The organism is Streptomyces sp. NBC_01233, from assembly GCF_035989305.1.
GTDB lineage: Bacteria > Actinomycetota > Actinomycetes > Streptomycetales > Streptomycetaceae > Streptomyces.
This window is the reverse complement of record NZ_CP108516.1, coordinates 1-54,828: the sequence shown is the minus strand read 5'-3', so window position 1 is coordinate 54,828 and position 54,828 is coordinate 1. Positions and strand designations below refer to the sequence as shown.

General features: G+C 69.9%; 50 protein-coding genes and 2 pseudogenes. 22 read left to right on the top strand and 30 right to left on the bottom strand.

What is annotated here, in order from left to right:
- The first annotated feature begins 78 nt into the window (after positions 1 to 78).
- Positions 79 to 330: a hypothetical protein gene (locus OG332_RS47595; protein WP_327419673.1), complete on the top strand. Its 252-nt coding sequence runs from the start codon at positions 79 to 81 to the stop codon at positions 328 to 330.
- 820 nt (positions 331 to 1,150) lie between these two features.
- On the opposite strand, the gene mobF is transcribed toward OG332_RS47595, so the two are convergent.
- The 7 genes and pseudogenes from mobF to OG332_RS47560 form a co-directional block, all read right to left on the bottom strand.
- Positions 1,151 to 5,302: a MobF family relaxase gene (gene mobF, locus OG332_RS47590; RefSeq protein ID WP_327419672.1), complete on the bottom strand. Its 4,152-nt coding sequence runs from the start codon at positions 5,300 to 5,302 to the stop codon at positions 1,151 to 1,153.
- Between the two features lie 439 nt (positions 5,303 to 5,741).
- Entirely contained in the window at positions 5,742 to 6,596 is an 855-nt protein-coding gene (locus OG332_RS47585) for an HNH endonuclease (protein ID WP_327419671.1), read from the bottom strand.
- The gene (locus OG332_RS47580) at positions 6,596 to 6,748 is read right to left on the bottom strand and encodes a hypothetical protein (protein ID WP_327419670.1); all 153 of its coding nucleotides are present in this window, start codon (positions 6,746 to 6,748) and stop codon (positions 6,596 to 6,598) included. The genes OG332_RS47585 and OG332_RS47580 overlap by 1 nt, the downstream gene beginning before the upstream one ends.
- Positions 6,749 to 7,153: 405 nt before the next feature.
- Positions 7,154 to 7,968, bottom strand: a pseudogene (gene istB / locus OG332_RS47575) (IS21-like element helper ATPase IstB).
- Positions 7,965 to 9,595, bottom strand: a pseudogene (istA, locus tag OG332_RS47570) (IS21 family transposase). The pseudogenes istB and istA overlap by 4 nt, the downstream one beginning before the upstream one ends.
- A 180-nt stretch (positions 9,596 to 9,775) precedes the next feature.
- Complete coding sequence (locus OG332_RS47565; protein ID WP_327419669.1) at positions 9,776 to 11,173, bottom strand: AAA family ATPase; 1,398 nt, start codon at positions 11,171 to 11,173, stop codon at positions 9,776 to 9,778.
- A 284-nt stretch (positions 11,174 to 11,457) separates the two neighbouring features.
- Positions 11,458 to 12,012 (bottom strand): hypothetical protein, encoded by a 555-nt coding sequence (locus OG332_RS47560; protein ID WP_327419668.1) that lies wholly within the window; start codon positions 12,010 to 12,012, stop codon positions 11,458 to 11,460.
- Positions 12,013 to 12,197: 185 nt separating this feature from the next.
- Between OG332_RS47560 and OG332_RS47555 the strand changes: the two genes are divergently transcribed.
- The 3 genes from OG332_RS47555 to OG332_RS47545 all read left to right on the top strand — a co-directional run bounded on the left by OG332_RS47555 (position 12,198) and on the right by OG332_RS47545 (position 14,948).
- The gene (locus tag OG332_RS47555; protein ID WP_327419667.1) at positions 12,198 to 12,776 is read left to right on the top strand and encodes a YidB family protein; all 579 of its coding nucleotides are present in this window, start codon (positions 12,198 to 12,200) and stop codon (positions 12,774 to 12,776) included.
- A 511-nt stretch (positions 12,777 to 13,287) separates the two neighbouring features.
- The gene (locus OG332_RS47550; protein WP_327419666.1) at positions 13,288 to 14,064 is read left to right on the top strand and encodes a ParA family protein; all 777 of its coding nucleotides are present in this window, start codon (positions 13,288 to 13,290) and stop codon (positions 14,062 to 14,064) included.
- Positions 14,064 to 14,948 (top strand): hypothetical protein, encoded by an 885-nt coding sequence (locus OG332_RS47545; RefSeq protein WP_327419665.1) that lies wholly within the window; start codon positions 14,064 to 14,066, stop codon positions 14,946 to 14,948. The genes OG332_RS47550 and OG332_RS47545 overlap by 1 nt, the downstream gene beginning before the upstream one ends.
- Positions 14,949 to 15,007: 59 nt before the next feature.
- On the opposite strand, the gene OG332_RS47540 is transcribed toward OG332_RS47545, so the two are convergent.
- From OG332_RS47540 to OG332_RS47475, 14 genes are all read right to left on the bottom strand, one after another.
- Positions 15,008 to 15,730, bottom strand: coding sequence for a hypothetical protein (locus tag OG332_RS47540; protein WP_327419664.1), 723 nt, complete (start codon positions 15,728 to 15,730; stop codon positions 15,008 to 15,010).
- A 119-nt stretch (positions 15,731 to 15,849) separates the two neighbouring features.
- Positions 15,850 to 16,527 carry a hypothetical protein gene (locus tag OG332_RS47535; protein WP_327419663.1) on the bottom strand — a complete coding sequence of 226 codons (678 nt, stop codon included), beginning with the start codon at positions 16,525 to 16,527 and terminating at the stop codon, positions 15,850 to 15,852.
- A gap of 46 nt (positions 16,528 to 16,573) precedes the next feature.
- Positions 16,574 to 16,930, bottom strand: a complete 357-nt coding sequence (locus OG332_RS47530) for a DUF7739 domain-containing protein (protein WP_327419662.1) — start codon at positions 16,928 to 16,930, stop codon at positions 16,574 to 16,576.
- Entirely contained in the window at positions 16,927 to 17,121 is a 195-nt protein-coding gene (locus OG332_RS47525) for a hypothetical protein (protein WP_327419661.1), read from the bottom strand. Before OG332_RS47525 ends, OG332_RS47530 begins: the two co-directional genes overlap by 4 nt.
- A gap of 15 nt (positions 17,122 to 17,136) precedes the next feature.
- The gene (locus OG332_RS47520; protein WP_327419660.1) at positions 17,137 to 17,631 is read right to left on the bottom strand and encodes a hypothetical protein; all 495 of its coding nucleotides are present in this window, start codon (positions 17,629 to 17,631) and stop codon (positions 17,137 to 17,139) included.
- Positions 17,632 to 17,708: 77 nt separating this feature from the next.
- A complete protein-coding gene (locus tag OG332_RS47515) occupies positions 17,709 to 19,901 on the bottom strand; it encodes a hypothetical protein (protein WP_327419659.1) in 2,193 nt (730 codons plus the stop codon).
- A gap of 94 nt (positions 19,902 to 19,995) precedes the next feature.
- Positions 19,996 to 20,382, bottom strand: a complete 387-nt coding sequence (locus tag OG332_RS47510) for a conjugal transfer protein TraB (protein ID WP_327419658.1) — start codon at positions 20,380 to 20,382, stop codon at positions 19,996 to 19,998.
- Positions 20,383 to 20,386: 4 nt separating this feature from the next.
- Complete coding sequence (locus OG332_RS47505; RefSeq protein WP_327419657.1) at positions 20,387 to 22,585, bottom strand: hypothetical protein; 2,199 nt, start codon at positions 22,583 to 22,585, stop codon at positions 20,387 to 20,389.
- Positions 22,586 to 22,841: 256 nt separating this feature from the next.
- Positions 22,842 to 23,069 (bottom strand): hypothetical protein, encoded by a 228-nt coding sequence (locus OG332_RS47500; RefSeq protein WP_327419656.1) that lies wholly within the window; start codon positions 23,067 to 23,069, stop codon positions 22,842 to 22,844.
- Positions 23,066 to 23,539, bottom strand: coding sequence for a hypothetical protein (locus OG332_RS47495; RefSeq protein ID WP_327419655.1), 474 nt, complete (start codon positions 23,537 to 23,539; stop codon positions 23,066 to 23,068). Before OG332_RS47495 ends, OG332_RS47500 begins: the two co-directional genes overlap by 4 nt.
- Positions 23,540 to 23,651: 112 nt before the next feature.
- Positions 23,652 to 25,265, bottom strand: a complete 1,614-nt coding sequence (locus OG332_RS48125) for a hypothetical protein (RefSeq protein WP_442816418.1) — start codon at positions 25,263 to 25,265, stop codon at positions 23,652 to 23,654.
- 30 nt (positions 25,266 to 25,295) lie between these two features.
- The gene (locus OG332_RS47485; protein WP_327419654.1) at positions 25,296 to 25,700 is read right to left on the bottom strand and encodes a hypothetical protein; all 405 of its coding nucleotides are present in this window, start codon (positions 25,698 to 25,700) and stop codon (positions 25,296 to 25,298) included.
- The gene (locus OG332_RS47480) at positions 25,697 to 26,149 is read right to left on the bottom strand and encodes a hypothetical protein (protein WP_327419653.1); all 453 of its coding nucleotides are present in this window, start codon (positions 26,147 to 26,149) and stop codon (positions 25,697 to 25,699) included. Before OG332_RS47480 ends, OG332_RS47485 begins: the two co-directional genes overlap by 4 nt.
- A 106-nt stretch (positions 26,150 to 26,255) precedes the next feature.
- Entirely contained in the window at positions 26,256 to 26,681 is a 426-nt protein-coding gene (locus OG332_RS47475; protein WP_327419652.1) for a hypothetical protein, read from the bottom strand.
- Between the two features lie 550 nt (positions 26,682 to 27,231).
- On the opposite strand from OG332_RS47475, the gene OG332_RS47470 reads away from it, so the two are divergent.
- The 7 genes from OG332_RS47470 (at position 27,232) to OG332_RS47440 (ending at position 36,433) form a co-directional block, all read left to right on the top strand.
- Positions 27,232 to 28,116, top strand: a complete 885-nt coding sequence (locus OG332_RS47470; RefSeq protein WP_327419701.1) for a sigma-70 family RNA polymerase sigma factor — start codon at positions 27,232 to 27,234, stop codon at positions 28,114 to 28,116.
- A 6-nt stretch (positions 28,117 to 28,122) separates the two neighbouring features.
- Positions 28,123 to 28,995 (top strand): integrase, encoded by an 873-nt coding sequence (locus tag OG332_RS47465; RefSeq protein WP_327419700.1) that lies wholly within the window; start codon positions 28,123 to 28,125, stop codon positions 28,993 to 28,995.
- Between the two features lie 847 nt (positions 28,996 to 29,842).
- Complete coding sequence (locus tag OG332_RS47460) at positions 29,843 to 30,988, top strand: hypothetical protein (RefSeq protein ID WP_327419698.1); 1,146 nt, start codon at positions 29,843 to 29,845, stop codon at positions 30,986 to 30,988.
- Between the two features lie 86 nt (positions 30,989 to 31,074).
- Entirely contained in the window at positions 31,075 to 32,469 is a 1,395-nt protein-coding gene (gene dnaB / locus OG332_RS47455; protein WP_327419697.1) for a replicative DNA helicase, read from the top strand.
- Between the two features lie 83 nt (positions 32,470 to 32,552).
- Positions 32,553 to 33,422 (top strand): DnaB-like helicase C-terminal domain-containing protein, encoded by an 870-nt coding sequence (locus OG332_RS47450; RefSeq protein ID WP_327419696.1) that lies wholly within the window; start codon positions 32,553 to 32,555, stop codon positions 33,420 to 33,422.
- A 1,414-nt stretch (positions 33,423 to 34,836) separates the two neighbouring features.
- The gene (locus OG332_RS47445; RefSeq protein WP_327419695.1) at positions 34,837 to 35,535 is read left to right on the top strand and encodes a hypothetical protein; all 699 of its coding nucleotides are present in this window, start codon (positions 34,837 to 34,839) and stop codon (positions 35,533 to 35,535) included.
- A 289-nt stretch (positions 35,536 to 35,824) separates the two neighbouring features.
- Entirely contained in the window at positions 35,825 to 36,433 is a 609-nt protein-coding gene (locus OG332_RS47440) for a hypothetical protein (RefSeq protein ID WP_327419694.1), read from the top strand.
- Between the two features lie 23 nt (positions 36,434 to 36,456).
- Here the strand turns inward: OG332_RS47440 and OG332_RS47435 are convergent, their stop codons facing one another.
- Together OG332_RS47435 and OG332_RS47430 are read right to left on the bottom strand one after the other, a co-directional pair.
- Positions 36,457 to 36,792, bottom strand: coding sequence for a hypothetical protein (locus tag OG332_RS47435; RefSeq protein ID WP_327419693.1), 336 nt, complete (start codon positions 36,790 to 36,792; stop codon positions 36,457 to 36,459).
- A gap of 214 nt (positions 36,793 to 37,006) precedes the next feature.
- Positions 37,007 to 38,275 (bottom strand): hypothetical protein, encoded by a 1,269-nt coding sequence (locus tag OG332_RS47430; RefSeq protein ID WP_327419692.1) that lies wholly within the window; start codon positions 38,273 to 38,275, stop codon positions 37,007 to 37,009.
- A 473-nt stretch (positions 38,276 to 38,748) separates the two neighbouring features.
- On the opposite strand from OG332_RS47430, the gene OG332_RS47425 reads away from it, so the two are divergent.
- A complete protein-coding gene (locus OG332_RS47425) occupies positions 38,749 to 39,588 on the top strand; it encodes a hypothetical protein (RefSeq protein WP_327419691.1) in 840 nt (279 codons plus the stop codon).
- A 160-nt stretch (positions 39,589 to 39,748) separates the two neighbouring features.
- On the opposite strand, the gene OG332_RS47420 is transcribed toward OG332_RS47425, so the two are convergent.
- Entirely contained in the window at positions 39,749 to 40,066 is a 318-nt protein-coding gene (locus tag OG332_RS47420; RefSeq protein WP_327419690.1) for a hypothetical protein, read from the bottom strand.
- Positions 40,063 to 40,989, bottom strand: a complete 927-nt coding sequence (locus OG332_RS47415; protein ID WP_327419689.1) for a ParA family protein — start codon at positions 40,987 to 40,989, stop codon at positions 40,063 to 40,065. Before OG332_RS47415 ends, OG332_RS47420 begins: the two co-directional genes overlap by 4 nt.
- A 310-nt stretch (positions 40,990 to 41,299) precedes the next feature.
- On the opposite strand from OG332_RS47415, the gene OG332_RS47410 reads away from it, so the two are divergent.
- From OG332_RS47410 to OG332_RS47390, 5 genes are all read left to right on the top strand, one after another.
- Entirely contained in the window at positions 41,300 to 41,899 is a 600-nt protein-coding gene (locus OG332_RS47410; RefSeq protein WP_327419688.1) for a hypothetical protein, read from the top strand.
- Positions 41,900 to 42,176: 277 nt separating this feature from the next.
- Positions 42,177 to 43,124 (top strand): DUF1353 domain-containing protein, encoded by a 948-nt coding sequence (locus OG332_RS47405; protein WP_327419687.1) that lies wholly within the window; start codon positions 42,177 to 42,179, stop codon positions 43,122 to 43,124.
- Between the two features lie 105 nt (positions 43,125 to 43,229).
- A complete protein-coding gene (locus tag OG332_RS47400; protein WP_327419686.1) occupies positions 43,230 to 43,418 on the top strand; it encodes a hypothetical protein in 189 nt (62 codons plus the stop codon).
- Between the two features lie 470 nt (positions 43,419 to 43,888).
- Positions 43,889 to 44,362, top strand: coding sequence for a hypothetical protein (locus OG332_RS47395; RefSeq protein WP_327419685.1), 474 nt, complete (start codon positions 43,889 to 43,891; stop codon positions 44,360 to 44,362).
- A 2-nt stretch (positions 44,363 to 44,364) separates the two neighbouring features.
- Complete coding sequence (locus tag OG332_RS47390) at positions 44,365 to 44,892, top strand: hypothetical protein (RefSeq protein WP_327419684.1); 528 nt, start codon at positions 44,365 to 44,367, stop codon at positions 44,890 to 44,892.
- 79 nt (positions 44,893 to 44,971) lie between these two features.
- Here the strand turns inward: OG332_RS47390 and OG332_RS47385 are convergent, their stop codons facing one another.
- Both OG332_RS47385 and OG332_RS47380 read right to left on the bottom strand, forming a co-directional pair.
- Positions 44,972 to 45,850 carry a recombinase family protein gene (locus OG332_RS47385; RefSeq protein ID WP_327419683.1) on the bottom strand — a complete coding sequence of 293 codons (879 nt, stop codon included), beginning with the start codon at positions 45,848 to 45,850 and terminating at the stop codon, positions 44,972 to 44,974.
- A 127-nt stretch (positions 45,851 to 45,977) separates the two neighbouring features.
- On the bottom strand, positions 45,978 to 47,063 hold the full coding sequence (locus OG332_RS47380) for a hypothetical protein (RefSeq protein WP_327419682.1): 1,086 nt from the start codon (positions 47,061 to 47,063) through the stop codon (positions 45,978 to 45,980).
- A gap of 126 nt (positions 47,064 to 47,189) precedes the next feature.
- Between OG332_RS47380 and OG332_RS47375 the strand changes: the two genes are divergently transcribed.
- Complete coding sequence (locus OG332_RS47375; protein ID WP_327419681.1) at positions 47,190 to 47,429, top strand: hypothetical protein; 240 nt, start codon at positions 47,190 to 47,192, stop codon at positions 47,427 to 47,429.
- Positions 47,430 to 47,787: 358 nt separating this feature from the next.
- Positions 47,788 to 48,213, top strand: a complete 426-nt coding sequence (locus OG332_RS47370) for a hypothetical protein (RefSeq protein ID WP_327419680.1) — start codon at positions 47,788 to 47,790, stop codon at positions 48,211 to 48,213.
- 15 nt (positions 48,214 to 48,228) lie between these two features.
- Here OG332_RS47370 and OG332_RS47365 read toward each other — a convergent pair whose 3' ends face one another.
- On the bottom strand, positions 48,229 to 49,131 hold the full coding sequence (locus OG332_RS47365; protein ID WP_327419679.1) for a hypothetical protein: 903 nt from the start codon (positions 49,129 to 49,131) through the stop codon (positions 48,229 to 48,231).
- 174 nt (positions 49,132 to 49,305) lie between these two features.
- Here OG332_RS47365 and OG332_RS47360 point away from each other — a divergent pair, with 174 nt between their 5' ends.
- A complete protein-coding gene (locus OG332_RS47360; RefSeq protein WP_327419678.1) occupies positions 49,306 to 49,647 on the top strand; it encodes a hypothetical protein in 342 nt (113 codons plus the stop codon).
- A 15-nt stretch (positions 49,648 to 49,662) separates the two neighbouring features.
- Here the strand turns inward: OG332_RS47360 and OG332_RS47355 are convergent, their stop codons facing one another.
- Together OG332_RS47355 and OG332_RS47350 are read right to left on the bottom strand one after the other, a co-directional pair.
- Positions 49,663 to 50,469 (bottom strand): phosphotransferase, encoded by an 807-nt coding sequence (locus OG332_RS47355; RefSeq protein ID WP_327419677.1) that lies wholly within the window; start codon positions 50,467 to 50,469, stop codon positions 49,663 to 49,665.
- Positions 50,470 to 50,476: 7 nt separating this feature from the next.
- A complete protein-coding gene (locus OG332_RS47350; RefSeq protein WP_327419676.1) occupies positions 50,477 to 51,649 on the bottom strand; it encodes a cupin domain-containing protein in 1,173 nt (390 codons plus the stop codon).
- Between the two features lie 357 nt (positions 51,650 to 52,006).
- Here OG332_RS47350 and OG332_RS47345 point away from each other — a divergent pair, with 357 nt between their 5' ends.
- On the top strand, positions 52,007 to 53,248 hold the full coding sequence (locus OG332_RS47345) for a transcriptional regulator (protein ID WP_327419675.1): 1,242 nt from the start codon (positions 52,007 to 52,009) through the stop codon (positions 53,246 to 53,248).
- Positions 53,249 to 53,714: 466 nt separating this feature from the next.
- Entirely contained in the window at positions 53,715 to 54,488 is a 774-nt protein-coding gene (locus OG332_RS47340) for a hypothetical protein (RefSeq protein ID WP_327419674.1), read from the top strand.
- The last annotated feature ends 340 nt before the right edge of the window (positions 54,489 to 54,828 follow it).

Sequence of the window (54,828 nt, the reverse complement as noted above, 5' to 3'; positions counted from 1 at the left end):
TTTGCCACCGAAGGGCTGAGGTCTGCGTACGCGGACTAACCAGCGCCGTTTCGCGGCGGACACAGCTTGGAGGACTTCGTGACCATTCAGATCGCGCCGCTGGCGGCCCTGCTCATCATGGTGGGTCTCGCCGTCGGCTTCTCGGTCTTCAAGTACACCGCGCGGGCTCCCCACGGGGTCATGGGCCGTGGGGACCTGGGCACCTCGATCGGGGCGGCGACGGCCGTTGTCACCGTGCTCGCGGTGCTGTTGACCCCGGGGTTCGGTCATGCTCCTACGAACTCGACGCCGGCCCCGGCCAGCCCGAGTCAGTCCTCTGGCACCCGATAGGCGGGTACGTCCTGCACGGCTGCGAAACTTCGGCGATGAGCACGAAGCGCCGCCCTCTCGGGCACGGACCGGTCCCCGCCGTCGCAGACCAGGAGGCGCCGATGGTTCCGCGGGGGACAGCTGCGGAGCGGGCTGCGGCGGACGAATTCCGCCCGCCCGCTCCGGTGTCCGCTGCCCGTGCCTCCTCGGAGCGCCGGCTGCTGGGGGAGGGGCCTCGCAGCTGACGGACTGCGCTGGGCAAGCCTGCGAAGGACAGGAGGGCAACCCTTGACCCGCGAGGGTTCCATGGCGGGCAAGGGGGGTCTGGCCGCTGATTCGCAGGCTTGCCCAGGCTCTTTTGGCGCGCTGTGAGTTGCATCGGAGGTTGTCTGCAGGGGTGGTTGCAGAGGAGGACTAGGCGTTGCACCGGGGGTGGGACCGGGAGTGGGACCCCCCAGAACCGGAGCGGGCGCGTTCCGGCAGGTCAGACCCGGTGGGCAAGCCCGAATCGGAGGACGACACCTCTCTGTCCACGCAATAGCCGTGGTGAGAGGTCTCCTTCGTGGCCGGGCGGCGGCGCGGACCGTGGCCGTCCCCGACGACTTCGTCCGGCTTGCTCTACAACTTGCCCTACAACCTGCCTTTCAACTTGCTCTCCAGCTTGCTCCACAACTAGCCCTACAACTTGCCTCCAGACCGGCCCGGCTGGAGCTGCGGCGCCGCTGTGACCTGGTGGTCAAGGGGTCGTCCTGCCGTTCCCGGCACGCCGACTACTTCTGTACGACACCCTCGGGAGAGGACGGGGACGGCAGAATTTCCTGTGCCTACCGCCCTCGTGCGTTCAGGGCCGTACCCGGGGTCCCTTTTGCTTCGGTGTCTGCGCCGGGGCTGTGGCCCGTGCCGGTGCCTGCCGCTTCTGCTGCTGTTGCTGAGCTTCGGCCAGGCGTGCGTGGAAGATGCGGGCCGCGGTCTCGGCGTTGTGGAAGTCGGGGTGCGTCTCGGCGAGGATCCGGCGCCGCTGCTGCTCGGCCTGCGCCAGGGCGGCGTGGCCACGCCAGTTCGTGGCCTCCTGCATCGCGGCCTGGGCGACGCCGTGGTGCTCGCCCAGCTTCCGCTCGTCGAGCGCGTCCTTGGCCTGGGCCAGCACCGGCACCCACTGCTGGCGCATGTCGGCCAGCCGCTGCGCAAGGACGTCCAGGGCCGGCGCATGTCCGGTCGCGCCGAGGGCCTCGGCGTACGGGCTGGACTTCACCGACTCCCAGGCGGCCAGGCGGGCATCGTCGCTGGCCCGCCGTGCGCGGGCCTGCTCGTCCTCGCCGCCGACGGCCTGGCCGAGGTAGTGCTCGTGCAGCTGCTGAACTTCCTTCCTGCTGCTGCCGGCCAGCCGCAGCGCGATCCGGGACGACTGCAGCTGCTTGGCGATGTCGGGCAGGATCACCTCCCGGGCCTGCTTGGCCTGCGCGTCGGCCACCCGTGCCCGGCCCGCTTCCTCGAACGCCGTCGTCAGATGCGCGACGGCCTGGTCGAGGACGACTCCGGCGTCGCGCGCCCACTGCTGGCCGCGGCTGGCTCCGGCGGCCCGCTCCTGCTCCATCCGCTCGTTCAGGACCTGGTGGGCTGCGCGGGCCGCGGCCGCCTTCTTCTCGTACGCCTCCACCTGCTTGAGGAAGTAGACGAGGTCGTCGGCGAGGGCCGTGTCGATACGGCTGCCGTACGGCCGGACCTTCCAGTCCGGGACGTCCGGCTCGCCGGGCTCCTGGCGCTCGCCGAGGGCGGGCTCCTGGTGCTGCTGGAAGCGGGCCTGCTTCTCGGCGTGGCGGCGCCGGGAGTCCTCGGTCGAGCCCGTGGTGGAGGTCGACTTCATCCGGGCCGCCCGCCCGGACACCACCACCCGCCGGGCTTCTTGGAGGGATGCCTCGACGCTTTCGCGGGCCCGGACCTGCTCGGCCTCGACCTGGTGCGGCACTGCCACGGGCTCCGGGGCGGGCCGCAGCTCGTCGGAGACCATGCCGTCGGGCTGGGACTGCCCCAGGAAGCGGGCGAACGCGGAGACCGCGCGGTGCAGCTGCTCGGTCTCGGAGCGGGCGGCCCCGAGCAGCTGCTGGGTGCGCTGGTCCTCGATGACCTCCAGGGGCAGCCAGAGGTGGTTGGCGTGCCGGGCGCGGGTGATGCCCGGGTAGGTGGCGAACGCATTGCTGCCGTGGCCGTACAGCAGGCTGGTGTGGCAGGTCAGGCCCTGGGAGGCGGCCACGGTCATCGCGTAGCCGAGGGACAGGGCGCCTGCGCCGATGTCGTCCGGCCTCATCCACGCCGACTCGGTCCGGACGCTGCCGTCGGGGTTCTGGTCCTTGGTCCGCCAGGTGATCTCGACGTGCCGGTCCTCGCGGATCGCGGTCACCACCGCGCGGTACCCGTTGAGGACGTCGGGGCCCCCGCCGCGGCGGCTCCGGTAGTCGTTGACGCGGACGCGGACCAGGTCCCCCTCGGCGAGGCTGAGGGAGCCCCCGCCCGGCAGGGCGTAGGTCTGCTCGGCGCCCAGTTCGCCGGCGGCCCGCCGGATCTGCTGCGCGCCGGAGTTGAGCGCGTCGACGTCCACGTTCCGCGCGGCGAGAACCACCAAGTTCTCCACCAGGTCCTGCTCGTCGGGCCAGACCCGGCGCAGCTCGTCCCACGCCATCAGCATCTCGGAGCGCGCCTCGTCGGCGGTCCGGGCGGCGTGGACCCGCCCGCCGGCGGCGAGCATCTCCAGCGCCCGCTGGTGGTCGCCGGTCCGCCACACCTCCAGCGCGGCCCGCTCCGCCTCGTGCTCCTGGCGCCGGTTCTCGGTGAGGACCTCGCCGTCCACCAGCCGGTGGACCTCGCGGAACCAGCCCCCCACGCCCACGGCCTGGAGCTGCTTGGGGTCGCCGATCGCGACGAGCTTCGTGCCGGTGCGGGCGGCCTCGGCGAGGAGCTTGGCGGCGGACCGGTCGTCGGTCATCACCGCCTCGTCCAGGACCAAGACGTCGACCCCGGTCAGGCCGCGGCCGCTCTCGATTTGCTGCAGCCAGGACGCGACCGTGCGCGAGGGGATCGCGGAGGCGTCCTCAAGGCCCTTGGCGCCGACGGCGGACAGGCACGCGCCCGCGTACGTCTTGCCGGTGGCGTCCCACCCGATCCGGCACGCGTCCATCAACGTGGACTTGCCCGCGCCGGCCACGCCGATGACGGCCTCGACGCCGTGCCCGGCGGTCAGCAGACGCGTGACGACCTGCCGCTGCTGGGCGGACAGCTCGAACCCGGCCGCCACGGAGAAGACGCTCATAGCGGCCTCGGCCTGGGCGGCGGTCAGCCGGACGGAGCCGTCGCCGTAGCGGGCGGTGGCCTGCTCGATCGCCGTCTCCTCGGCGGCCAGGACGTCGGCGGTGGTGTACCGGTCGGTGCTGCTCATGACGGTGGAGCCGACGTGGGGCAGGGCCACCGCGTACCCCTCGACGCGCAGCACGTCGTCGGCCAGGCGCTCCAGGGCGCCCGGGTCCTCGCCGATCCCGTACGGCAGGGCGTTGCCGACGGCGGCCAGGAGCTCGGCCCGGTTGAAGCTCTTCTTCGTGGCGGTCACCCCGTTCTCGGGGTGGAAGACCACGGCGGCGATGTCAGCCGGCGGCGGGATCTGCGGACCGCCACCTGGGCCGGCGAGTGTGGCGCCGCCGTCCGGGCCCGGCCCGCCGGGCGCCGCGGCGGCCACCATCGCGTCGACGTCAACCCCGGCGGCCTCCGCCCGCTCGCGCCACGACTCCCGCATCCCGGCCGCGTCCGCCTGATGCTTGGCGCGGCGGGTCTCGCCGGCCAGGCGCTGCTGGTCCTCCCGGGTGGCGTCCGCGCCCAGTTCCTCGGTCACCATCGCCGAGCGGCGGGAGAAGGCGTCGCGCAACTGCTCGGGGATCCCGTCGACCTCCCACGCGCCGGTCGTGGCGGCCTGGGTGCGGCGTACGCCGAACCGCTCGTACGTCAGCGACCTGACGCGGGCCTTGAAGTAGGCGTCGGCCGCGCTGGCGTGGCGGTACAGGTCGCTGCCGGAGTTGGCGATCGAGCGCCACTTGCCATCCGTGCAGCGCGCCATGTTGGCGATGACGACGTGCAGGTGCAGGTGCGGGTCCCCGGGGGCGCCGTCGCCCATCGGGCGGGCGGAGCGGTGCTCGACCGACCAGCCGACCAAACCGCCCGTCGCCAGGCGGACCGGCTGGCCGTCCTCGCTGCCGACCCCGTAGCCGACCCACCGCTCCAGCTGCCGGAACGTCTCCGCCTTCGCCCGGTGCACGATCGCCCGGTAGGCGGCCTCGTCCAACTCGCCCATGAGCCCGGCGAGCACGCTGTCCGACTTGGGGAGGTCGAGGACCAGGTCCCAGCCGCGCACGCGCGAGTCGACGCGGAGGTCCTGGTGCTCCCGCGCGGTCGCCAGCTCGGCGGCGGTGTAGACGTCGGCGAGGTCGAGGCCGGCAGCGCGGGCCAGCTTGTGCAGGGTCTCGACGTGGAGGCGGTGGGCCTCGCCCTTGCGGTTCACCATCCGCTGCTGCTGGCCCAGCTTCTTCTGCTGGTACGGCTTGCCGTCCAGCAGCGCCTCCGGCTCCACCCCGGCCCCGGCCGCGGCGGCCTCGATCGCCTTCACCAGCGGGGCCACCGTGAGCGTCGCCAACTCGTGCGCGCGGACCGACGTGGCCGATCCCGCGAGGCGGGCGCCGGTCTTTGGGTGGCAGCCCTTCATCAGCCGCCGGGCGGCTTCCTCGCCCTCGTGGTCGAGGGCCTGGCCCTCGGTGAGACCGACCGCGTCCAGGCCGGTCCCCATCCAGACGAGCACCCCGTCCGATTGCAGACGGTAACGGACAGCGGGATCCGGTGAGTCGAGGTCGACGGCCTGATCGGCGTCGACCACGGCGCCGGTGCTCTCGACCACACCGCATCCGGCGTGCCTGCGCAGCCGGTAGTCGACCTGCTCGTCCGCGCTGATCTCCGTCACCCACGCCACCGGCGCCCCCCGACTTCCCTACGCACCTTGTGCGCTTGTGCTGTTGCTGTTCACCGGCCGGGGCCGGGGTTACCCGTTAGGGTAACCCCCTTTGTACATCCCTTGTTTTTGATCTTGAACGGCGCGAAAGGGAGATCCACCGTAACTCCGGATCCCCGGTTGACCTACAACGTGCTCAGGAGCTGGGAGGACACAGGCTGATGAGGTCAGCCGGTCCCGGATCGCTGGCACTGGCGACCACTGGGGAGGCATGGGTGCTGAGCGGTTCTCCGGCGGAGTTCCGGCGACCGGACCCGCGAGGCGGTGATCACGGTGTGCGATGCCGGTTGTCGTGCGCAGGGTGGATGTCAGTGGGATGCGCAGGGTTATGGCAGTGGCGGCGCAGAGCTCGTGCACGCCGGCCACCGTCGCCCCTCGGGGGTAGCACGGGCTACCAGAAGCGGCCTTCGCAGAAGTCGTCGTTCGCGCCCCAGGTTCGGTAGGCCACCCCGGTCCAGCTGTTCGGGTCGGCGACCAGGTGGCTGGCGGCCATGTCCGTCAGGTGGGTCCTGACGGCGGCCCTGCCCCCGGACTTGAGCTGCCTGACGAGGTGGTGGTGGATGCCCCTGAGGGTCTGGTTGGCCTTGATGCTGTACCGCCGTCCCAGTTCTAGAAGGTCGAACTGGCGGCGGACGCGGGCGGTGAAGGTGCCGCCCCAGCCGGGCGGAGGATTGACGAAGTACGTCAGGCGGCCCGCGTCGAGGGCGGATGTGGCGAGCGTCGCGTCCAGCCAGTTCACGGTGTCGGTGTGCTCGAAGTACGGGTGCAGCAGCACGTCCTCGGCGTCCGCGGCCGCCCGGTCGTTCTTGATGTGGTTGCAGATTCCGCAGACCGGTACGAGGTTCTCGGGGGCGACGCACAGGGCTGGGTAGGCCGCCTTGGGCATGACGTGGTCGAGCTCGGTCACATCGCTGTGCCGGCACAGCGGGCACAGCTCGTCCTCAGGGGCGTCCATGAGTGCGTCGTAGATGTCGCGGCCGGGCCCCTTCGTCATGCCGCTGCCGTAGACGATGTCCGCGACCCGCTTGTCGGGTATGCCCTCGATCTTGAAGTTCTCCGCCTTCAGGTTGTGCAGGGTGCGTGCTTGGGCGGCGATCCGGAGGGTCGTCGCGGCCTCCTCTGCGGCGTCGACTGCCTCGCGGAGGCTGGCTCCGAGGTTCCCATTGGCGACGGTGTCGCGAGACTTGCTGGTGCAGGTCTCCCAGCTGCTCCTGGCGCTGACCGTCGGCGGGTTCAGCGGCCACATCAGAGCTCCCCTCCCTCGCGGTCGGCCAGCAGGATGCGGACGAGGCCTCTGGCCTCGTCCCCGAGCTGCCCGCTGAAGTGGTTGATCACCTCTTCGTAGTCGCCGAACTCGTCGACGGCCCTCTCGACCTCGGCGTAGAAGCCGGACCTCATCACTTCGAGGCCGAAGATCTCGTGGGTGTTTGTAAGGACTTCTTTGGGGACCAGTGTTCGGAGTTCTTTTGGCCCCAGCGGTGGGTCGTAGGGGGCGTGCGGGAGGGTGCTTCACGCCCCTGCGGCAAGTTGTTTTGGCCCCACTTCGATCGGGTGGTTTCGCTAGCCGGGGGTGGGGTGGTGGGCGGTAGTTTTGGGGTCTCGGACAGGCTTCGAAATCGCGCCCCCGACAGGTGCGGGAGTCTGCCGACCCGACTCGGCTCAGGTCGTGGGCATCCCAGTGCTCGCGGCGTCTGGATGAGATCGGGCAATGGACCGGCCGGCACTGGGACCTCGCGGCCGGGCCCAATATGGCTGCGGCCGGCACCCCGAAGGGGTGCCGGCCGCAGTGTTGTGACGGTCAGGTCAGCGACGTCGCTTCTTCTGAGTCTGGGCGAACCGGTAGGAGTCCGTGCCGGTCTCGACGATGTGGGCGTTGAAGGTGACGCGGTCGACGATCGCGGTGCAGAGCCGGGGGTCGGTGAAGGTCTGCTTCCACTCCGAGAACGGGGCGTTGGAGGCGACGGCGATCGCGCCCCGTTCCTCACGCTCGGTGAAGATCTGGAACAACAGCTTCGCTCCGGCCTTGTCCAGGTCGAGGTAGCCGAACTCGTCCAGGCAGAGGAGATCGACGCGTCCGTAGCGGGCGATCGTGCGGGCGAGTTTCTTCTCGTCCGCTGCCTCGGCCAGCTCGTTGACCAGGTTCACCGTGGTCGTGTAGCGGACGCGCAGACCGGCTTCCGCGATGGCGGTGCCGATCCCGATCAGCAGGTGGGACTTGCCGGTGCCGCTGTCGCCGATCAGGCAGAGCGGCTGGCCGGCCTTGACCCAGGCGGGATCGGCGAGGGTGCCCAGCAACTCGGGGGTGACGTTCGGGTTCTCCGCGAAGTCGAAGTCCTCGAGCCGCTTGGGCCGGGGAAGTTCGCGTCCCTGACCAGCCGCTGCTTGCGGCGTTCTTCCCGCTCCGCGCATTCAGCTTCCAACAGGTCCGCCAGGAAGTCTTTGTAACTGGCCCGCTCGCGGGCCGCGGCGGCGGTGATCTCCTCGACTCGGCTGCGGATGGTGGGCAGGTGCAGAGCCCGGCAGGCCTCGTCGATGACCGTTTCGACCGCCCCTTCGGCTGCGGCGTCTCTGCGGGCCGGGGGAACGAGCCCGTTCGTGGAAACGGTGGGAGTACTCATGCGGTGCCTTTCGGATGGCGGCGGGACAAGAGCTGGTCGTAGGGGGCCACCGAGGGCAGGGGACGCTTGTCCTCGGGAAGCTGTGCCCGGCGGGCGGTCAGGGAGACGACTCCGCTGGGCTCGGCCCAGGGCGGCGGATCATCGCTGTCGTCGGTCGAGTCCTCGTGCGGGGAGGCATCGGCGACGGCCCTGCGGGCCTCGACGGCCACCACCTCGGCGTTGATGGAGCCCGCTCTGATCGCGGCCGCCAGGCCCAGCTGGATGGCGGGGGCGGGCATCCGCCGGTGCAGCAGCAGGACCTCGATCAGAGCACGGGTCCCGGCGGCGTCCCCGTGGCTGGTGCGGGCCGCCGCCCAGAACGCTTCGTGGACCTCGGTGAACGTGCCGTTCTCCCGGGCGGCTGCCAGCGCGGTCGACCCGGCCATCGCGCCGGGCTTGACCATCAGGATCTCCAGGTAGTGGTCGAGCTCGTCGCGGAACTCGCCCCGCCGGGTCAGACGCGGGTGACGGGCGACGATCTTGCGGCGTTCGAAGACCAGCAGTTCGTTGCCCCGCAGCAGGACCCGCACGTTCTGGCCGATGAAGCGGGCCGGCACCGAGTAGTGGCACTGGCGGACGCTGATCCGGCTGGAACGGTCCACTTTCGGAGTCAGCGTGATGCCGCACTCGAACTCCCCCAGGGGAGCGGGGCCAGCGAGTCGGCCTCGCTCACGAAGTTGAAGCCGATCGTCGTCAGCCTGCCCTGGAGCATCCGGTCGTCCTCCGCCGCGTCGATCGCGGCGATCTTCTCGTTCAGCTCCTCGAGCGAGGCGACTTCCGGAACGGGGACCAAGTGGGTGCGGCGGAACCGCCCTCCCTCCTGTTCCACGCCGCCCTTCTCGTGGGCGCCGTCCTGGCCCGGGATGCAATAGAAGGCATCGAAGCCGTAGTGCGCCCGGAAGGTGACCCATCGCTCGGACTCCACCCGGCTGCGGCCCGTGCAGATGCGGTTCACGGCCGGTTTCAGGTTGTCGTAACGGATGTGCCGGACCGGGACGCCGCCCAGCGTGTTGAACGCCTCGACGTGGCCCTGCATGAACGACTCCTGGGCCTGCGAGGCGAACACGCGGTGGACGGCCTTGCCCGAGTACGACAGCCGCAGCGTGAACAGGTGGCACTTGGTCACGGTGCCCGCGAGCCGCACCCACACGTCCGCGAAGTCCACCTCGGCTTCCTCGCCGGGGAGATGGACCTGCGGGACCATCCCCGCCAGATGCCGGTGCCCTTCCCGGGCCTCGGTCTCGATCTCCGGCCGGCGGACCGCGACGTAGTCACTGACTGTCGAATACGACACCTCGTCGAAGCCGTGTTCCTGCGCGAGACGCTGGTGGATCCGCCGGGCCGTGTGCTTCTGCTTCCGCGGCGCGGTCAGATCCTCCCGCAGCATCTCGTCGATCCAGCCCTTGGCCGGGTCCAAGACCGATCTGCGGACCACGGGTTCCTTGCGCGGAGGCGGGACGGCCGACTCCAGCGCCTGCCGCACGGTCCTTCGGTGCACCCCGTACTTCTCCGCCAGAGCACGTTGCGACAGACCCGCATCGAGACGCCTGTCCCGACGGATCGCAGCGAACAGTTCAACGCGCGACAAACCCACCCCGGCCTCCCGACACGACCGTGACCACAACACGGCCTCCGACAGACCGTGATCGACGGACACACCCTGACGGCGGACAGCGGATGGAGCACCGCATTCACTCCAAAGAGGGCACGGCGCCACCAAGCACCGGCGAGTGGAGCCAGATCAACTTCTTACGTCAGTGGGGCCACTTCACCCTCCCGCGCTGGAGCCCAAAGAAGCCCTTACAAACACGTGGGTGAGGACGCCGACGTTCTCGCCGTACGTCTCGTATCGGGGGCGCCGAGCGCGGATGTACTGGCCGTTTCGGGTGATCTTGTAGACGCAGGTCCTGGGAACCTCCTGGAGTACGACGGGGGAGTGCGTCGCGGTCACGGCGACACCGTTGCGGTCCGTCAGCAGGTCGGACAGCGCCCGGATGAAGGCGGACAGCAGTGGTGGGTGCAGGTGCGCCTCTGGCTCGTCCAGGAGGACGAGGGTGCGTTCGGCGACCAGATCCACGAGCCCGGTGAGGGTGAGCAGGACGATGGCGTGTCCCGAGCTGAGGTCCATGAAGACGTCGCGCCACAGGCGGCCCGATCCCGTGTACAGGGCGCTGTGTCCGGGGCGCTCCCCGAAAACGACCTCGCAGTCGTCGAGGACGGCGGTCTGGAAATGCCGATCGCTGTCCAGCCTCTCCAAGGCCTCCAGCCAGCGCTCGTAGCGTCCCGAGGTCATGATCGACTCAAGGCTGTCGATGAACTCGTCTGCTTTCGAGCCCGGCGTGATGCCGACGTGCCTGTAGCGGGTCGTGGGAGAGGGCGGCCTGACGCCGGTGTACGTGTCGAAGGCGCTGGAGCTGACCAGTAGGACGTTGGCGAAGGTCTGTGGCTCTCCGAACTCGGTGGGGAGGTGCTCGATTCTGCCTGCGGTCGCTTCGAGGAGGCGTCCGTGGTGCACGGCGGCTTGGGCTAGGGAGTGCAGGAGGGTGGTCTTCCCCTCGCCGTTGCGCCCGATGAGCACGTGGATGTTGGTGGGGGGTGTCGATTCGGGCGTGACCTCGAATTCCAGCGGTCCGCGCGCTGGGAGGGAAGGGTCTGTCTGCGGGGGGTGGTAGTCGAACCGGTAGTCGGCCAGCCGTTCTCCGCCGGCTGCGATGCGGTGGAACTGGCCGACGACGGTGTGCTCCGCGACGCTGCGCAGAAGCGATTGGCGGACGGCGTCGGTCCACCGCGCGGTTGCGAACACGCCCAGATTTAAGGCGAGGTCGTTCAGGCCGGTCAGGATTTCCCGGCACATAGCCGGTCCGAGGTCCTTGATCCTCTCGTAGTACAGGTCGTCCTGCCCGAGGGAGACCCAGTTGCCGAACCTGCGCGGCAGTCCGCCTTCGTAGATGCCGGCGGGCAGTGGGCTGGGACCGGGCTCCTGGTCGAGGAGGGCGATTTTCACGCGGCCTATCTCGACCGGCAGGGTGCTGGCATCCTGCCGGATCCAGAGGTCGAAGCTGGTCTTGTAGTGGTGGTCGTCCCAGCTGTCCGGGACGAGGAGGGCGGCGCGGGGGCCGGCGTCGGAGGGGAAGGCTCTGGTGAAGGGTTGGACGATGAACCGCACGGGTTTCTCCAGCTGGTGGCAGCACTCGAACCCCGAAGCCTATGCATCTGTGCCGACGTCTTCTCCCAGTTCTGCATCGAGTGGCACCTCGGCCGCGCCGCGCTCCTGTGCTGGACCCCGCGGCTACCTCCAGCGCGGCATCACACACTGACGTCACTGACAAAACTCCGCGCCACGCTGACATCTACTCTGCGCCCGACAGCGATGCCGGCGGCCGAAGTCCGGCCCGCGGCGCAATACTCCGCACCACCCCCCGGTCCCAGCCACTGTGCTCGTTTTAACGGTCAGGCGGCGTCCCCGGGGTGCCCGCCCCGGGGCTGTTCCGCTGCTGTGGCGAGGACGTCGACCAGGCTCCGGAGCGAATGCAGCGCGGGGTCGTCGGGGGCGACATGGTGCAGCAGCAGGTAGGCGCTTCCCCCCTCCAAGGCGCGGACCACCTTCCCGCCGAAGACCGTGTCGTCCGCGTCGCGCACCGCGGCCCGCACCGACTCCTCGGCCCAGGCCATCCGCGCGAGGCCGGCGGCGAACTCCAGCTCGCCCCGATACGGGACCCAGCGGCGTTCCTCGTACGCGGCGAGCAGGGTCGTGGCGTCACGCTCCACTGCCCGCCACGCGAGGTCGGCGGGTCCCATATCCGTCTTCCCCCGGCTGGGCCGGCCCGAGTGGCAGGGCTCGCACAGGGCGACCCGGCGGGCGATTCCGGAGGCCGGGTGGAAGGTGACTGTGAGGGCCGGATCGGCGAGGACCTGGTCCTCGTCCGGGCACAGGTGACAGCGCGGGGCGACGGCGACCAGGCGGAGCGCCCTGGCGCCGGGGGTGCGGGAGATCGGGGTCTTCACCGGTGCCTGGCTTTGTTCACGAGGACGGGCAGCACTTCGACATCGGTTCGGGAGTCGCAGCCTGGCCGAAATATTCACGAGTTTCGACAGCACCTGGGCCTGCTGGGGCTGTCTCGTAGCAGTGGACCTTGCAGAGGTCAGATCCACCTTGCGTTTGATCTTGCGTGGGCGGGAAAGATCCCCGCATGACCGATCCTGTGAACGACGGCGTGGCCACGCCGACAACCGTGCCGATCTCGGTGAAGGGCCTCTCGGACGCCGGTCTGGAACCGCAGCTGCGGTCCTGGATCAGCTCCGGACCCAACGAGCCCGTGACCGCCGAACAGATCACCCGGGCCATCGGGGAGGACCGGCTCGCCCAAGCCGCCGAATCCCTGGGCCGCGAGCCCGGCGACCTCGCCGCAAGCCTCGCCGCCGATCTCCCTGGCCTCATCGACACCGCCTCCCCCAACGGCCACGTCGAATTGGCCCGCGGCCAGGACGAAGCCGGCGCCATCCAGGCCCGAACGGCAGGCAGCATCCACGCCTACATCGAAGGAGGACCCGCCGCCCTCTACAACGGGTCCGATGCCATCGCACTGACCACCAAGTCCCACGGCGTGACGCTGACCGCACTCCCTCAAGAGGTCGTGGACGACGCGACCTCCACTCCCGGAACCCAAGCCGACATGACGATCGTGGCCGCACGCCCGCTCGACACCCAGAACGGGCTCTACACGGCCGACATGACCGTGATCTTCGACGCTGTGCCCCGCGCGCAGTAAGCCCAAGACCGAAAACCCGCCTCCTCGTAGCCACGGCGTTGGCACCGTGTGTGACGCAGTGCCGACGCCGTGGGATGGAGTCCCCCGGGGCGGCCTGGCCGCCCGGTCCCGCGCCACCAAGACGCCGAAGCCCGGCGGGGCGCGGCCCAACCGACGCGTACCCTCCACCCGGCCCGCGGGAGGGCCCGCGAGGTGCCTCCCGTTCTCGTGAACACCGCCTATTCGCGCGAGCGTGCGACTCCGAATGACGCGTCAAAACGACGTCGCTACTCGTGTACAAAGCCACGACGTCGTAGTCGAAGGCCTTCGCGAACTCGGCGAGCAGCCGGTGGGGGACTCACCAGGTCTCACGAGGGGGCCCCATGGGTTCGTATGACCGGTTCGGGGCCGGCGGCGGCGCGGTGGGCACGGGGCCGAGCGGGTCTCTGGCAAGCTGACCGGCATCCGAGTAGCCGCACAGGGCGGTGAAATCACGGAAGCGAAAGGCCGCCGGATGACCACATCAACAGTGTTGCAAGCCGCGATTGACACCACTGCCCGCACGGGCAGAGCGAAGGTCGTCGTCGTCATCCAGCAGAAGGGCGGCACGGGCAAGACGACCATCGCCATCAACGTGGCGGCGGTCAGCGGCCGGTCAGCGGTCCTGTCGAACGCCGACGAGTCGGTCGGCGCCCCGGTCGTGGCTGCGGGGATCGACATCCAGGGCAGCATCGAGAAGTGGTGCGCGCGGGTCGAGGACAAGCGCCAGCGCGAGGCGCTGCCGTTCGACTACCTGGTCACCAAGAGCAAGGTGGGCATCCTGCCCGCCGTGGTCAACGATCCCGAGCGGCATAGGGTCATCGTGGACACCCCGGGCTTCTTCGACGTCGACCCGGACGCGGAGTGGGACGCCGACCCAATCGGTACGGGCCGTTCCGCAGACGCGCTGCGTGAGGTCCTGGAGGTTGCCGACCTCGCCATCGTGCCGATCACGCCGAGCCGGATGAGCTGGGACGAAGCGGAGTACACGATCGAGCGCGTCCTGAAGCCGCGCGGCATCCGGTTCCTGGTCGTCATCAACATGCACGACCCCAGCAAGGACAAGTCCGAGACTCAGCTCGACAAGTTGAAGGCGTGGATCGATGAGCGGAACTACCCGCGCGTCTCGCACCCGATCCGCCGCTACACGATCCACGAGAACGCCCACGAGAACGGCACGCTCGTCACCGAGTACAAGATGTCCGGCACCGCGCTGAACGCCCGCGAGGACTTCATGCGCGTCGCCCTGACGATGGAGCAGATGCTCTGATGGGATCCCAGATCAACGTCAACGGCGCCCCTCAGGGCCCCGGCAAGCCGTCCACCGCGCTCCAGCTGGCCAAAGCCATCGGCGTCCCGCCGACGAAGCCGCTGACCGATACTCCGGTGCTCATCGCGCAGGAGCAGCAGATGCTGGTGCGCTGCGAGGCCGCGCTCGAGAACCTGCGCATCGCGTTCTTCGCCGCCGGCAAGGCGCTCCAGGTGATTCGGGACGCCAAGCTCTACCGGAAGACCCACAAGACGTTCGAGGAGTACACCCTCGACCGGTGGGACATCACCCCGCAGTACGCGGGGAAGCTGATCCGCTCGTGGCGGATCGCAGAGGAAGCGTTCGAATCCGCCTCGAACGATTTGGAAACTGTAGTTTCTAAAAAGCTGGGCTTCACCCACGCCTGGGAGCTCGTCCCCCTGGCCGAGGAGCACAGCGTGAAGGCCGCGTCGATGCTGTACCTGGCCCTGCTCAAGGTCCAGACGACGGGCATCACGGCGGCCGTGGTGGCCGGGGCCGTCGCGGAGCTCCCGGCTGCGGCCATCGGGCACAAGAAGAAGACCGAGGAGTTCGCGCTCGACTACCTGGCCCGCCTCGACGGCGCGCCGAAGGCAGTAGCGGCAATGGACCCGGTGAAGACGCTCAGGGCGCTCGGGAAGGCCACCCGGCAGTTCAGCCCGGACGCGGTGAAGGCCGCCCTCGACCACGACCCCGAGGGCACCCGGACCGCAGCGAAGAGCCTGATCGAGGCGCTCTCCAAGTCGGCAGGTCTCAGCGTAACGATCGAGGAGCTCGCGCCGGCCCCGGAGCCCACCGTGCCCGAGGCACGCGAAGGCGAGACGACGACCCCGGCAGCGGACGAGAAGGAGCCGGCGGCGGCCTGAAGCCCCGGAAATGCAAAGAGGCCCCGTCCGGGTGGACGGGGCCTCTTCATGTCTCGGGGTCAGCTGGTGTGGGTGTCGCCGAACTCGACGAAGCGGACCAGGGCCCGGTCCAGCGGGGACATGCCCTCGGTGACCACGGCGATGACACGCTCGAAGTAGCGGTCGGCCGTCGCTGCCTGGCTGGGGGTCAGGGTGATCCGTCCGTCCGGGCCCGGGTTGCTCACGGCCTCCAGGAGCGGCTCCATGCCGTCATGGTCCAGCTGCAGCACGGCGACCGCACGGGCGAGCCTGCCCACGACCTGCTCGGCGGTCTCGGGCTTGTCGGCGCCCTCCGCGTTGCCGTACCACTCGCCCGCCTCGTCGAGGATGCTGTGCAGGTCGCTGTAGCCGCTCTCGCGGGCCAGGGCCTTGCGGCAGTGTTCGAGCAGCTCGACCAGGACGTCGACGTCGCCCTGGTCGACGGAGACGGCGTACAGCGGGCTGTGCTCGTGGCCGTCGGCGCCGTAGATCCTGTTCCCGCCTTCCGGCTCCTTGCCGGTCCGCAGGGCGTGCCACTGGTTGCGTAGCCCGGCGGGCAGCGCGGTGAAGATGCGGTCCCAGGCGTCGCGGGCCTGCTCGCCGTCGAGGCTGGCGGGCAGCTCGTACACGTCGTCGGCTCCGGCGCGCGCGTCGCGGGTGGTTTCCCAGAGCCAGATCAGCAGCGGCTCCTCCAGGGACATCAGGTTGCGGAGGAAGTGTTCCTCGGCGGGCAGCAGCCGCTGCTTCGTGGTGGTGTCGGGCATCGTGTGTGCTCCTATGGTTGAGCCGGGGGACGAGGCCGCTTTCCTCGGTCTCGTCCCCTGTCAGTCTTCTCCCCCCGCAGTGACAGCGGGGGCGATTTCGGACGTGTCAGCGCCTCGAGTCAGCTGGAGCTGATGCCGAGGACAGCGTTCTCGTGGCGGTCGGAGGTCTTCAACCAGCGCCGCAGCCCGAGGCCGGCGCCGAGGATGACGACGGCAACCAGGACGCCGCCCGTGATGCCCTCGATGACGAGGATCGCGTAGGCGATGCCGAAGAGGCCGCAGCCGATGATTGCGCCGAATCCGACGGCGCCTCGGCGGAGCACGTGCGTGTAGGCATCGTCGTCTTCGGCCGCGGCGGGGTCTTCGGCGGGCTTCCAGGACAGGGCCGCGACCGAGTAGGCGGCGAGGGCGGCGAGTACGGCCATGGCGGGCCAGAACGCGGCCTTGATGAACCGGCCGGTCGCGGCGACTGTCGCCCAGCCCTTGTCCGCCTTCTTCCGCTCCTCGAAGGTGGCGCGGGCCTGTGCTTCGGCGTCCTGGGCGGCGTGGAGTTCGGCGGTGCGCTTCAGGGTCTCGTCCGGGTCGGTGGCGCGCTTGAGGCTGCGGCGGGCTCGCCTCGTGCGGTCGGCGGTGTGCGCGACCTCGCGGCTGGCGGCCTTGAAGTCCTCGAACCGCTGGATGTCCTGGCTGTCGGCGAGGTCCGCTTCGACGCGGGCCCCGAATGTCCGGGCGTGGAACTCAAGTCGTGCCGCGAGGAACTGCTCGTACGCGGCGTGGACTTCCGTGATGGCGGTCATGTTGTGGCTACCCCTTTGGGTGGTCTGGTCAGCGTGGTCGGGTGGATCAGTGCTGGAGCTGAAGTCCGTCGCTGGTGTTAGTCCAGGTCCAGGGGCCGGTGTCGGCGGCCGCGAAGGCGGCGGCCCGGGCGAGGCGGGCGGCGATGTCGGCGTACGCCTTCTTGAGGCCGCGGTGGCCGGCGGCGCGGCGCAGCAGGATCGCGAGGGTCGCGGCCTGGTCGCCGTCGATGGTGTGCTCGTTGTCACCGGCGTCGTCCAGGAGCCGGGTCAACGGCGGGTGGTCGGCTGCGGGCAGAACCCCGCGTACGTACTGGCCGAGCTCGCGCAGCTGGCGGACGGGAAAGGTGTCCTGGCCGAAGAAGTCGGAGCCGTGGGAGACGACGACGTGGGTCGTGGCGGTCACAACTCCCCCTTAAGCGTGGCGCGCAGGAGGTTGGCCTCGCTGGTGTCCTTGCCCTCCAGCAGCGCCAGGGCCTGCTCGATGCGGTGCTCGGCGGTCAGGCGTCGGCCACGGTGGTGCTCGGCTCGGTGGTGCAAGTCCTGGATGGTGGTGTTCAGCTGGCGGTTCTTGCGGCCACTGAGAATGACGAACATCTTGGTCCTCCGAGGTCAGTTGCGGATGTCGTTGTTCGTGCGGGCGACCAGGCCGCGCGTGGTGGTGGTCGCGGTGATGGAGCGGTGATCCTGGATGACCGGGCCGTTGTAGTGGTGGTGGTGATCGGTCGGCGCGGCCTCCAGAGCGGACTTGGCGCTCTTGATGACCTTGGAGAGGGCCCCGAGCAGCAGGACCGGGGCGGCGCAGACGATGCCGACGACGACGGGGTCGACGTTGCCGACGGTGTAGAGCACCAGCGAGAGAGAGCCGCCGATGGGGACGGAGGCGATGCCCGCGGCGAGCATCACGGCGCTGGCGTCGGTGGCCCTTTGCCCCATCGGGGGCCGGCCGGGCTGCGCGACGGGCGGGGTGGGCCCGAAGGCGGGGACGGGGCTGGTGTCGCGGTAGGACGTGGGGATCGGGAGGGCGGGCCGGTAGGCGTCCTCGATGAGGCGGCGGGCCTCGTCGGCGGCCTGGTCGTCGCTGAGCGGCAGGCGGGGGTCGGTCACGAGGGTCTCCAGGGTCGTCGCAGGGTGCGCCCGGACCCCGGAGTGCGTTCTCCGGGGCCCGGGCGGTGGGGTGTGGGTCAGGCGTGGGTGAGGGCGTCGAACGCGGCGGCGGCGTCCTCAGCGGTGACGCCGTCGCCGGTCACCGCGTCGATCACCATCTGCCGGTCGGCGTCGGGGAGCATCCTCAGGAAGGAGGTGACCCGGTCGGCCGCCGTGGGTGTCTTCGGCTTGGCCTTGGCAGGCTTGCTCTTGCGGGTCTTGCGGGGGGCGGCGTCGTCTTCGGTGTCGCTCTGACCCTCGGCCTGGTCGTCGTCCTCGTCCTCGAGGTCGGGGGCATTCCAGTCGCCGAGGAGTCCGAGCTCGTCGAGCTTCTGGAGCTCGTAGTCGGTCAGGCCCTCCACGGTGTCCGGGAACAGGGCGGCGAGGTTGGCTTCCGCGTCGTCGCCGGACAGGTCGACGAACAGGGTGCGCATCAGGACCGGGCGGCCCTTGATGACGATCCAGCCGACGCCGCCGATACCGGAGGCGTCCTCGGGGGCTTCCTCGCCTGCAATGCGCTGCTCGATGGTGAGCCGGGTGCCGCCGTACTCGCCGGGGAGCGGGTCGGGGATGTACTCGGAAGGCACCAGGCCGTCGAAGGCGCGGCGGGTAGCGGCGGCGTCGCCCATGTTCAAGACGACGGGGCGGCTGTTGGCCTTGAGCTGGTTGCGCATGGTGGTGGTGAAGCCGTCTTCGACCTTCATGTCCTGGCCGGCCGCCTTGAAGCCGATGCCGTACTTGCGGCCCTTCACGCCGAGCAGCTCGCCAAGGAGGCTGATCCGCTCGCCGTACTTCTCGTGCTTGGCTGCGGCCAGGTACTCGTCGACGTCGACGGTGAGGCCGCGGTAGGGGCAGCCGGGGTCGTTCGGCTTCCAGTCGCGGAAGGTTCCGTCCGCGCGGGGCATGGCGCCGCGGATGTCCATGAGGGCGGCGGCCGCGCGCAGCATGCGCCAGATGTAGAGGGCGCCGACGCCGTGGCGGTCGACGTGCCGGGCGAGGAGGGCGATCTTTCCGTCCGCGCCTTCGGTGGCGACCCAGTTGACCATGTCGGCGTTGGCGGCGGCCGCGACGCCCAGGATGATCAGCTGGGACTTGCCGGAGCCGGAGGCGCCGCCGGTCAGGCCCAGGGCGATGCCCTCGGGGCGGTGGACGCGGCCGTTGACGTACGAGCCGTCGTAGGCGACGCCGAGGCGCCAGAAGCCCTTGGCGTCGGGGGTGACGTCTTCGCGGGTGGCGTGGCGGACGACGACCAGCGGGGGCTCGTCGCACACCATGACGTGCACGCGGTAGCCGTCGACGTGGGCGAAGACGCGGAGGTCCTCCTTGTTGGCGCCCACGGCGGTGCACAGCTTGGGGATGTCGGGGCGGGGGGAGTCCGTCTCGTCTTCCATCTGGGCAACCCAGTGGGTGACGCCACGTTCGTCGTCGCGGATCTTGTAGTCGAAGACCGAGCCGGGGATGGCCTTGCCAGTGCGGGCGATGTTCTGCGCCCACCAGTCGGAGTCCGTCGGGCCCTTCTTCGCGGATTCCTTGAGGGCCTGCGGCGTGACCGTGACCTCCATCCAGCCCGGCCCGTACGCGGTGTCGGTCAACTTCACGGCTTCCACCGGGACCCCGAAGGCACCAGCCACGGTCTTCGGGTCCAAGTTCGGCACGACCCGGCCGTCGGGGGCCTTGACGAGCGCGGAGAAGTCGATGGTGCGGCCGATGTGGCGCTCGATGTTGCGCAGCCGGGTGTCGCCGGGAATCTGCGCCCGCTCCCACATCGCGTGCAGCGTCCGCTCGAATTCGTCCTCGGCGCCGGCGGCGGCTTCCGGCTCGATGGTGGCGGCTTCGATTTCCCGCAGCGCCTGGTGGGCCAGGCGCAGGTTCCCGGAGCGGGAGAGCGGCGCCCAGAAGGCCATCGACAGGCCCCAGCCCGCCGCGACGGCGGCGTCGATTCCCCACCCGGAGGTGAACAGGGCGCTCACATCGACCGCCGTGGCGGAGGCGAAGGGAAGGGCCCGGGTGATGAGGCGGATCAGGCTCCAATCCGGGCTGCCCGCTTTCCGCCAGGCGCGCACGGCGGCGATTCCGGTGGGAACTCCGACGGTGGCGAGCATCGCGAGATTGGCCGTCCCGGACGGATCCATGTTGGGGGCGATGACCAGGCCGAGAGCTGCCGCCCCGTAGACGGTGCGCTCCAGGCGGACACGGCGGGCGATGGTGTGTCCGATAGCCAAGCTCGACACGGGGTGAACCTCCCTTTCGTGAGAGTGGGAAAAGGAATGGGGCGGGCCGCGCATTCGCGGCCCGCCCCATTTCCCTTTCAAGTGGGGTGGGGGATCAGGAGAAGAAGCCGGGCTTCGGCGTCTTGGTGGTGCGGCTGGTGCGGATCTCGTCCAGGGCGCCGTACTTGGCGCGGTGGGTGTCGGCGGCAGCGCGGGCCGCGGCCGCGCCGGTGTCGGCCGCAGACTTGGTGCGCTGCGTCTGGGTCGCGGCCTCACCGAGGAGGGTGGCGACGGTGTCGGTCAGGTCCACGTACCTCTCGTCGCCGCCCGCTTCCCCGAGCTGGGTCGCGGTTGCGGTGGCCAGGGAAGCGTGGTCCCTCATGTCCTTCTGGATCTTGCCGAGTGCCTCGCTGGCGGTTTCCAGCGCGACGGCGAAGGTCTTCAGCTTGCGCTGCAGTCCGGCGTAGCTGTTGTCGCCGGACGGGCGGGCGATGTCGCTCATGTCCTCATCCCTCGTGGTGAGCGGCTGCAGACACATGGGCGAGCCCCGCGTCCGCCTTGGCTTCCTTGTCTCGGCGGTAGTCGGCGTACAGGACCCGGGCGGCCATCTGGGCGCCGTCAGCCGCCTCACGGCACTTGATGGCCATGCGCTCCGCCTCCTTGGCCATGGTCTGGGCGGCCTCGGCGAGCTGGTCGAGCTTGAGCATCACGCCGGGGTCGGTGACGTTCTGGGAGCTCTGAAGATCGGCCTGCATCTCCTCGATCGCCTTGACCGCCTGCTTCATCTGGTCGACGACGATCCTCGTCTCGGCCTCGGTCTCGGCCGCCCCCAGGCCGACGCGGCTCATGTTCTTGAGGTAGCCGCCGAGGTTCAGTTCGGTCTGGTGCTGGGCGGCCAGGCCGCCCTGGGGACTCTTGGTGTCGGCTGCGCTCACTCGGGACTCCTTGGTCTGGGTGCCCGCGGTGCCCTGCAGTCGCTGGGTGCCGGGGCGCTGGGTGTGCGGCTCGGATGCCCGGGGGAGTCCGCGCTGCCCGGCGGTGACGCCTGCCGGCGGCTTCTTCGCCGGGGCGGGCTCGTCGTCGCGGAAGATGTAGAAGGGATCCCAGCGCGGACCGGTCGCCTGCTGCGCCGAGGTCCAGGCGTCTTCACGCCCGGACGACCTCGAGCGCGTGCCGGAGCCGCTCGTGCTGGAGCTGGTGGAGCCGGCCGGGCCCGGCTTGCGGGTCTTCCTGCGCTTCCACCACGACCACGTCGAGCGGCTGTTGCGAGTGTTTGATCCCTTCCGGCCGCCGGTGGGCTTCTTCCTCTTCTTCGCCGACCCAGTGCCTGCGGTGGTGCTGGGTCCGGCCTTGCCCGGGCCGGTCTTCTTCGGCTTGGGCTTCCTCACCCGGGTCTTCTTCGGCCGCCTGGGCTTCTTGGTCCCCGACGCCGTTCCGGACGGCGGGTTCGGTCCGGAGCCCGGCTTCGAACCGGACTTCGGCTTCTTCGTCCCCGAGCTCTTCGTGCTGGACGGCTTGCCCGCTCCTGGACCGGATGGTGTTCCGGCGCCCGGAGCGGATCCGGGCTTGGGCTTCTTCTTCTTGCGCCGCTTGACGGTGGTCAGGACGGGCGGGGCCATGTTCTTGCGGCGCTTCTTCAAGCGGCGCTTGGCCGTGTCTGCCACGGCCTCGCCGAAGGTGGTTCGGTCCTCGGCGGCCTTGGCGGCCTCGGCCGCCTCCTTCTTCTTCTCCCGCTGCTCCTTGCGCCCGGCCCGCAGGTCGGCCCTCTTGGCCCGGCGGGTCTCCCTCGCCGCGCGGCGGGCCTCCCGGGCCTGCTGCTTGTTGTCGCGGGCCAGGTCGCGGTCTTTGGTCCGGTCGGCCAGGGCTGCGCTCTGGTCTGCCGCCCGCCGCTCTCCTCGGGCAGCCTGACGAGCAGCCCGCCGCTCCTGGCGGCCCCGGGCCCGCTCCATCGCCGGACTTGAGGCGGACGAGCTCGGCGACTTCCCTCCGCTCGGGCTCTGGAGGCCAGAGCCCTTGCCGCCTCCGGCGCCCTTGCCTCCGCCGGCCCCGGATCCCGACCCCTTGGCCCCGGACCCTTTCGAGCCCGACGTGCCGCCGGAGCCCGACGAGGTGGCGCCCTTCCCGGAGATGGAGCTGTTGCCCTTCGCTCCAGGGCCCTTCCCCGACGCGCCGGAGGGTCCGGAAGTCCCGGAGGAGTTGGCGGGCTTCGCCCCCGGCTTGCCGCCCCCGGACGTGCCCGCCGATCCCTTGCCTCCGCCCGTCGCTCCGGAGGAGCCGGAGCCGCTGCGGCCGCCCCCGCCTCCTCCGCTGGCGGCCTTGCGGCCGTACTCCTGGCTGGAGGGGACGGTGGCCTTGGCGCGCGCTTCGCGGCCCTGGTCACCGAGCTTGCGCATGGCCAGGGCGTGGTCCGCCTGCTGCTCCAGCGCGGCGACCTTGGTCTTCATCTGCGCCTCGCGCAGCGGGGCGGCTTCGGCGTGCTCGCTCATCCGGCGCTGGCGCCAGTCCGTGATCACCATCGCCATACCGCGGAGTGCGGCCAGCGCGACGGCCAGCGGAGCGACGACCGCCAGACTCCCACCGCCGACGGCCGGGGCGCCGGAAGCGGTCGGGGCCGGCGGCAGGCCGGTCATCGGTAAGGGCGCCGCCGTGACGGCCGCCGCCGACTGCGCGGCCGTCTCCCGCTCGGGGATGACCGGCAGTTCCATCGTGGTCTCCTCCGGGGTCTCCGGCGGAGCAGCCCGGCGGGGCGGGGGAAGCCCCGGCATCCCGCTCAAGTCCCCTTCTCGGGTGGGGAAGTGAACCAGATCCCCGTCATCCGACATGCCAACTCCTCTTGACAGAGAGTGATGTCCTCGCGTACGCGCGCGCGTGTCCGCGCGTCCGCGTATCCGTGCGTCCGGTTGGGGCCCCATCAGGGCCGCTCCCCGACCGGGAAGCGGCCCTGACGCGCCCACAGGATGACTACGGCCTGTAGCGGGTGCAGAAGTTCTCGAGCGTCCGGGCGAGCTCCACGACGGCCGCGTTGCTGCCCTTCTGCTGCTCCGCCTTGGCGACCGCCTTGGCCTCCTCGACCCAGGCGAGGATCACGCCCCACTCGCCGAGGCGGGCGGAGAAGTCCGCGATCCGCTTCTCGCGGTGCGCGTCCTGGCGAAGGCGCCGGGCCTGCGCCCGGGTCATCGGCTGCGTCACGCGGCACCCCGCTTCTTGTCCAGGTCGTAGAGCGAGCCCGGGACGCTGCCGCCGGCCCCCGCGTCCTCGCCGTCCTTCTTGGTGAGGAGCTCCGCCGACTTGTGCAGCGACTTGGAGGCGAACTCGCCGATCGCGGCGTTGCGCTGGGCCCTGGCCAGCGCCTTCGTCTTGCGCTGCTCGGGCAGGACGGCGACCAGGGCCGTGTGGTCGGTGAGGGCGATCTGCAGGGCCTGGATCGCCTCGTACTGCGCCTTCGCCGCCTTCACCAGGGTCTTCGCGTGCTTCTCCAGCTTCCTCGACCGCCGGGCGGCGGCCTTGAAGCGGTCGCCGGAGATGTGCTCGGCGCGGTACTTCGCCCGGACCGCGGCGAGCAGGTCGTCGTACACCTCGTGGTCGGTGCCGTGCGAGCGGCGCCGCGCCTGGCTGAACTCTGCGAACGCCTCGGGCGAGAGCAGGTGGGACATGTCCATGGGGAACTCCTTCTCGGGGTGGGGCCCGCCGTCTGTCGGGGGCAGAGGCGGCGGGCTGTGGCCCGCGCCGTACGGACCGGCGGCTGCCGATGGCGGCCGCCGGTCCAGGTGCTCAGTTGCTCAGGTGCTTGGCCGCGTCGGCGGGGCGCAGCAGCCCCGCCTCGGCGAGCAGCCGTACGGCCCGGTCGCGGTTGCTGCCGAGGGCCGTACGGGCGGCGTTGACGTTCACGAAGCCATCCGTCTCCGGGGTCAGGGCCCGGAGGATGGCGACCGCTTCGGCGTCCGTACGGGCGGGCGCCGCGCTGCCCGTACGGCCGGTGTCCGTACGGGCCGTACGGCGCTTATCCGTACGGGCTGCCGTACGGCCCGTACGGTCGCGGGGCGTACGGGGCTCCGTACGGTCTCCCCGTGCGGGCTCCGTACGGGGCCCGTCCGTACGGCCATCCGTACGGGCCGAGTCCGCCTCGTCCGTACGGCCGTCGCTCTCCTCGCCGTGGTGGCCCAGGAGCGCGTGCACCCGCCAGATCACAGCGACGAAGATGAGGACGACGGCGGCGGTCAGCTGCCACGGCGTCGCCTTGCCGCCGTGGCCGATGCCCGCCTGATCGGCGATGTGGAACGCGAGGTTCGCTCCGGCCATCAGCAGCAGCGCCGGGGCGATGTCCCGCTTGGCCCGGAACGCCGACACCGCGTACACGTCGATGCTCACCGGGAGCAGCGGAGCGACGTACGGGTTGATGCCGACGAGGCGGGCCAGCTCGTATTCGCCGGAGGCGGCGAGGCCGACGCCGGCGGCGAGGGCGATCCAGGGGGCGCCCGTCCAGAACTTTCGGGTCCAGCCCATCCGCCGCGATGTCCGGCGGGATGCCGCCTCGGCCTTGACGAAGAGCTTCTCGGCCGCAGCCTCTCGGGCCGCGGCCCGTCCGGTGGCGGTGGCCGCGTCGCGCTCGGCTGCCTTCCGGATGCTCTCGGCCTCCCGGGCCGCCTTGTCGACCGTCGACTTCGCCTCGGCGCCGGCCTTCCTGCGCATGTCGGCGAGTTCGGCGTCCAGGCGGTCGCGCTGCTCCTCGTACTCGGTCATCTGCTGGGCGTCGAGAGAGCGGAACTTCTCCTGGATCTCGACGCGGAGCTGGTCGGTGGTCTCCCGCTGGCGCTCCAGGTCCTGCCTGATCTCGGTCCGCCGGGTGGCGGTCTCCTCGTCCAGGTCGAGGTGGGCCTTGCGGCGGGCGAGTTCGGCGTCGGTCTCGGCGGCCGCGCGGATTGTCGCCGCCTCGGCCGCCGCCGTCCGGGCCTGTTCCAGGAGTTCCTCGGCCCGGGCCTGTGCCCCGCTTCGGATCTCCTCGGCGTCGGTCAGTGCCTTGCTGTACGCCTCCTCCGCCGAGGTCCGGCGGCGGGAGGCGAGTTCGGCGGCCTGGTCCAAGAGCTCGGCGGCCTGCGCCCGGGCCTTGCCCACGATCTCGGCGGCACCCTCGGTCTCGGTGTCGGCGAGCTCGCGGGCCCGGATCGCCTGCCGCTCGTGCAGCTGGCGCTTCTCCTCGGCCGCGGCGACTTCACCGTCGGCCTTCTCGACGGCGCGCTGGGCGCCGTCGAGGATCCGGCCCGCCTCGTCGCGGGCCGTCTCGATGATCTGCTCGGCCTGGTGCCGGGCATCCGCCAGGATCTCGGCGGGGGTCGGCTCCGCCCCGATGACGGGGCGGAGGGTGGCGAGGTCCACGACAGTGGACACGGGGCCTCCTTCCGGAGTCGTACAGGGGGGTCAGACCTTGGCGAGGCGGCCGGTCACCCGGCAGGTCGCGTCCGTGATCCGCTCGCCGGTGTCAGCGACGCGGGCCACGAACGCGCGGCCGCTGGCCATCGCGCAGACCTTGCTGGCGGCGGTCCACCGCTCGTCGACCTGGTCCAGGTGGTGCTCCAGCGGCAGCCAGCACGAGCCGCGGACCGCGTGCACCAGCTCGGCCAGCGCGTACAGCGGCATGGCGTACGCAAGGATCGCCAGCACCTGCGCCCTAAGCCAGAGCCGCCGGAGCGGGCCCGGGGCGTGGGCGACGATGAGCAGGTCATACAGGAGGCCGAAGTCCTCGGCGGTCCAGCCCTCCATGTCGCCGTGCTCCTGGCAGAAGTTCTTCACGACCCGCTTCGGCTTGCTGAGCAGAAGGTTCATGCTGTTGCCGCCTTTGTGTCGGTGTCGGCCGTGTCGGCGGCCAGCGGGATGGTGGAGATGACCTGGCCGTCGGTGGGCGGGCGGCCCTCTCCCTGGCTCCAGCCGTCCTCGGAGACTCCGTAGCGGAGCCGTGCGGCGGCCTTCGCGCCGTCCTTGGTCCGGTGGGCGCTGATGGCCTCACCGTCGTTCAGCAGGACGTGAATGCTGCCTACGCCGTGCGCGGCCTGGTCCAGGAGACGCTCCAGGCTCTCCAGCTCCCGCCCCTTGCCCTCCAGTTCCAGCTGGATCAGCTCGAGGGCGATCAGGGCGTCGTCCCGCGCGGAGAGAGCCGTGTCGCGGGCTTTCTCCATGGCGACCGTCTCGGCGAGGGCCACGGTCAGGGCGCCCTCGGCGGCCACCAGTTTGTCGTGCCGGTCGGCGCGGATCGTCTTGAACGGCCAGAGCTTCACAGCTGGCCACCCCCCATCGGGTCGAACCCGTTCTTGCCGGACTGGGTCGTGGACTGCTTGTTCGTCTCCGCGAGGCGGCGGGAGAGCTCCTCGCGCTCGGCCTCGGTCATGCGACCCGCTCCATGTACTCGTCGTCGGCCTGGCCGTACGCGGCGATGGCCGGGTCGAGGTCGACGGCGGCGACCAGGTCCTCGAGGTCGCCAGCCGTCAGGTGCGCGCGGCCGACGGTGATGCGGACCGCGATGTTGCCCTGGCCCATCGAGCCAACGATCCCGACCTCGGCCGGGGTGTAGGTGATCGAGGTGTTCTCCAGCTCCCCAGCCAGCCGCGGCAGGAGGCCGGCGGACTCCGGCTGCAGCGTCACGTCGGCAGCGATCCGGCCCGGGAGGACCGTCAGCGCCAGCCGGACGCCGAGCTTGGCCAGCCCCTGGACCTCGTCGAACAGGCTGAACGCGTCGGCGACGACGTCATCGAGCGCGTCGACAGCGGCCTGCGGGCGGATCGGGGCGGCGGAAGTTGCGATGATGGTCATGCGGACAGCTCCTAGATCGGGTGGTCCGTGCAGACCCCCGGCACACATGGCGTCTCTAGCGCCGTGCCGGGGGTCGCGCCGTCTGTGCGGCGCGGTGAGCGGACGGGGAATCGCACCCTCGGCCCCACCCCTGGGGCCCTCTACAGATCCGCTCTCGGGTGCCGTGCGGCCAACCCCCCGCTCAAGACCCCACCAGGTGTAAAACCGCTGGTAGGAGGGTCATCTCGTCAAATGACGGCAGGGGCGCCGCGCCCGAAATTCAGTCCACTGTTGAGTTCAGAAGCAACGAGCAGCCACCCATCACCCCGCTCGGTTAGAGCGAGTTCACCGGGGCCACCAGGGCATAGCTGTGCTGTGCAATTCGCCGTGTGATCGGCGCTGTGGTGCAGAAAGATGGCTCTGACGTGCAGATATAGTCTTCGCAAGGCCGGTCTTTAGCGAGCTAAAGCGGCTGCTGAACGAAACTGTAGGGCGGCACCACCTGAGCGTCAACCACCTTGAAGACTCGTCTTTAGTGCGCTAAACATGACCCCAGAAGGGAGGCACACACATGGACGACAAGCTCGACGCGGCGCTCGACACCGCGCTTTCCGATGTACGGGCCCTGACCGATCCACTTCAGCGGGCGAAGAATGCCCATCAGCTCGTGGGCCGGCTGCAGGACTACGAGGGCCAGGTGCAATCGGTCCGCAACGAAGCAATGAACGAGGCCCTGCGCACGGGCGTGACCAGCAATAAGGATCTGGCGACGGCGCTGGGCATCAGCGCCGGCCGCGTCAGCCAGCTGGCCAAGGGCGCTCCCCCTGAACGGCTTTTCCTGGGTAGCGGCCGCGTCATCGTGGCGCTCGCCGAGAAGCTGGAGGAGGGAAAACTCAAGGACGGCAGCGACAAGGTCATCCAGGGCCCGGTCATCGCCACCGAGGACATCCAGACGTACGAGCGCCTCCGGGGACTCGCCGAGGAAGTCGGCCTTGAGATCTCGTTCGAGCGCATCCCACTGGGCGGCAACGTCAAGTTGAACCGGTCGAACCTGGTGGTGATCTGCGGTCCACGCCTGAGCCCCCTGATCGAGCAGATCCTCGAAAGCGACCCTCACCTGCGCTTTGACAAGGACAGCAAGGGCTGGTTCCTGACCGATCTGAACAGCGGTGAGGTCTACCGCTCCCCGATGGACAGCGGGCAGAAGCAGGACATCGCCTACTTCGGCAGGCTGCCGCGCCCCGACGGCAAGGGCACGTTCCTGTACATCGCTGGCATCCACGCCCGCGGCAGCGGTGGCGTCGTCCACTGGCTGAACTCGGAGCTGGAGAACGTCCACCGCGAACTCAAGGCCAAGAGGTTCTCCGTCCTGATCAGGAGCACCTACGACCCGGAGACGCTGGACATCGTCGCCAGCGAGCGGATCACCCCCTTCTACCAGCCTGAGAGGGCGTAACCCACCGTGCAGGTCACCGTGTCGTCGGCCAAGGGCGTCGGAGCCGAAAACGAGGACGGAGTCTTCGTCGGCCCGGGCGCCGTCGTAGTCCTGGACGGCCTGTCCGCGCCGAAAGACCTGCCGATGGCGTGCAGCCACGGCACGCCCTGGTACGTCCGGCAGCTCGGCGCACGCCTGGTGGCGCTCATGGGCGACGAGGAACAGCCGCTCGCCGAAGCACTCCGCACGGCGATCCGAGACGTCAACTCGATGCACAGCAGCACGTGTGCGCTGGACCAGGAGGCGGTGCCGGCCTCCACGGTGGCGATGCTTCGCGAGCGCCAGGGCGTCATCGACTATCTCGTGCTGTCGGACTCGGTACTGGTGCTGGACGCGGCCGGAACGGTCCAGGCCGTGGCGGACACCAGCGTCGAAGCCGTCGCCGGACCCGAGATGGCGGCCGCGCTCGCCGGACCCGCAGGCACACCCGAACGGGCTGCCCGAGTGTCCGAGCTGGTGGCCGTACAACGTGGGCTGCGAAATCGTCCAGGTGGGTACTGGGTTGCGGCGACCAACCCGGCCGCCGCCGATCACGCCATCACCGGCAGCGTCCCGGCGGCCGACGTGCGACGGGCCGCCCTGTTGTCCGACGGCGCCAGCCGCCTCACGGATCTCTTCCACCAGCTGTCGTGGGAAGAGTTGCTAGACGTCTTGGAAGCTGATGGACCCGCCGAACTGATCTCCAGGACCCGTGCCGCCGAAGGCTCCGATCCGGATGGCACCCGCTGGGCACGGTTCAAGGTCAGCGACGACGCGACCGTAGCTTTCGTCCAGCTCGACACCCACCGACACACCCAGGATCCGCCCAGTCGCCCCGATCGATTCGGCGAGGGTGAATGATGGCCCCACATCCGAGTAACCGCGGGCTTGCGCGGCGAAACCAACGGACCTGGAAGGCCGGCATGTCATTGCCCCCCGTGCAGCTGTCCCGCAGTCAGTTTCCGCTGCGGCTCCGACCTTCCGCTTCGCTACAGCAGACTGTTACCGGGTCGCTGTGTGGCGTCTTCCATCCCGTCAGGCGGGCTTCCAGCACTGGTGTGTTCCCGCTGGGCGGATCTGCCGCTTGTGCGGAACCTGTCAGGCGGGAAAGGCGTTCTGACCTGCGAGGAAGCTGTTGCAGGATCGCCGGATGGCGACCTACCTACCACGACATCCCCGGTCAGCCCAACCGGGAGAAGGGCCAGACGATGGTCACGCACGACCCCAGCCCGTAAATGGGCGATGGCCGCCCCCTGCGTCAACAGGAGACGGCCATCTGATGATCCCGACTCATTCCAGGCCCTAGGAAGCCACTGCTCTGAGTCGTATGTCGGCGGTAACGCCGGGCACCCCTGACCTCGGTCGAGGCCCGGCTACCAACGCCAGGATAGCGACATTGTCTAGTCAATCGCAGCATCCCCAGCGGTTGACCTGGTCACTGTCCCCCCGTCGACGTATGACTCCCTACCCCGATAGGGAGCCCGCCCCACATGCACCGCCCCCTCCGGCCCGCCTCCGTGGAGCCCGCGACGGTAACCGTCGCGGCCACGTACGAAGGCGCCGTGATGACTACGACTTACACCCTGAATCGCGCGCTGACCTGTCCTGACGGGGGTGTCCGCTTTGGCGCATACAACCGCCTGGTGACTACCAACGCGCCCAACAACACCACTTGCACCTCCGCGCCGGCCGCCGGGGCGGTGGCCCGATGACTGCTCCCGTCATGGACGAGAACGCCGAGGACATTGAGTTCGTCGGCGACATCACCGACTACTGGTCCTACACCCAGGTCCGCGACTGGGTGCTCCTGGTGCCCGGCATCACCCGGACCGCCCTCCACCTGTACCTGCTGCTGCGCGCGATGGTCTCCGAGACGGCACGGCGGACCGGCGGCGGCCTGCGCCGGATGTCGCTGGACCAGTTGTGCTACCTGCTGCCCGGCATCAATGACAAGCCCGCCAGCCCGACCATGGTCAAGGACGCCCTGCGCCTGCTCGAAGAGCACGGCCTGGTCATGAACCCCGACGGCCGACTGGTCACCTCGACCGGCAAGGGCGGCATCCAGAACAGCTTCCGCAAGTACCAGGTCAACGACCTGCCGATGGACACGTACGTGGGCTGGCGGAACGTGTGGGACAAGCTCGACGCCTACACCACCGACTGGCGGGAGAACCCGCCGCAGCCTCCGGTCCACACCCGTACCCAGGATGGCAAGGTCCGGCGGACCTCCGGTCGGCCGCAGACCGCTGCGGCCGCGGCGCTGGCTGGCGGAGCCGGGGCGGAGAAGCCTGCGGATCTAGTCGGCTCCGGTGGGGGTACGGCGCGGCCTGCAGCGACTCCGAAGAACGGTCGGTCCGCGCCCGCCGCAGCAGCGCCAGCCGCCAAGACCGCGCCGAAGAAGCGAGCGAAGAAGGCGGCCGCGCCCGACACCGCCCCCGATGCTGACGTCTCGGCTGCGGCCCCCGTGGTGGACGCCTGGGCCAGCGGCATGACGGCCAGCGGCCACCCGTACCTGCCCAAGCGCGCGGCCGCCATCGGCGCCGAGGCCACCGAGCTCCTGGCCGCCGGCGCGAACCTGGACCACCTGTGTCGACTGGCCGAGTGGATGGGCCGGGTGAAGCCGAGCTGGAAGAGCATCGAGGACGCGATGACCTGGCCCGAGGCCCCGCAGGCGTCGGTGCCGAAGCAGCGTTCCGGCCCGGCGATGTGCGAACGGCATCCCGCGTTCGAGGAGGGCGACTGCTCGCCCTGCCGTCTCGCCGAGCGTGAGCGTCAGCAGCGTCAGGGGTCCGAACCCGCGTCCGTCAACGGCGCTGACCTGCTGGCCCGGCTCCGTGCCGGTCAGCCCGCGTGACCCGTACCCGTAGTTCCGCACATGCCTGTGGCGGCCACTCCCGCTAAGAACCGGCCGCCACAGAAGACCTCACCAAGGAGATCCGTATGACCATCGTCGCACCCCACGCCGCCCCTGACGACGAGTACCCCCGCCCTCGCCGGGACGGCTTCGAGCTCGTTCCGCCGCACAACCTCGAAGCCGAGACGGCCGCCCTCGGCGGCCAGCTGCTGAGCAAGGACGCGATCGGTGAGGTCCTCGAAACCCCTATGCAGCAGCGGGACTACTACCGCCCGGCCCACGAGACCATCCAGGCCGCGATCCTGTACCTGTACGGCAAGGGCGAGCCGGTCGACCCGATCACCGTCGGCGCCGAGCTCACCCGGCGCGGTGACATCAACAAGGTCGGCGGAGCCTCCTACCTCCACACCCTGGTCCAGGCCGTGCCGACGGCCGCGAACTCCGCCTACTACGCCGAGATCGTCCACGAGAACGCCGTTCTGCGCCGCCTGGTCCAGGCCGGGACGAAGATCACGCAGCTCGGCTACTCCGGCGTCGGCCAGCTCGACGAGGTCCGCAGCTCCGTCGAGGCCGAGGTTCTCGACGCCCTGGCGACCCGGGAGCAGACCGCCGGCTACGCCTACGTCCGCGAGGACGTGCCCTCGTTCTGGGACGAGCTCGACGCCCGGATGAAGGGCACCGACACGATCGACGGCATCCCTACCGGCCTGGCTGACCTGGACAGTCTGACCAACGGCTTCCAGCCCGGTCAGTTCATCGTCATCGGCGCCCGCCCGGCGATGGGCAAGTCCACCCTCGCCCTGGACATGGCCCGGGCCGCGGCGGTCCGCTACGGCAACACCGTGGCCTTCTTCTCGCTGGAGATGGGCCGCTCCGAGATCATGCAGCGGCTCTACAGCGCCGAGGCCCGCGTCGCCCTGCACCACATCCGCGCGGGCACGGTCACCGAGGACGACCTGAACCGGCTGGCCCGGCGCACGCCCGCCATCGACGCGGCCCCGCTGATCGTGGACGACTCCCCGAACCTGTCGCTGACCGAGATCCGCTCGCGGGCCCGCCGGATGAAGCAGAGCAAGGGCGGCCTGGACCTGCTGATCGTGGACTACCTGCAGCTGATGAAGTCCGGCGGCATGGGGCGCCCGGAGAACCGCCAGCAGGAGGTCTCCGACATGTCCCGCAACCTCAAGCTGCTGGCCAAGGAGCTGGAGATCCCGGTCATCGCGCTGTCCCAGCTCAACCGCGGGCCCGAGCAGCGCACCGACAAGAAGCCGCAGATCGGCGAGCTCCGCGAGTCCGGCTCCATCGAGCAGGACGCGGACATGGTGATCCTGCTGCACCGCGAGGACGCGTACGAGAAGGAGTCTCCCCGCTCGGGCGAGGCGGACCTGATCGTGGCCAAGCACCGCAACGGGCCGACGGCGACGATCAGCGTGGCCTTCCAGGGCCACTACAGCCGGTTCGTCGACATGGCGAACACCTGATCGGTCTGTGACCTGCCTGTTTTCCCACCCTGGGGTGGCCGCACCGGTGCGGCCACCCCTTCGTCGAAAGGACGTCCTTCGAGATGGAGTGGACCGAGCAGTCGCCCGTGCTCACGATGGCGGAGCTCCTCGCCAGCAGCGGGGAAGCGCCGGCGCACAGCCTCAGGCACCGGCCGGGTCTTCCGACCGGGCTGCGGGGGCTCGATGCCGTGATGGGCGGGCTGGAGCCGGGCACACTGACGGTCCTTGCGTCCCGGCCCGGCCTGGGCCGCAGCACCCTGCTGCAGAACATCTGCCAGTGGAATGCCGGCGGCACGCTCGCGGGCCGGGTCGAGGAGCGTGTGGTGGTGCCCGTGCTGCTCGCGTCGGCGGAGCAGAGCGCGGAGCAGATCATGGTGCGCGCGCTGGTCACGGCCGGGCGGGTGTCGAGGGACCACGTCCGGACGGGCCAGCTCGTTGAGGAAGACATCCGCCGGCTGGAGCGTGCGCGCTCGATCCTCGAGGCGGCCCCGCTGTACGTCCTGGCGCCGGCCCTGCTGGCGGACGGCCAGCTGGTGGAGCACGCCCGGCGCCTGGTGCACGAGCACCAGGTCCAGCTGGTCGGGGTGGACGGGCTGGACGCCGTGGGGCAGAGCTTCTCCCCGGGTCAGGCAGCCCGCGCCCTCAAGGCCCTGGCCCGTGAGCTGGCCGTCCCGGTCGTCGTCACCGCCCCACTCGGCGCCGTCTCGCGGCGGCCGCACTGGATGCCGGCCCTGGAGGACCTGGACGACGAGGTCGCCTTCACCGCGGACACCGTGGTCCTGGTCCACCGTGACGACGCGTACGACCCGACGTCCCGGCCCTCGGAGGCCGACCTTGTCGTCGCGAAGGCGCGCAGCTCCCGGACCGCCATCGCGCCCGACGTCGCCTTCCAGGTCCACTACGCGCGCTTCACCGACATCGTGTCCGCGTGAGCCCGCGACAGTGTCCGCTCCGTCTGCAACAGTGCCGTCCGTGGTCACACACCGGCCCCGCCCCTGGCGCACTCCCGCGCCGGGGGCGTCGTCGTTCGCGGGGTCCAGGCCGGGCAGCTCCACGGGTCTGGTCGGATTTCCGACCGTCGAAGTGACCTGCGGTGATGTGCAAAGTCCCAGGTCGTTTCGATGGTCGGATTTCCGACCGGACCCGACGGATTTCCGACCAGCCTGGTCGGAAAAAAAACGCACGCGCCTCGCTGACCTGGGAAAACGCTCCCCTCTAATAAGCCCCCCCAAGAAGTTCTTCTCTCTCCCGTACCGCTGGCCGCAGCGGCACCGCCGTCTCGGCCTGGTCTTGTGACGGGCAAGCGAGAGAGACCTCGGCTTCGCCGGGCAGAGCAACCCCGCTTCTGCTGCTGGCCCGTCTTTGGCCTCAGCCCACGAAGGTGTGCCCCACTCGACGTGCACGCGGTTCCGGTCCGCGGGGGCCTCGCCGCAGTCCCACCTGCCCCAGCCACGCTTCTCCTCTTCGTGCCCGGCCCCGTACGGGCCGCGGTCGAAGGCCGGCGGAGGGCGCCCCCGGCGTGCACCGGCTTGCGGTAGTCACCACGACGGCGATGGGCCGCCGATACCCCCACCGGCCCGCCGCCTATTAACAGGGCGTTGCCATTCCAGGACCTGGGTGGTGGGCACGGCCCGCGCCGCACCCACCACCCCTGCTCGGGGCACCTCAGCCCGCCACCCGGCCGCAAACGATCTTGACCCCCTCGCGTAGCAGGCCAGGGTCGTGGCCTGAGCTTGGGACGGCGGACAGCCGGAGAACCGGACGGTCATGCTCCGGACAGGACCGTCCGCTCGCAAGCGCAAGGCCCTGTTAATAGACCAGAGGAGGGGGGCGCAGCCGCGTCACCCGAATGGGTGACGCGGCTGCGCCGTGGGGCGTCCCTGGAGGAGTCGGTGCAGGTCAGAACATAAGAAAGGAGCCCTTCGGGCACGACTTTCAAGGGCACATCGGCTTCGCCGATGAACACAGACGCCCTTCGGGCGGCGACTACAGGGGCAAAGGCGACGCGCCCGTGAGCGAGCGTGTGCCGCTCTCGGAGGCTGATCGGCACTCCGCGGCGCCGAGGGCTAGATAAGCGCTCCTGGCCCCCTTCACGCCCCTCTCGGGCCTGTTCTGCATGATCCTCGGCGCTTCCGAGACTGCAGCTCGCCGATCTTCTTCCAGAAAGTGCGGGCGGCACGCTCGGAAGGGGTGCCTGGAACCCCGACCGCGGTGCCGCAGCAGCAGGCGTGTCGTACGCCTGCCAGCGGGGAGGCCTTGCGAGTGACGCCCGACAGTGCGTACTGTCGATATCTGTAGACAGGCGTCGACGGATGTCGCCAACGGTGAACCGGGAAGGAGACCACCATGAAGATGATCAGCGTCCGCGAAATGCGTGGCACGCAGCTGGAGCAGTACGCCCGCGACGGCGAGCTTGTAGGGATCAAGAGCTACCGAGAGCTGATCGGTGTCCTCGTCCCCCTGACCCCGGCCTGGGTCAAGCACCTGATCGACTACAACCGCTCGCGCATTGAGCAGAATCTGACCGAGTCTGAGGAGGAGATAGCCGCGGGCAAGCCGCTGGTGACTCTCGACGCGCTGCTCGTCGAGTCATCCGGTGACCAGGAGCGGAGCGTGGAGAAGGCGGCCACCGAGCCCTGTCACACCCTTGTCGGGGCAATGAAGTCCCGCGACCTGGCGGTGCCAGCTGCTGTGCTCGAACTGCCTGCAACCTTGCTCAAGCGATTCGGCGCATTGGTTGGAGTGACGTCGACTGACGGGCACGAGGAGGCTCCTCCCATCCGAACCGTGCGAATGGGAGATCTGTCCGGTGGTCTCATCGAGGACGCCGGCGCGGCGGGACAAACTCTCGCCCTGACCCATGACCGCACGCTGGTCGGCTTCCTGGTGCCGGTTACCCCACAGCTCGTCGAGTTCCTGATCGAACAGAACATCTCCCGGCTCCTGTACAACATCGAGCTCAGCGAGAAGGAGATGGAGCAGGGAGAGCCGCTCCGAACGCTCGACCAAGTCGTCTCGGAGCAGACGCACGGAAGTTCCGCCTGATCGGGCACAACACGCCGGGCTACGCCTGCGCCGCCACCTCAACGATGGTTCTGGCGGATATAACTCGCGGAGTACTGCCACGGTCACCGCAGTGTGACAGTGGCGCTCGCGAGTCCAGAGAGCGTCGGTCTATATGTCCGCTCCTCCAGAACCGTCTCCCACAGCCTCGGCAAGTAACTATGCCGCAGCTACCCAGGCACTACGCACTACGGCGCGCTGGCTTCTGACGGCGGCCGCAGGCGTCGGCGGTGCCCTGGTGGCGGGAATTCAACTCACGAGGCTTGGCTCCTTGGATATCTCTCAGTGGCCTCGGCTTCTCGCTGCAGGTCTGGGGCTGACTACCGCGTTGATCGCTGTCGGCTACATGATTTTTCGCACGAGCCAACTTCTCACGGATGAATGGGGAACCCTCGCACAGCTGGACCTTGAAAAGTTTAAAAACCAGCTCCAGGGCTCATCCGGCCGCCGCGACAGAAAGCGGCGGGAGGCGCTCGGCCACCTCTATGGCGAGTTAGCGGTTTACAAGGACGAACTATACGGTCACGTCGCGGATGATATTCCCGACTTGTATCGCGCCCTGCAAGTGGCCAACACGGCAGCGCGGCAGAATCCTGAATCAGAAGAGGCTCGACGGTCGGTTCCTCTGAGGAGTGCAGCCGGAGCGGTCGCCGTCTATGCCAACTACTACCTCACGCGGGAGAGATTTAAAGCGTTGCGTCCACAGCTCGCGTGGGCAGCCGTTGCTGTTGCGGCTGGCGTGGTGGTCTTCGCCTATGCCGCCAACCCTAAGCCAAAGCCTGCTGTGATTGTACCAATCTCCGATGTGAGGACCCTAGCCCCTGCGTCTCCGCCTGCCGACAGTACAACGCCTTCACACATGCAGGGCAAGGCACCGTAGCAGCCATGGTGAGGACGAGAACCCTAAAGAGATCCGCGCAGGATTGCGGAATCTGCAGACAGGATATCTGCCACATAAAAGCCAATCTTCAGAACGTGGCGATTTTGCTCGCGCCCCAGTCGCTTCAAGTCACCATGCTCCATGGGCCGATGTATGGCCACGAGCCCAACACTCAGCGGTGTCGCCGTGTAGGTCCGACCCTCATGGATCAGTGAATATTCCTTGTCAGCGTTCGGCCCATCATGGAGCTCTACTCGCAAGGCATCAGCCAAATCATCCTTGGCCTTTTGCGTTTCCATGCCGAGTACGCGGCGCCCGGCAGGAGAGCCGAGCGTAACCTCGTAGGGAGTCGGTGCCATCTCAACACCCTCCGTTGGACCGGCTACAACTACCGTACGCACGTTCCGCGGTCCTTCGCTCACCGGACCAACGGCCCCCGTTACACCGGCGCCGGATCGACTGGGATGAATGCACTTACTCGACGACTCTGCGCAACTTGCGCAGGTCCCCGCGCGCGCCTGCCCGTGCGCGACCCTGCCCTTCGAGGCCCGCAGGGTGTTGGACCCAACGGGTCTAAAGGGGGGTGAGGTGCAGCGCCCGGTCGACCGCCCGGAGCAGTTCGGGCTCCCATCCGGCGCGGGGGACGTCGAGGGCGAGCAGCCCGCCGGCGCTCAGCGCGGCGAGCTGGACCTGGTGCTCGATGCCCAGGCGCCAGGCCTCGCGTAGGACGTGGCGGGCCTCGTCGCGGGCGGTGCGCCCCGTTGTGGCCACGGTCCGGGCGTCGGGCAGGGCGGCGAGGCGGCGAGCGGCCTCCTGCAGCCGGTTCATCAGCTCAGCGGCCCGCTCGGCATCCGGGGCGGGCGGCACCAGGTGGAGCTCGGGAGGCGCGACGCCTCGGCGCAGCTGCTCCATCCGCACGGGCAGCGGCGACCAGCCCGGCGTCCCAGCGAGGTCGATGTTCACCCGGGTCACCGTGGCGCTGTAGGCGCGGCCGGTACCCCACGCCTGCAGCGCGGTGCCGGCGGGCCGGTACTCGGGCTCGACGCCCTCTGCGACGACGCCGCCGTGGTTGCCGCGTACGGACACCCACAGCCAGTCGGCGCCGCCGGTGACGTCGCTCATCAGCATGCGGCGCACCAGGAGGTAGCGCTGCAGGGCGGCCCGGGTGGAGCGGCGCAGTGGGTAGACCTCGACGGACACCGGGCTGTCGGGGCGGGCGTTCTGCGGGTGGCGCCGGATGCGGACCTCGCCCAAGGCGGGGGAGAGGTCCTCCAGGCGCAGCGCGCAGAGCTCACCGACCCGGGCGCCGGTGTCCAGGACGACCGAGGCCATGGCGAGCATTCGAACCCAGCGGGGGTAGCCGTGCTCCATCAGGCCGCCCTCGACGCTCCAGCGGGTACGGCGGCCGACGTAGTCGGCCAGGGTCACCAGGCTCTCGCGCAGCTGCTCACGCCGGGCCACGTCGACCGGTTCCTTGCGGGGGAGCTCCTTGAGCTGGCGCAGGTAGTGGACCTCCAGGCCGAGCTCGCGCTGGAGCAGGGCCATCACACCGGAGCGCACCATCGCGGTCGCCTCGCTCGTGGGCCGCTTCTCGCCTCGGTCGCGGAGCTCACCGACGAGGGCCAGGCGCTCGTAGGCCTTCAGCGACTGCGGGTCGAACACGTCGGCCAGGTCGGCACCGGTGTCGAGCGGGTGGTCGGGGTGCCGGAGGGCGCGGACGAGCTCGCGGGCGTGGGCGCGGATCTGCCGGCGGCGGGCGTCGGAGGGGGCCGCCTCGCACACGGCGTCCACGGCCTCCTGGAGCTCGGGCAGCTCCTCCAGGACGTCAGGCTTCTTCTTCACGGACCGCACGGTAACCAGGCCCAGACACCCGCACCGATCAAACCCGAAGTTAGACCCATTAGAACCAACAGCACCAACCGCTGCTGACGTGGCCATATGGGAACACGGAGTGCGGGTAAGAACCGTGCCACCAGCCGCAAACGACAGCGATCACTCCTTGGGATCGACAGGCTGCGGCCATCCTGCAAGCCCGGGTCAACACGGGGACGCGGCCGCCAACTGCCGCGAATGGCACAGCACATGAAAGATGCGAATAAGAGACCAAATGGGTGAATTGTGGGGCTAGAGTAGCCGGACAAGGCCGGGGATGAATCCCTTGAGTGGCTGCAAGACCAGCCTCCACGGCCCGAGGCAGAGTGACGCACTGACCACTGGCCAGTCGTCCCGGTCGCCTCATCCAGCGCCGTCGGCTCGAACGCCGACTCCCTATGAATGAGGACGATCGCGCGATGTCACAAACCTGGCCAGGACGAATGAGAACTCTCAAGATCATCGCTGACCCCAACGGCGGACCGTGGCGGCTGTGTGGAGGCGGTGTAGTAGGCAGTCCCGAGTCGGTACACGGAGATCTCGACAGTGCCGTATGGGCCGCTGAGCAGGCGCTGACTAGGTCGCCGGGTGGGGGATTCGTCGAGGTACATCATGCTGACGGCCGGATCGAGCGGCGGAACGTGCCGCGGCCGGAAGTCCTGTTGCAACCCCTGCCAGCCGGCAGCCTGCAGGACGTGTTTGGCCGGGTCCGCAACGTGTCGCAGCCGGAAGTCCCGGTCGAGCCCCCGCAGCCCCCGCAGCCCGCGCAGGCCGCGTCGCAGGCCGACAGCCTGCGGGACGAGTTTGGCCGGGTCCGCAAGCAGAAGAAGTATGCAGACTGGGCGGTGGAGCAGTTCCTCGGACTGATCTGGCCGGCCCTGCTCATGCTGTTCGGTTCGGCGCTCTCCGGCGCCATGGCTGACGAAGTGGCCGCCCAGCGAAGCGTCCTTGGTGTGTTCTGGGCGACGCTCGCCTGGTCCTCTGGGGTCGCTCTGTTCGTCTTCATCCTGAGCAGGAACTTCAAGGCGGCGCCCTATCAGTATGCCGCCCTTGCTACCGCATGCCTCTTTGCCGGGTCCATCATTGCCGTGCAGATTGGCCATGGCGAATACGGGGTGCCTATCGAGTGGGGCAAATATGGATCACAGCCCTGGGCCTGGCCCGCTCCTGCCATCGATGCGGCGATCAACACTTTCGGGTGGGCCGGTGCTCTCATTGGCGGGGTGTGTGGCGCCATCTGTGGACTGTGGGCGGCGCGGCTCTGGGAGAAAGCCGCGGGATAGCGTGACTCGGCTTCGATAGGACATACCCGGCGGGCTACCCATCCCGACGAGGAACCCCTCGCCCGCCGCTTACTACCCGACCTCGAGAAGCCCTGACCGGGCCACTGACGCACGCGAGGGCCCCACCGGAAGCGGCGGGGCCCTCGCAGTCAGCGGACGGCTACTTCGTGACCGGCGGACCGCTCTTGAGGTTCTTGTTGCGGCGCTGCGGGAACGGCGCACCGTTGTTGTACTCGCGCTCATCACGGCGGAGCTGCGCAAGGACAGCGGCCTCCACGTACGCGGACAGAGACACCGGGACGTCGGCGTCCTCGTCGTCGATCCGCTGGAGCGCGACCACGGCGTTGCGCAGCCGGTTCATGGTCTCCGGGCTGACATACGCCGGGATCTTCTCCTTCGTGCCCGGGCCGGACGGCGACTGGCCTCCCAGCTCCTTGCCGAGGAGGCTCCCCTGGCCGAAGGGCATTCCGTTGCTCATGCTGCAGCTCCCCGCGGCGCCACCAGCATGTGACCGAGCTGGTCGAAGTCACGCGTGGTGGTGGACCGCTTGTTGTACTCGCGGATCGACTTGTTCTCGTCGGGCGCGGTGGTGGCGTCCACCGACCGGCGGACCGGGCACACCAGCGCGTCCGGGTAGTGCTCGGCCATCTCGTTGCCGACCGAACGGGAGATGATCGTCTTGCCCCAGGCCGTGAGCACGGCGGCCCGCACCCTCACGTCGTACTCCTCCTGCGCGTCGGCGATCGTCCTGCGCAACGGCTCGTTCGACTTCTTGTCCAGGCCGCTGAGCTGGCTGGGCACCAAGACCTCGCCGCCGATCGCCAGGGTGAACGTCGAGAGCTTCCCGACCTTCGGAGGGCAGTCGACGATGGTGATGTCCACCGGCGCCTCGCTCCGCTTGATCGCCCGGCGCAGGGTGCGCTCGCCGTTGACCGCCGGGTCGTACTCGACGACCGCGCAGTCCTCGTAGCTGGGCACGATGTAGAGGTTCTTGTACCGGGTGTAGTACGTCGCCTCGTCCAGGCCGGCCTCGCCGTACATGACGTTCTTCAGCGTCAGCCGGTGCTTGGGGTCAAGGCCTTCGGGATAGACCGGCGCCAGCCACCCGGTCAGACCGGCGTCCTGCGGGTCGGCGTCGATGATGCGCACGGTGTAGCCCATCGCCGCCCAGGCGCACGCGAGCTCCAGGGTCGTGGTCGTCTTCCCGGCACCGCCCTTGCGGTTGAAGACGATGAAAACGCGGTGCTCGCCCGGGGCGATCGGGGACGGCCCGGTGAATGCGGCCGGGAGCAGGATGCGCGGGCGCAGCTTGTTGGCCGGCTCCGTCCACTCCCGTTCGAAGACGGCCGGCATGCGCAGCCGGTCCGGGATCTTCAACGGCTCCAGCGTTACCTGGACCATGGCTCTCTCCTCATTCGGGCCTCTCCCCGTCCACTCGTCACCGCCAGACCGTATCGCCTCCTCCCAGCCCGTACGTGGACCCGGCGACGCTCCGCCCGATCGAGGAAAACCCCAGGCCAGCGTGGTGCCCCTAACAGGGTTGACCCCATTGGGTCCAACAGGACCGGGTGCCTGGCGCGTTGACCAGGGAGGACCGCCCGGTACCCCGGATGAGACTCCCGCGCCCGCGCGCGCGTAGGACCGTCGCGTAAATCGCAAAATGCGTGACGCCGGAGACGCAAGCGACCAGGTGTACGTACGGTCCGCCCGCATGAGATCAAGCACCCGCCGCCCGGGCCGCCCCTCCCTGCTGACGCCGAAGCGGATCGAGAGCATCGTCAAGGCCACCGCCGTGGGCGTCGCCAACTCGCTCGCCGCCGAGGGCGCCGGAGTTTCCCGGGCCACCCTCGCCCGGTGGATGGCCCGCGGCCGCGACGCCGCCCAGGCCCGCGAGGACGGAGAACCCGCGAACGCCTCCGACGACATGTACGTCGAGCTGTACCGGCGGGTGAACTCCGCTCGGGCGCAGATGGCCGCCCGGGCGCTCGCGCGAGTTCTGCAGGCGGGCGCCGGGAGCCTGGTCCTGGAGGAACGCGTGCGCACCTACAACGACCCCGTCACCGGCCTGGATGTCGAGGAACGGCAGACCAGGTACCTGCGGCCGGACTGGCGTGCGGCGGCCTGGTGGCTGGCCCACGTGTTCCCCGAGCACTACGGGCCGAACGCCCAGAGCTGGGAGCAGGTCCTCGACGCGTACGACGCCGAGCAGGCCGCCATCGAGCACACCGCCGGCCCCGACGACCCGCACCTTGCCGAACTCGCCGAACGCCTCGCGGCCACCCTCGCCGCCCAGGACTCGGGGTGCCGGTAAGAACACTGTCATCAGCCGCAAACCGCGGGGGACCTTGCGACTGCGTCACCCGTGTTGGTGAGCCAGGGGCCTCGGTGACGAATCCCCTTCATGCCCGAGGGCCTCTCGGTCGGCGTGCGGCAGGGCCCTCCCGACTCGGTCCGAGCCGTGCGGGCTCGCCGAACCACGGGTGGAGGACGATGGTGAGGCGCTTGGGTGACAGATTGCCAGGAGGGCGATATCGGCAGCCGATCGCTGGAAGAGAGGGCTACGAACCTGTGTGGCGAGAGAGGTGCGTATGTCCGTATCCGACAGCGTCTCCGACATCGGACCCGATTACCCGGTTATCCCGCAGCCGCTCCGGTTCTACGACGGTGGCGTCGACGGTGCTCCGGGGGAACCGGCAATCTTCGGCTCCATGGCCCAGATCGTGCTGGTCCGGTGCACCGACGGGGGCCGCGAGCAATTCAGGATGCGGCGCCGCATCGCCTACAAGGACCGGCAACTCGGCGAGCTGCTGGTGCCCCGGGAGACCAGCACCTTCCTCAGCGACCTGACCTCGGTGCCCGCGCTCTTCACCTGGCTCGTGCCGAAGACCGGAAAGCACCTTCCGGCCACGTTGCTGCACGATGGACTGATCCACCCTCTGGACGACACGACTTACACCTCGACCAGGGGTGAGATCGTGCTACGTGTGGAGGCCGACCGCGTATTGCGTGACGCGATGGGGGACGCTGGAACCAAGCTGATCCGGCGGTGGCTGATCTGGTCGGCGGTGACGATGGCGACGATGCTCGACGGCAGGGGAACCAAATGGTCGAAGGTACAGACGTGGTGGTACCGCGTGGCCGTGGTCTTGACCCTCGGGGTGGTCGCAACCCTGGGCTTCTGGACGTTCCTCGACCTCATCGACGTCGCGCGCATCCCGAATCTGCCCTGGATGGGCGACCGGCCGTGGTTCTACGAGCTCGCCGGCGGACTGTCGGGCGCGGTCGTGATCCCGCTAGCGCTGGCGCTGCTCTGGGGCCCTTTCCGGATCGCTGGCGCGATCGTGGGAGTGAGCATAGCGGTGCTGCTGTACGTCACGGTCGCGCTCCTCTTCATCACCGCGCTCTACCAGGGGCTGGAGTGGGTCATGGCGTGGATGCCGAAGAAGGTGGCACTCGTACTGACGGGCGCCGGAACACTGGTGGTGCTGCTCGTATTCGCCGCGGCGCTCTTCATGCCCGCCCCTTACGGCCGGTGACACGCTTCTTACCGTTGCCCCTACTTCGAGGGAGAGCGCGGCACGATCGGCTCCCACAAGAAGCTCTGGCGTCAGCGGTACCCGCAGAGCAGCCTGTTCCCCGTCGTGCGCCTGGTACTGGCCGGCGCCGACGATGCCGAGGTACTGGATCGACGGGCCACAGCCCTGCAGGAGCGAATCCGCGGCATCAAGCTCCGTGTCGACGTCGCCGCGCTGCCGACCCTGCTCCAGCTCCCACGGCAGGAGTGGTCGTGGAGGCAGATCGGGCAGAGCGACGCCCAGGGCGGTCGGTGAGCGGTGCCCCGGCCGTCATGGTCCGGGGCACCGTGCATGAGCCAGCGGGTTGAGCGGTGGGTATGCATCGCCGCATGAATCAGCTCACTCGACGCCGCTGGATCTTCTCCCCCGTCACCTCATGGCATGCCTGGCGGCTTTCACGCAAGACCGGTGTCGGTCACAACGCCGCGTGGGTCAAGGTCCGCACCACCACCCATCCCGATGAGGCCGCCGTCTGGGCCCGCCCGTTACCTGGCGGTCAGGACGCCTCGGACCGATAGGCGCAGCGAAGCCCCGGCGGGCTCGGCACGACCAGCCCGCCGGGGCTTCGTGCTGTGAGCGACGCTCCGCCCGGAGCGCTGAGCCCCCGATTCCGGCGGACATGTGCGCGAACCGTTCCCGCCTTCGGCTGGCCGGGCAAGCCCTGTCCGCCTCCATTCCGCTCCGGCAGGCTGTGGAGGTTCTGCAGCAGCAACCAGGGGAGCGACGTGACGTACAGGGACTGGACGTACCACGGGATCCAGGACGGCCCGGAGAGCAACAGGAGCGACGGGGAGGAGTGGCAGCCCGCCCGGATCCTGGTCGAAGAGGTCGAGTTCGGCCCGACCGAGCGGCAGGACGTGACGGTGCTGCGTGAGCTGGCCGAGCCGGAGCACGGCGGCTTCGGCTGGGGGTACAACGGCGGCGGCACCAGCGCGGCGGCCGCGGTGATCCTCGCCGACGCGCTCGACCTCGGCGACCCGGACAAGTGCGGTATCGGGTACGCGACCTATCCCGAGGACGAGGTGCTGGTGCAGCTGCGGGAGGACTTCTGCGACGACGTCCTGTCCCAGTTCTGCGACCGGTGGCGCCTGCGCCGCGGCGTCGTCTTGCGCTGGTCCCGGGCCTGGTACCTGCAGCGCGGCATCGACGACCTGCCCGCTGCCCTGCGGGAGCTCCCGCAGCTGCAGAGCCAGCGCTGACCGTGGGGTCGTCGAACAGGACCAGGCCCGGCGGCTCCCTGTGGGAGCGCCTGGTCGACGCCTTCCACGGGCGGGACGCGCAGGCGCCCGCAGCGCCGGCCGCCGTCCCGTGGAACAGTCTGGAGTGGAGGGTCGACCCCGAGACCGAGACCTGGTGCTACAAGCCGCCCGGTGACCCGGCCGGGATGCAGGGGGTCCGGGCTTGCGCGCCGGACGGGTACGACTTCGCCCGACTGGTCTGGCAGGCCTGCGAGGTGTGCCGCCTCGGGCTGATTGTGAAGATCAGGGTCACCGGTCCGTGGCAGCGCCACGGGTACGGCTCCCGCATGGTGCGCTTCGCCCTGCGCGGCCGTGACGGGTACGCCTGGACCACGACCCCGCAGTCGGAGGACGCCCAGGCGTTCTTCCCGGCCTTCGCCGCGTCGACGGGGGTCGCGTTCCCCCGGGATGCCCATCGGTGCGAGCACATGCGCGCCGCGAGGTCGCACGGACCGGAGCGGGCGCGGCCGCTCGACCCGCCACCCCGCTGATCCTCCGGACACACGTCAGCCCCGGTCAGACCTGTTGGTTCCAATGGGTCTGACCGGGGCTGACGTCTATCTGTACCGGTCAGCTGGTCTCGGCGGCGAGCGCGTCCGCGGCCACCCTGTCGTCGTGCTCGCGGAGCATCCGCATGATGGTGGGCGGGGAAGGGTGCTGCCCCTTCTTCGCTCCGGTGGTGATGACGAGCCGGGGCGCCATGTCGCGCAGGCTCACGCCCTCGGCCCGCATCTGGAGCGCCATGGTGAGCATGTCGGAGTTGGTGACCGTGGGCCCGCCGATGGCCTTGCCGCGCTTGCGGGCGGACTCGTGGCCCTCCAGGGTGCGGTCGCGGATGTACTCGCGTTCCATGCCGGACAGCGCGGCCAGCACGTTGAAGACGACGCCCGAGGGGTCGTGGGAGCCCTGGAGCTCACCGGTGAGGAATTGGAGGCCGACGTCGGCGGCCTTGAGGTCCTGGGCGAGCGTGACCAGCTCGATGCCGCGCCCGAGTCGCTTGTGCTCGTGGACGACGAGGGTGACCCGGGCTCCGGAGGTGCGCAGCTCGCGGGCGAGGGCGACGGCCTTCTCCAGTTCGGGCCGCTGGGCGACGCGGGTGGAGATCTTCTCGGAGAACACGCGGGTGATGCCCTCGGCGGCGAAGGAGTCGAGCTGGGTGTCCAGGGACTGGCGTGCGGTGGAGGCCCGGGCGTAGCCGATGCGGATGTGACCGACGGGCTCGGTGCCGGCGGTGGCGGGTCGGGGGAGCTCCACCCAGGCCGCGCCGGGCTTGCGTACGGCGGGGGTCGGGACGTTCAGGGCCTTGGCGAGCGCGGGCACGAGCCGGAAGCGGGCCGTGTGGTACTGGATCGACACCTTGCCCTTGGTCGTGCGGCACGGGGAGCCGGCCGGGGCGGCGCAGGTGGACATGGGACAGGCGTGCGCCTCAACGCGCTGGTACTCACTCACCCCGCCAGTGTTTCATGTGTACGTTTCAAGAGTCCAGCACTTTGAAACGATCCATGAAACAAGAAACGCCCAGCTCGGGCCTCTTGGGCCCGGGTGTTTCATAAGGGACCACCTATGAAACGGGTCGTCACTTGATCGTCAGGGTTCCCGGTCCGGGCGGATTGAACGCCAGTCGGTGGAAGGCCTGCGCTGGCATCAAGGACGCCAGGAAGTCGGTGTAGGCATCCAGTTCATCCAGGATGGCCGGGTTCTGCAGGCAAACCACGATGCGCACACCGTCCCCGGTGTCGCGCACGGCTCCGGCTTCGATCACCTTGCTCCCCCAGCGCTCCCACATCGGGTGTGCCTCCATCCGCTGCACGTTGTCGTACGGCATGGGGAAGTCGTGCCATACGCCGAGCTTCTCCGCCGTCAGCGTCCCGGCGTGCAGTGCGTGGGCCAGCCTCGCGGACTCCACCGCTGCGATCTGAACTCGCCGGACCAGAGGAACAAGGCGGCACGCCCGTATCAGCAGGCTTTCAGGCACGGCGCGAACCAGGTCGCACATGTCATGGAACGTTGGAGCGCCAAGCAGCTGTCGGCGGGCATCGGACCTGAGGCGGGCCTCCATGTCGGGCGGCAGGAGACCGACAGGGACACCGATCCGGCGGGACAGGTTCTCCTTGATGTGCCCGACCACGATGTCGACCGCCTCCTCCAGGTCGCCGGCATCGATCTCCTCGTCCGTGTCCCGGTTGAGCAGCGTCATCAATTCAACGAACTGGAGCGCCGATCCCTCTTTGACCGGGCCTGTTGCGATGTTCTTCAGGCTTCGAGAAGAGCCCTGGCGCTTGGCCTTCCGGTCGGCGGCGGTCTGCCGGGCGATCGTGGCTTCCTGTGGTGAGGCGGCTCGGACGTCCATGCCTACGCGGTGGCGGAGCGTGGTCAGGTTCTTGATGAGCGCTTCGCGTAGGAGAGCGACATCCGGTTCGGACAGCGTGGCGATCAACGAGATAGGGCTCATCGTCGAGGCGCCCTGCGTTGCGTGAGCTGCCAGCAGCCGCGCCCGCTCGATGATCTCTTCGCTGAGCGCCGACTCGCTCCCTCCGCCCCCGGCGTACGCACGGGGGAACCGCGGCAGGAACCTCTGCTCCTGCCACCTCTCGATCTGTTCCTGCGACGCCCCCGACAGTTCCATCAGCTCGCGCATCGCCGTGCTCGTGGTCCTCGCCATACGGCTGAGCGTAGAACCTCGCGAAGTTCCGGGATCGCTCCTCCCATGCCCCTGTTGGTCACATGACGTCGTGCCACTCGGCACAGACGGACCGCCGATTCAGGCGGACATAGCGAGGAGAACGTCGTGACCATCCAGATCGCGCCGCTGGCGGCCCTGCTCATCGTCGTGGGCTACGTCGTCGGCTTCTCGGTCTTCAAGTACACCGCCCGTACGCACGGTGCGCTCGGCCGCGGCGACCTGGGAACCTCGATTGTCTCCGGCGCAGCGGTCGCGACGCTCCTCGCGCTTCTGCTTGCCCCTGGGTTCGGCCAGTCGCCAGCGCCCGCCACACCGGCCCCGGCTCCGGTCGTGTCCACGAGGTAGACACCATCCGCGATTCGCGGACCGTGCCCGGACAGCCGTCCCCCCGGGGGACTCCGCCGCCAGCACCGCGCCGGGAGTGGATACCGGGGTGGCAACGGGCGTGAGCTGCTCGTTATCCACCCCGGGCCGTCCCTGTTGGCAACGGCGCCCGTGTCCCCGTGTCCCCTCCTGTGTCCTGGGTTGTGCTCTCGTGAAGCCGCAGCTCAGACGGCCTTTTGTGGCGAACGGGTGAGGCTGCGGCCAGCGGCAAGGCCGGTCGGCGTGTACGGCGCGGCCTGCGGGGCGCAGCCGGACACAGTGTGGTCGGGGCCGGCCCCGACTCCGACCCGGCCCGACCATCGAGACCAGGGAGAGATCGGTGACGCTGACCAGCGAGGGCACGACGGGCATGGAGCTCGCCCAGGGCCTGCTCCAGGGCGTGGGCAACGAATGGATGCGCGCGGCCACCCGCCTCCTCGGCAAGCACCGTGACGGGTACTGGCTGCGGCGGTTCCTGGACGACCAGGACCCCCAGCCCGACCACCTGCTCTACATCGACCGCACCGGTACGCGCCCCAGCATGAACTGGAGCGGGATCTCCCAGCGGTTGATGGGCGAGTTCCCCCTGACGGACAAGGTCATGATCCAGGGTTCGCGCAGCGAGATGGCCATGCTGCGTATCGCCGTCTCCCTCGTCGGTGCAGCGCCCGTCACCCTGCAGACGGTCCTGGACGCGCTGGACGAACGGGAGTTCCGGCTCGTCCAGGCCGCGATGGTGGAGGCCGTCACCGGCGTGGAGCGCTGATCGGCACCGATCAGTTCATGCAGGGCGACGGTGGCGGTTGGCGTGCTGCTCAGTCTGGCGGGCGACGTCCGGGTCGGTGAGGACGAGCGGCCGTACGCGCAGGAGTCCGTCGGCGCCCGGGTCGGGCCCTCCGGGCGGGAGCAGCCCGGCCTCCTGGGCAACGCCGTCGACCCACTGCCCGTCCGAGCCGGGGCGCCCCTGCAGCTGGCGCACAACCGGCGCGGTCCCGAGGTAGACGACCCGGCGCCGGGCCCGCAGGTAGGCGCGCAGGATGCTCCGCAGCTCGCTGCGGGACTTCGGGGTGAGCTCCACCTCGACGGCGACCACGGAGCCACCGGGCGGCACCAGGACCAGGTCCGGCCAGTGCACCGCGTGGGCACCGGCCGGGACCGCGAGGGTCTCCCCGCGCCGGGCCCCCTCGGGCACTCCGGAGATGCCAAGGTCCGCGAGGAGTTCCGCCGGTCGCCCGGGCACCGCCTCGGCGGAGCGGACCTCGCGCTCGGTGAGCACCGTGTGCCCGGCCGCCTCCAGGGCGAGGCCGACGTCGGCGAGGGCCAGGCGGTGCAGCAGCCGCTCGCCCGGGCGGGAGGGTGCCGACAGGCCGGTACCCGCGATGCGCGCTCCGCGCTCGGTGGGCCACACGACGGTGCCCGCCCACCGCATCACCGCGGAGCGGTGCAGCAGCCCGGCCTCCGCCATCACCCGTATCCGCAGGCGCGCGGTCTCGAGTCTCCCGCCCCAGCACGCGGTGGCCGCCTGCTGCAGGGTCAGCGTCCCGTACCTCGTCGCCAGCGCGAGGAGACGCTCGTCCGCCTCCGTGCGCATCCAGCCGTCGCCCCGGGCCTCCCCGCTGCCGCGCACCCTGCGCCGGCGCTCCGCCCGCATCCGGTACGCCCCCGGCGTCTGCTTCATCTCCACTGCCCGCTCCCCTGTCCTTACTTGACGCACGCCACCGCCTCGCGCGCTGACGTGACAGGCACTGTGACCTGCGAAGAGGACAGGAAGCCGTACAGGTTTCGTCGAACACGGCCCGGAGCACGACGCGGAGCACCTGGCGGGGGAGTCCGCGGGGTCCGGGCGTACGGTCGAGGGGTGAGCACGACGTTGACGGAGCCGGTGGAGTCCCGGCCATGGCGGCCCGAGGACGGGCGCGCGCCCACGGTCTGGAGCTGGCCTGCGGGCGACCGCCCGGCCCTGCGGGTGTGGTCCTGCGGGGCGTGGCGGTACGGGGCTGTGATGGCGCGGCACGACTGGGCCGACGGCAGGGTGATCTACAAGGTGGCCGTCGACCTCGACGGGTCGACCAGCACGGTGTCCCGGTTCTACCCCTGGCCGCAGCCGGGCCTGCGCCGGGCGCATGGGTCCGGGTCGGAGCCCTCCGCCTCGGGCCCGCCGACGCTGGCCGCCGGTCGACGCAGCGTCGACTCCGCGTAGAGACGGGCGGGGCGGCTACAGGTGGGCCAGGTGCTCGCGGACGGGGTCGGCGAGCTCGGCGTAGAAGTCGACGCGGTCCTGGGCCTGGAGGACCTGGGCGCACACGGTCAGCAGGCCGGTGCGTGCCTCGGGCCGGTCCAGGACCGGGGCCAGCTGGGCCCGGATGCGGGCGGCCGTCTCGGGGGTCAGCAGCGCGTAGACGTACAGGGTGGCGGCGTCGTAGCCGTACGGGGCGCGGCCCCAGCCTTCCCAGTCCAGGATGTGCGGGCCGCGGGTGAGGTTGCCGTAGTGGAGGTCGCCGTGGGCGGTGGACCAGGCGACGTCCTCGACCTGGTGGTCGGTGAACTCGGGGATGACGCGGCGCAGGTACTCCTCGCGTACGGCCTCGCGGTCCGCCGGCGGCGGGATGTCGGCGAGGGCGTCCAGGGCCGCCCGCATCTCCTTCCACCACGTCTCGGGCAGGCCCGGGTCCTCGTCGAGGACGGGGCGCGGGGAGACCATCGGGTCGGGGGCGAAGGCGTACAGCTCGGCCCGGTAGGCGTAGCCCTCGGTGGTCCAGTCCCGGATGCGGAACAGGTCGGGGCGCGGCACCGAGGCGGGGAGGGCGCGGGAGGTGGACGGGCCGTTCCACAGCGTGCCGCCCTCGGTGCCGGCCTCGGCGCAGACGACGCGGAGCCAGTGCGGGCCGGCGGCGCCCGACAGGGTCCGGCCCCGGTACCCCCACACCCGGCGGCCGGTGGCGCGCAGGCCGAACTGGTCGGCGGCGTGCTGCTGGGCGGTCAGCATCCGGTCGACGGTGGCGGGGGCGGGGGCGTCGAACATGGCGGTCCTACCTGTGGGAGACGGCGGCCGCGTCCTTGGATACCAGCTCGGTGGCGAGGGCCGCGACCTGTTCCACGGTGAGGCCGGAGCGCTCGGCCAGCTCCCCGAAGGTGAGGCGGGCGCCGGAGACCAGGGCCTCCAGCACGGGGCGGACGGAGGGGTGGAGCTCCCATTCGTGTCCGGCGGCGCGCAGCACCACCGACCCGTCGGCCCCCTCCAGCGCGGCCCGGGCCGTCGTGAGGGCCAGGATCAGCTCCGGATCGGCGGGGACGACGCCGATGTGCGGCAGGGACGGGGCCGGGCGGCCGGGGTCGCGGGCGTCCATGGAGGCGGCGAACTCGGCGACCACGTGAGGGTGGAGCGCCTCGGCGACCTCCTTGCGCAGCTGCTCGGCGTAGGCGGCGCGGTCGGCGGGGCCGGCCACGGTCGGTACGTTCGCGCGCAGGGTGGGGGAGTGGAGGAGCTGTCCGGCCAGCCACACCAGGAGGTGGTGTCCGGTCGCCGGGGTCAGGCCGCACGTCAGGTGCAGGGAGCGGCCCTGCGTGGCGGCCACCGCGTGCCACCAGCCGCGCGGTACGTACAGCATGTCCCCGGCCTGCAGGACCACTTCGGCCAGCGGCGGCCCGTCGGGCTTCTCGGGCGCTTCGACGTCTAGGCGGAGCGGATCCGTACGGGTGGCCCCGTACAGGTTCCAGCGCTTCGCCCCTTCCAGCTGGAAGACCACCGTGTCGTGGTCGTCCCAGTGGATCCCGAAGGCCTCGGTGGGGTGCCAGGACGCGTACAGGTTGGCCTGGACGTCGGTGCGGAAGTGCCTCTCCAGCGCCTCGGCCAGGTCTTGGACGCCGGGGTGGAGTTTGTCCACGGCGTCCAGGACGAGGGAGGCGCCAGCGCTGATCTGCCGGTGGAGGCCGGAGGGTTCGACCCGGTGGCGGACCTCGGAGCGCTTGGTGACCGAGGTGTGCAGGTACTCGTACGGCGGGACCTGCTCCCCGTCGTTGAACAGGCGCAGGCGCGGGGCATCGAGCCGGTGGCGGGCCACCAGGTCGTTCAGGTCGTCCCACGTGAACAGGCCGCGCAGCCCTGCGGCGGCCTGTGACCAGTGCTGGAAGTCGCGGCCGAAAGCCCCGGCGAGGAAGTCCCCGCCGAGGCTCCGGACCGCCGCGTCAATCGCGGTGGTCATGGTCGGCGATCAGTCGTTGCCGTCGCCCTTGCCGGTGCCCCCGCCGTCGGGGGTCCGGGTCGCGGCTCCCTTGATGGAGCGGCTGGAGAGGATCAGACCGTTCATGACGTACTCCTTCTCTCGTGTCGGATGGAGCGCTGGACGGCGCCCGCCGCCCCCAGGCGAGACGGGCGCCCAGTGCGGGACCGGCCGGAGGGGGAGCCCCTGTAGGCGTTGTCCCGGCCGGTTCCGTTCGACCATTGAAGGTCCGGGGAACACCAGAAGGGAGGGCCGCACCGGGGGGCCGATTCCCGCTGCGGGGTGCCGCGTTGGGGGGCCAGGATGGTCTTCCGACACCCAGACAGGGGAGGCCCCGGCATGGTGAGCCCAGACGGAATCGGCGAGCTGCTGCGCACCATCAGGGAGCGGGCGGACCGGACCCGCGAGCAGCAGGCCAAGCGCATGACCGCCGCCGGCCTCGTGTGCACGGTCGAGAACCTGAAGCGCTGGGAGACCGAGAAGCGATTACCGACTCCGGTCTGGCGCTCGGCGATCCGCACCGTCTACGGGCTGACCGACGAGCAGCTGGACCAGGCCCTGGACAACACCCGGAGGCATCGCAGGCAGCAGAGGAAGGACGACGACGTGAAGCGACGCAAGCTGTTCACCCTCGCGGCGGCCACGGCGGGGTTCGCCGTGCTGCCCGGCATCGCGCAGGCCCGGGAGGGCATCGACACCGGCCTGGACGCCGACGGCGCCGGGGACCTCGCCTACCTCGAGGGCGCCTTCGAGCGGCACCGCGGCGGTTACAACGGACGGGCGCCCGACACGGTCCTGGGCGAGATGCGTGAGGACCTAGCGCTCCTCGCCACCGTCCTGGGCCGGCCCCACCCCGCACGGGACCGCACCGACCTGGCGCGCACGGCCGCCGGGATCTCCGGCCTGGTGGCGATCGTCCAGCACGACCGCGGCGACCAGGCCGACGCGCACCGCTGGTTCGCCACCGCCGCGCGGGCGGCCCGCGAGTCTGGGGACCGGCGGATGACTTCCTGGGTGCTCGGCCGCCATGCCATGGTCGGCCTGAACTACGGGGCCCCGGGGCAGGCCGCCCGCATCGCCGCGCAGGCCCGCCGGGAGGCCGGCGCCCGCCCGTCCGGCGCGGCCGCACTCGCGGCCGCCGTCAACGCCCGCGCCCTGGCCGCCATCGGCGACGTCCCCGGCGCCCGCCGCGCGGTCGACGACGTCCGCACGCTGGCCGAGCAGTTGGACGGCCCCGAGTCGAGGGACACCTGGTTCGGCTACCCGCCCCAGAAGCACCACGTCCACCTGTCCCAGGCGTACACGCTGCTCGGCGACACCCGCGCCGCGTACCGGGCGCAGGACGACGCCCTGGCCCTCACGGTCTCGCCATCGGTGATGACCCGCGCGCTGGTCGCCATGGACACCGCCGCCTGTCTGCGGGTCGACGGAGATCCGGGCGCGGCCGCAGCGATGGCTGCCGCCGTCTACGACCGGCTACCGCCCGCGTACCGGAGCGGCCTGGTGCACTCCCGCGCCCAACTGCTCCACCAGCACCTGGACGGCGCCCCGCGCCGGCTGCTCGGCGACGCCCTCGCTTGATGAACCCGTTGGGTCTAACAGGTCCAATTGCTCATGCCCGTCACCGTACAGAAACCGGGGTCCCTGCCTTCCTGCACGCCGGGACTTCATGAACACCCTTTGTGGACACCGAAGCTGACCCCGGAATCCAGCTCCCGGGCGTGTCGCGGGGTGTGTGCGGAAGCGGATCGGTTCATGGACAGAGGCGGCGGGACTGTGACACTCGCGGCCGGAGTCCACTTCCGATGTCCAACACGCCCGTTCAACAAGGGAGGCCAGCTGCGAGCAAGCGCCGCTACTTCAATGTAGTTGAACACTCAGTGAAATTGGCGGCCGGATTCCTTTGCCACCAGCAGTTACGAGGTGAAGGATGGGGTGTATGGGGACTGGCTCCTGTCCACGCTTCCCCAGTGAAAGTGGTTTCCCTCAGGAACTGCGAGTCAAGTCCGCATGGACCGAAGTCGCTTTTTTTCAACAGGGAACCATCATGAACACCACTCAGCGTCACCGAATTTCTACTTATATCGGCGCATCATGCTTGGCTGCAGCGCTTTCTTTCTCAACAGGTGCAACCATCGCTACGGCAGCCCCCCAAGCCCCAGCGATGGCAGAGCAGGACGATTCCGGCAGCGACCAGTCCGGGACTGACACCGGCGGTTCCGACACCGGCGGCCAGACCGACGGCAGCCACCCGCAGGGCACTGACACCACCCAGCAGGACGGCAGCCACCCGCAGGGCACCGACACCACCCAGCAGGACGGCAGCCACCCGCAGGGCACCGACACCACCCAGCAGGACGGCAGCCACCCGCAGGGCACCGACACCACCCAGCAGGACGGCAGCCACCCGCAGGGCACCGACACCGGCAGTCAGCCGCCCGGTGACACCATCAAGCAACCTGGCAATGGTGCGGGCGAAGTAAACGATCAGCAGGCATGCAAGAACGCTGGAGGGATTTGGGCCGACGGCTACTGCGGAAAATTCCACAAGCTTGAAGGCACTCAGCAAAACCCTTCGCCTAGCGAAGAGCAGGCTGTTCGGGTTGCGAACTCGGTGGTCGAGTGCACCAAATTCGCGTTGCACTCGGTTCTTGGCCCGGGGGGCAAGGTCATCGAGGTCACGTCCAAGGCAAGTGCCATCATCGTGGATTGGCAGGGTAACAAGGAGAAGGTGGTTTGGGAATTCATCCCGGGTGCAAAATGCACGCTAGCTGTCGTCGTAGCAGTGCTCGGGCATGAGATCGTGCAACCGGTCGAATGAGGCGGGCGAGAAAGGCCCGGCCGCCTGGCCGGCCCCTTCGCCCCCTACGCGGAGCGCTCCCGCCGGCGCAGGGTCGGCGGCTGGGCGCTCGGGTTGGCGAGCATCGGTTGATGGACAACGAGGCCTGTAGAATCTGGCTGTTGGACGTCGCAGGGGAATCCGGTGTGAATCCGAGTACTGTCCCGCAACGGTGTGCTGGCCTCCTGTAGTCGTTGGTGGCAGCGAAGTCCGAGGACCTGCCGACCACGAGTGCCGAGCGCCTACGCGCCCGGCCCTTCTGGTTGGGCTTCGGGACACCGTGACGAAGCCCGATTCGAAACGGATCGGGCTCTTTTGCTGC

What these genes read in the sequence shown, in the direction of transcription:
- OG332_RS47405 (WP_327419687.1), top strand. Translation starts at nt 42,177, where the DNA reads ATGTCCGTATCCGACAGCGTCTCCGACATCGGACCCGATTACCCGGTT.
- OG332_RS47460 (WP_327419698.1), top strand. Translation starts at nt 29,843, where the DNA reads ATGACTGCTCCCGTCATGGACGAGAACGCCGAGGACATTGAGTTCGTC.
- OG332_RS47340 (WP_327419674.1), top strand. Translation starts at nt 53,715, where the DNA reads ATGAACACCACTCAGCGTCACCGAATTTCTACTTATATCGGCGCATCA.
- OG332_RS47470 (WP_327419701.1), top strand. Translation starts at nt 27,232, where the DNA reads ATGGACGACAAGCTCGACGCGGCGCTCGACACCGCGCTTTCCGATGTA.
- OG332_RS47410 (WP_327419688.1), top strand. Translation starts at nt 41,300, where the DNA reads ATGAGATCAAGCACCCGCCGCCCGGGCCGCCCCTCCCTGCTGACGCCG.
- OG332_RS47505 (WP_327419657.1), bottom strand. Translation starts at nt 22,585, where the DNA reads ATGGAACTGCCGGTCATCCCCGAGCGGGAGACGGCCGCGCAGTCGGCG.
- OG332_RS47485 (WP_327419654.1), bottom strand. Translation starts at nt 25,700, where the DNA reads ATGAACCTTCTGCTCAGCAAGCCGAAGCGGGTCGTGAAGAACTTCTGC.
- OG332_RS47540 (WP_327419664.1), bottom strand. Translation starts at nt 15,730, where the DNA reads ATGCCCGACACCACCACGAAGCAGCGGCTGCTGCCCGCCGAGGAACAC.
- OG332_RS47380 (WP_327419682.1), bottom strand. Translation starts at nt 47,063, where the DNA reads ATGGCGAGGACCACGAGCACGGCGATGCGCGAGCTGATGGAACTGTCG.
- OG332_RS47355 (WP_327419677.1), bottom strand. Translation starts at nt 50,469, where the DNA reads ATGTTCGACGCCCCCGCCCCCGCCACCGTCGACCGGATGCTGACCGCC.
- OG332_RS47350 (WP_327419676.1), bottom strand. Translation starts at nt 51,649, where the DNA reads ATGACCACCGCGATTGACGCGGCGGTCCGGAGCCTCGGCGGGGACTTC.
- OG332_RS47535 (WP_327419663.1), bottom strand. Translation starts at nt 16,527, where the DNA reads ATGACCGCCATCACGGAAGTCCACGCCGCGTACGAGCAGTTCCTCGCG.
- OG332_RS47580 (WP_327419670.1), bottom strand. Translation starts at nt 6,748, where the DNA reads ATGAGGTCCGGCTTCTACGCCGAGGTCGAGAGGGCCGTCGACGAGTTC.
- OG332_RS47450 (WP_327419696.1), top strand. Translation starts at nt 32,553, where the DNA reads ATGGAGTGGACCGAGCAGTCGCCCGTGCTCACGATGGCGGAGCTCCTC.
- OG332_RS47525 (WP_327419661.1), bottom strand. Translation starts at nt 17,121, where the DNA reads ATGTTCGTCATTCTCAGTGGCCGCAAGAACCGCCAGCTGAACACCACC.
- OG332_RS47495 (WP_327419655.1), bottom strand. Translation starts at nt 23,539, where the DNA reads ATGGACATGTCCCACCTGCTCTCGCCCGAGGCGTTCGCAGAGTTCAGC.
- OG332_RS47435 (WP_327419693.1), bottom strand. Translation starts at nt 36,792, where the DNA reads ATGGCACCGACTCCCTACGAGGTTACGCTCGGCTCTCCTGCCGGGCGC.
- OG332_RS47415 (WP_327419689.1), bottom strand. Translation starts at nt 40,989, where the DNA reads ATGGTCCAGGTAACGCTGGAGCCGTTGAAGATCCCGGACCGGCTGCGC.
- OG332_RS47545 (WP_327419665.1), top strand. Translation starts at nt 14,064, where the DNA reads ATGGGATCCCAGATCAACGTCAACGGCGCCCCTCAGGGCCCCGGCAAG.
- OG332_RS47445 (WP_327419695.1), top strand. Translation starts at nt 34,837, where the DNA reads ATGAAGATGATCAGCGTCCGCGAAATGCGTGGCACGCAGCTGGAGCAG.
- OG332_RS47555 (WP_327419667.1), top strand. Translation starts at nt 12,198, where the DNA reads ATGACCGATCCTGTGAACGACGGCGTGGCCACGCCGACAACCGTGCCG.
- OG332_RS47510 (WP_327419658.1), bottom strand. Translation starts at nt 20,382, where the DNA reads ATGAGCGACATCGCCCGCCCGTCCGGCGACAACAGCTACGCCGGACTG.
- OG332_RS47585 (WP_327419671.1), bottom strand. Translation starts at nt 6,596, where the DNA reads ATGTGGCCGCTGAACCCGCCGACGGTCAGCGCCAGGAGCAGCTGGGAG.
- dnaB (WP_327419697.1), top strand. Translation starts at nt 31,075, where the DNA reads ATGACCATCGTCGCACCCCACGCCGCCCCTGACGACGAGTACCCCCGC.
- OG332_RS47420 (WP_327419690.1), bottom strand. Translation starts at nt 40,066, where the DNA reads ATGAGCAACGGAATGCCCTTCGGCCAGGGGAGCCTCCTCGGCAAGGAG.
- OG332_RS47345 (WP_327419675.1), top strand. Translation starts at nt 52,007, where the DNA reads ATGGTGAGCCCAGACGGAATCGGCGAGCTGCTGCGCACCATCAGGGAG.
- OG332_RS47425 (WP_327419691.1), top strand. Translation starts at nt 38,749, where the DNA reads ATGAGAACTCTCAAGATCATCGCTGACCCCAACGGCGGACCGTGGCGG.
- OG332_RS47475 (WP_327419652.1), bottom strand. Translation starts at nt 26,681, where the DNA reads ATGACCATCATCGCAACTTCCGCCGCCCCGATCCGCCCGCAGGCCGCT.